The 57,671-nt window shown below is 45.7% G+C and carries 51 protein-coding genes (1 of these 51 running past the window's edge); 39 read left to right on the forward strand and 12 right to left on the reverse strand.

The window, feature by feature from the left end; genetic code table 11:
• From D829_RS30425 to D829_RS0105240, 17 genes are all read left to right on the forward strand, one after another.
• On the forward strand, nucleotides 1–1,861 hold a 1,861-nt coding region (locus D829_RS30425; RefSeq protein WP_017687781.1), incomplete at its 5' end, for a dynamin family protein.
• A gap of 324 nt (nucleotides 1,862–2,185) precedes the next feature.
• Nucleotides 2,186–3,958, forward strand: a complete 1,773-nt coding sequence (locus D829_RS30430; protein ID WP_017687782.1) for an ABC transporter ATP-binding protein — start codon at nucleotides 2,186–2,188, stop codon at nucleotides 3,956–3,958.
• Nucleotides 3,955–5,805, forward strand: a complete 1,851-nt coding sequence (locus tag D829_RS0105165) for an ABC transporter ATP-binding protein (RefSeq protein ID WP_017687783.1) — start codon at nucleotides 3,955–3,957, stop codon at nucleotides 5,803–5,805. The genes D829_RS30430 and D829_RS0105165 overlap by 4 nt, the downstream gene beginning before the upstream one ends.
• A gap of 210 nt (nucleotides 5,806–6,015) precedes the next feature.
• Nucleotides 6,016–7,656, forward strand: a complete 1,641-nt coding sequence (locus D829_RS0105170; protein WP_017687784.1) for an AraC family transcriptional regulator — start codon at nucleotides 6,016–6,018, stop codon at nucleotides 7,654–7,656.
• A 131-nt stretch (nucleotides 7,657–7,787) separates the two neighbouring features.
• The gene (locus D829_RS0105175) at nucleotides 7,788–8,777 is read left to right on the forward strand and encodes an ABC transporter substrate-binding protein (protein ID WP_017687785.1); all 990 of its coding nucleotides are present in this window, start codon (nucleotides 7,788–7,790) and stop codon (nucleotides 8,775–8,777) included.
• A gap of 62 nt (nucleotides 8,778–8,839) precedes the next feature.
• Nucleotides 8,840–9,862: an NAD(P)/FAD-dependent oxidoreductase gene (locus tag D829_RS0105180; RefSeq protein WP_017687786.1), complete on the forward strand. Its 1,023-nt coding sequence runs from the start codon at nucleotides 8,840–8,842 to the stop codon at nucleotides 9,860–9,862.
• Between the two features lie 252 nt (nucleotides 9,863–10,114).
• Nucleotides 10,115–11,302, forward strand: a complete 1,188-nt coding sequence (gene purT / locus D829_RS0105185) for a formate-dependent phosphoribosylglycinamide formyltransferase (RefSeq protein WP_017687787.1) — start codon at nucleotides 10,115–10,117, stop codon at nucleotides 11,300–11,302.
• Nucleotides 11,292–11,750: a GNAT family N-acetyltransferase gene (locus tag D829_RS0105190; protein ID WP_017687788.1), complete on the forward strand. Its 459-nt coding sequence runs from the start codon at nucleotides 11,292–11,294 to the stop codon at nucleotides 11,748–11,750. Before purT ends, D829_RS0105190 begins: the two co-directional genes overlap by 11 nt.
• Nucleotides 11,751–12,004: 254 nt before the next feature.
• The gene (locus D829_RS0105195; RefSeq protein ID WP_152416947.1) at nucleotides 12,005–12,826 is read left to right on the forward strand and encodes a CAP domain-containing protein; all 822 of its coding nucleotides are present in this window, start codon (nucleotides 12,005–12,007) and stop codon (nucleotides 12,824–12,826) included.
• 247 nt (nucleotides 12,827–13,073) lie between these two features.
• Nucleotides 13,074–13,943, forward strand: a complete 870-nt coding sequence (locus D829_RS0105200) for a GDSL-type esterase/lipase family protein (protein WP_017687790.1) — start codon at nucleotides 13,074–13,076, stop codon at nucleotides 13,941–13,943.
• Nucleotides 13,944–14,909, forward strand: a complete 966-nt coding sequence (locus D829_RS0105205; RefSeq protein WP_017687791.1) for an ABC transporter ATP-binding protein — start codon at nucleotides 13,944–13,946, stop codon at nucleotides 14,907–14,909.
• Nucleotides 14,902–15,891: an ABC transporter permease gene (locus D829_RS0105210; protein ID WP_017687792.1), complete on the forward strand. Its 990-nt coding sequence runs from the start codon at nucleotides 14,902–14,904 to the stop codon at nucleotides 15,889–15,891. The genes D829_RS0105205 and D829_RS0105210 overlap by 8 nt, the downstream gene beginning before the upstream one ends.
• 76 nt (nucleotides 15,892–15,967) lie before the next feature.
• On the forward strand, nucleotides 15,968–17,947 hold the full coding sequence (gene parE, locus D829_RS0105215) for a DNA topoisomerase IV subunit B (protein ID WP_017687793.1): 1,980 nt from the start codon (nucleotides 15,968–15,970) through the stop codon (nucleotides 17,945–17,947).
• A 12-nt stretch (nucleotides 17,948–17,959) separates the two neighbouring features.
• On the forward strand, nucleotides 17,960–20,422 hold the full coding sequence (gene gyrA / locus D829_RS0105220; RefSeq protein WP_017687794.1) for a DNA gyrase subunit A: 2,463 nt from the start codon (nucleotides 17,960–17,962) through the stop codon (nucleotides 20,420–20,422).
• A 228-nt stretch (nucleotides 20,423–20,650) separates the two neighbouring features.
• Nucleotides 20,651–21,091, forward strand: coding sequence for a MarR family transcriptional regulator (locus tag D829_RS0105230; protein WP_017687796.1), 441 nt, complete (start codon nucleotides 20,651–20,653; stop codon nucleotides 21,089–21,091).
• 275 nt (nucleotides 21,092–21,366) lie between these two features.
• Nucleotides 21,367–21,813 (forward strand): MarR family transcriptional regulator, encoded by a 447-nt coding sequence (locus D829_RS0105235; RefSeq protein ID WP_017687797.1) that lies wholly within the window; start codon nucleotides 21,367–21,369, stop codon nucleotides 21,811–21,813.
• The gene (locus tag D829_RS0105240) at nucleotides 21,810–23,321 is read left to right on the forward strand and encodes a DHA2 family efflux MFS transporter permease subunit (protein WP_017687798.1); all 1,512 of its coding nucleotides are present in this window, start codon (nucleotides 21,810–21,812) and stop codon (nucleotides 23,319–23,321) included. The genes D829_RS0105235 and D829_RS0105240 overlap by 4 nt, the downstream gene beginning before the upstream one ends.
• Nucleotides 23,322–23,428: 107 nt before the next feature.
• Here D829_RS0105240 and D829_RS0105245 read toward each other — a convergent pair whose 3' ends face one another.
• The 3 genes from D829_RS0105245 to D829_RS0105255 all read right to left on the reverse strand — a co-directional run bounded on the left by D829_RS0105245 (nucleotide 23,429) and on the right by D829_RS0105255 (nucleotide 25,502).
• A complete protein-coding gene (locus D829_RS0105245; RefSeq protein ID WP_017687799.1) occupies nucleotides 23,429–23,773 on the reverse strand; it encodes an MGMT family protein in 345 nt (114 codons plus the stop codon).
• 128 nt (nucleotides 23,774–23,901) lie between these two features.
• Nucleotides 23,902–24,636: an RNA pseudouridine synthase gene (locus tag D829_RS0105250; protein ID WP_017687800.1), complete on the reverse strand. Its 735-nt coding sequence runs from the start codon at nucleotides 24,634–24,636 to the stop codon at nucleotides 23,902–23,904.
• A 2-nt stretch (nucleotides 24,637–24,638) separates the two neighbouring features.
• A complete protein-coding gene (locus D829_RS0105255; protein ID WP_017687801.1) occupies nucleotides 24,639–25,502 on the reverse strand; it encodes a class I SAM-dependent methyltransferase in 864 nt (287 codons plus the stop codon).
• A gap of 292 nt (nucleotides 25,503–25,794) precedes the next feature.
• Here D829_RS0105255 and D829_RS0105260 point away from each other — a divergent pair, with 292 nt between their 5' ends.
• The 3 genes from D829_RS0105260 to D829_RS0105270 are packed head-to-tail and all read left to right on the forward strand — an operon-like array spanning nucleotide 25,795 to nucleotide 27,678.
• The gene (locus D829_RS0105260; RefSeq protein WP_017687802.1) at nucleotides 25,795–26,247 is read left to right on the forward strand and encodes a flavodoxin; all 453 of its coding nucleotides are present in this window, start codon (nucleotides 25,795–25,797) and stop codon (nucleotides 26,245–26,247) included.
• 5 nt (nucleotides 26,248–26,252) lie between these two features.
• Entirely contained in the window at nucleotides 26,253–27,059 is an 807-nt protein-coding gene (locus tag D829_RS0105265) for a hypothetical protein (protein WP_017687803.1), read from the forward strand.
• A gap of 52 nt (nucleotides 27,060–27,111) precedes the next feature.
• Complete coding sequence (locus D829_RS0105270) at nucleotides 27,112–27,678, forward strand: nitroreductase family protein (RefSeq protein WP_017687804.1); 567 nt, start codon at nucleotides 27,112–27,114, stop codon at nucleotides 27,676–27,678.
• A 21-nt stretch (nucleotides 27,679–27,699) separates the two neighbouring features.
• Here the strand turns inward: D829_RS0105270 and D829_RS0105275 are convergent, their stop codons facing one another.
• Together D829_RS0105275 and D829_RS32810 are read right to left on the reverse strand one after the other, a co-directional pair.
• Nucleotides 27,700–29,157, reverse strand: coding sequence for a 4-hydroxyphenylacetate 3-hydroxylase N-terminal domain-containing protein (locus D829_RS0105275; protein WP_017687805.1), 1,458 nt, complete (start codon nucleotides 29,155–29,157; stop codon nucleotides 27,700–27,702).
• A 202-nt stretch (nucleotides 29,158–29,359) separates the two neighbouring features.
• Nucleotides 29,360–29,512: a DUF1540 domain-containing protein gene (locus tag D829_RS32810; protein WP_074095586.1), complete on the reverse strand. Its 153-nt coding sequence runs from the start codon at nucleotides 29,510–29,512 to the stop codon at nucleotides 29,360–29,362.
• A 289-nt stretch (nucleotides 29,513–29,801) separates the two neighbouring features.
• Between D829_RS32810 and D829_RS0105280 the strand changes: the two genes are divergently transcribed.
• Nucleotides 29,802–30,446 carry an ATP-binding protein gene (locus D829_RS0105280; protein WP_017687806.1) on the forward strand — a complete coding sequence of 215 codons (645 nt, stop codon included), beginning with the start codon at nucleotides 29,802–29,804 and terminating at the stop codon, nucleotides 30,444–30,446.
• 96 nt (nucleotides 30,447–30,542) lie between these two features.
• On the opposite strand, the gene D829_RS0105285 is transcribed toward D829_RS0105280, so the two are convergent.
• Nucleotides 30,543–32,009, reverse strand: coding sequence for a HAMP domain-containing sensor histidine kinase (locus D829_RS0105285; RefSeq protein ID WP_017687807.1), 1,467 nt, complete (start codon nucleotides 32,007–32,009; stop codon nucleotides 30,543–30,545).
• Nucleotides 31,994–32,680: a response regulator transcription factor gene (locus D829_RS0105290; RefSeq protein WP_017687808.1), complete on the reverse strand. Its 687-nt coding sequence runs from the start codon at nucleotides 32,678–32,680 to the stop codon at nucleotides 31,994–31,996. The genes D829_RS0105285 and D829_RS0105290 overlap by 16 nt, the downstream gene beginning before the upstream one ends.
• Before the next feature lie 192 nt (nucleotides 32,681–32,872).
• Here D829_RS0105290 and D829_RS0105295 point away from each other — a divergent pair, with 192 nt between their 5' ends.
• The 9 genes from D829_RS0105295 to D829_RS0105335 all read left to right on the forward strand — a co-directional run bounded on the left by D829_RS0105295 (nucleotide 32,873) and on the right by D829_RS0105335 (nucleotide 45,687).
• Nucleotides 32,873–33,589, forward strand: a complete 717-nt coding sequence (locus D829_RS0105295) for a YceI family protein (RefSeq protein WP_017687809.1) — start codon at nucleotides 32,873–32,875, stop codon at nucleotides 33,587–33,589.
• A gap of 257 nt (nucleotides 33,590–33,846) precedes the next feature.
• The gene (locus D829_RS32325) at nucleotides 33,847–38,223 is read left to right on the forward strand and encodes a glycosyl hydrolase 53 family protein (RefSeq protein WP_017687810.1); all 4,377 of its coding nucleotides are present in this window, start codon (nucleotides 33,847–33,849) and stop codon (nucleotides 38,221–38,223) included.
• Nucleotides 38,224–38,424: 201 nt separating this feature from the next.
• Complete coding sequence (locus tag D829_RS0105305; protein ID WP_017687811.1) at nucleotides 38,425–39,468, forward strand: SPFH domain-containing protein; 1,044 nt, start codon at nucleotides 38,425–38,427, stop codon at nucleotides 39,466–39,468.
• A 71-nt stretch (nucleotides 39,469–39,539) separates the two neighbouring features.
• Nucleotides 39,540–40,514: a sugar kinase gene (locus D829_RS0105310; protein WP_026081011.1), complete on the forward strand. Its 975-nt coding sequence runs from the start codon at nucleotides 39,540–39,542 to the stop codon at nucleotides 40,512–40,514.
• Nucleotides 40,515–40,597: 83 nt separating this feature from the next.
• On the forward strand, nucleotides 40,598–41,311 hold the full coding sequence (locus tag D829_RS30440; protein ID WP_017687813.1) for a response regulator transcription factor: 714 nt from the start codon (nucleotides 40,598–40,600) through the stop codon (nucleotides 41,309–41,311).
• Entirely contained in the window at nucleotides 41,308–42,306 is a 999-nt protein-coding gene (locus tag D829_RS0105320) for a sensor histidine kinase (protein WP_017687814.1), read from the forward strand. Before D829_RS30440 ends, D829_RS0105320 begins: the two co-directional genes overlap by 4 nt.
• A 189-nt stretch (nucleotides 42,307–42,495) precedes the next feature.
• Nucleotides 42,496–43,266 carry an ABC transporter ATP-binding protein gene (locus D829_RS0105325; RefSeq protein ID WP_017687815.1) on the forward strand — a complete coding sequence of 257 codons (771 nt, stop codon included), beginning with the start codon at nucleotides 42,496–42,498 and terminating at the stop codon, nucleotides 43,264–43,266.
• Nucleotides 43,241–45,202: an ABC transporter permease gene (locus tag D829_RS0105330; RefSeq protein ID WP_017687816.1), complete on the forward strand. Its 1,962-nt coding sequence runs from the start codon at nucleotides 43,241–43,243 to the stop codon at nucleotides 45,200–45,202. Before D829_RS0105325 ends, D829_RS0105330 begins: the two co-directional genes overlap by 26 nt.
• 143 nt (nucleotides 45,203–45,345) lie before the next feature.
• The gene (locus tag D829_RS0105335; RefSeq protein WP_017687817.1) at nucleotides 45,346–45,687 is read left to right on the forward strand and encodes a cupin domain-containing protein; all 342 of its coding nucleotides are present in this window, start codon (nucleotides 45,346–45,348) and stop codon (nucleotides 45,685–45,687) included.
• Between the two features lie 143 nt (nucleotides 45,688–45,830).
• Here the strand turns inward: D829_RS0105335 and D829_RS0105340 are convergent, their stop codons facing one another.
• Complete coding sequence (locus D829_RS0105340) at nucleotides 45,831–46,532, reverse strand: Crp/Fnr family transcriptional regulator (RefSeq protein WP_017687818.1); 702 nt, start codon at nucleotides 46,530–46,532, stop codon at nucleotides 45,831–45,833.
• Between the two features lie 177 nt (nucleotides 46,533–46,709).
• Between D829_RS0105340 and D829_RS0105345 the strand changes: the two genes are divergently transcribed.
• The gene (locus tag D829_RS0105345) at nucleotides 46,710–47,432 is read left to right on the forward strand and encodes a hypothetical protein (RefSeq protein WP_017687819.1); all 723 of its coding nucleotides are present in this window, start codon (nucleotides 46,710–46,712) and stop codon (nucleotides 47,430–47,432) included.
• A 114-nt stretch (nucleotides 47,433–47,546) separates the two neighbouring features.
• Here the strand turns inward: D829_RS0105345 and D829_RS0105350 are convergent, their stop codons facing one another.
• Together D829_RS0105350 and D829_RS0105355 are read right to left on the reverse strand one after the other, a co-directional pair.
• A complete protein-coding gene (locus D829_RS0105350; RefSeq protein ID WP_017687820.1) occupies nucleotides 47,547–48,248 on the reverse strand; it encodes a Crp/Fnr family transcriptional regulator in 702 nt (233 codons plus the stop codon).
• A 56-nt stretch (nucleotides 48,249–48,304) separates the two neighbouring features.
• Nucleotides 48,305–49,297, reverse strand: a complete 993-nt coding sequence (locus D829_RS0105355; protein ID WP_017687821.1) for a multicopper oxidase domain-containing protein — start codon at nucleotides 49,295–49,297, stop codon at nucleotides 48,305–48,307.
• A 279-nt stretch (nucleotides 49,298–49,576) separates the two neighbouring features.
• On the opposite strand from D829_RS0105355, the gene D829_RS0105360 reads away from it, so the two are divergent.
• Genes D829_RS0105360 through D829_RS0105385 form a run of 6 tightly spaced genes read left to right on the forward strand, consistent with a single transcriptional unit; the run spans nucleotide 49,577 to nucleotide 53,864 of the window.
• A complete protein-coding gene (locus tag D829_RS0105360; protein WP_017687822.1) occupies nucleotides 49,577–50,059 on the forward strand; it encodes a hypothetical protein in 483 nt (160 codons plus the stop codon).
• A 39-nt stretch (nucleotides 50,060–50,098) separates the two neighbouring features.
• Nucleotides 50,099–50,749, forward strand: a complete 651-nt coding sequence (locus D829_RS0105365; RefSeq protein WP_017687823.1) for a hypothetical protein — start codon at nucleotides 50,099–50,101, stop codon at nucleotides 50,747–50,749.
• On the forward strand, nucleotides 50,746–51,306 hold the full coding sequence (locus D829_RS0105370; RefSeq protein ID WP_026081012.1) for a hypothetical protein: 561 nt from the start codon (nucleotides 50,746–50,748) through the stop codon (nucleotides 51,304–51,306). The genes D829_RS0105365 and D829_RS0105370 overlap by 4 nt, the downstream gene beginning before the upstream one ends.
• 45 nt (nucleotides 51,307–51,351) lie before the next feature.
• Nucleotides 51,352–52,086, forward strand: coding sequence for an SMI1/KNR4 family protein (locus D829_RS0105375; RefSeq protein WP_017687825.1), 735 nt, complete (start codon nucleotides 51,352–51,354; stop codon nucleotides 52,084–52,086).
• A gap of 21 nt (nucleotides 52,087–52,107) precedes the next feature.
• Complete coding sequence (locus D829_RS0105380) at nucleotides 52,108–53,409, forward strand: hypothetical protein (protein ID WP_017687826.1); 1,302 nt, start codon at nucleotides 52,108–52,110, stop codon at nucleotides 53,407–53,409.
• A gap of 32 nt (nucleotides 53,410–53,441) precedes the next feature.
• Entirely contained in the window at nucleotides 53,442–53,864 is a 423-nt protein-coding gene (locus D829_RS0105385; RefSeq protein WP_036660389.1) for a hypothetical protein, read from the forward strand.
• 185 nt (nucleotides 53,865–54,049) lie between these two features.
• Here D829_RS0105385 and D829_RS33330 read toward each other — a convergent pair whose 3' ends face one another.
• The gene (locus D829_RS33330; protein WP_152416948.1) at nucleotides 54,050–54,376 is read right to left on the reverse strand and encodes a hypothetical protein; all 327 of its coding nucleotides are present in this window, start codon (nucleotides 54,374–54,376) and stop codon (nucleotides 54,050–54,052) included.
• Nucleotides 54,377–54,491: 115 nt separating this feature from the next.
• On the opposite strand from D829_RS33330, the gene D829_RS30445 reads away from it, so the two are divergent.
• Nucleotides 54,492–55,541, forward strand: a complete 1,050-nt coding sequence (locus D829_RS30445; protein WP_017687830.1) for a leucine-rich repeat domain-containing protein — start codon at nucleotides 54,492–54,494, stop codon at nucleotides 55,539–55,541.
• Between the two features lie 151 nt (nucleotides 55,542–55,692).
• The gene (locus D829_RS30450) at nucleotides 55,693–56,526 is read left to right on the forward strand and encodes a cupin domain-containing protein (RefSeq protein WP_017687831.1); all 834 of its coding nucleotides are present in this window, start codon (nucleotides 55,693–55,695) and stop codon (nucleotides 56,524–56,526) included.
• A 466-nt stretch (nucleotides 56,527–56,992) separates the two neighbouring features.
• Here the strand turns inward: D829_RS30450 and D829_RS0105410 are convergent, their stop codons facing one another.
• Nucleotides 56,993–57,671, reverse strand: the 3' portion of a protein-coding gene (locus D829_RS0105410; protein WP_017687832.1) for an aromatic ring-hydroxylating dioxygenase subunit alpha. The gene runs 368 nt beyond the window's last position; 679 of the gene's 1,047 nt are visible here — the last part of the coding sequence; its start codon lies off the right edge, out of view — the gene reads right to left on this strand; the stop codon is at nucleotides 56,993–56,995.

The following is a 57,671-nucleotide window of genomic DNA, read 5'->3' on the forward strand; positions in this document are numbered from 1 at the left end:
AGCAGCGGCACGGCTCGAAGCCGCTGCTGCGCTGGTGGAGCCGTACCCCGCCATGGGGTCGGCGGTACGGGATCTGCGTGCACGCGCGGCTTCGCTTGCGGGCGGCACGTTCACTCTGGCGCTGTTCGGAGCATTCAGCGCCGGCAAATCCTCCTTCGCCAACGCGTTGCTGGGCGAAGCTGTGTTACCCGTCTCGCCGCATCCAACGACAGCGGCGATTAACCGGATCATGGCTCCTGCCGGGGGCGCGGAGCATGGAACAGCCCGGGTCCGCATGAAGACCCGGGACGCCTTCCAGGAAGATCTCGGCTATTCCTTCCGATTGCTCGGACTGGGTGAGCCTGGAGCGGAGTGGCAGAAGCGAGTACGTTCTCTCTCACCACAGGATGTACACCCCGCTGGGCGCCCGCATTACAGCTTTTTGCAGGCGGCAGCAGCCGGCTGGGAAGAAACAGCGGACCAGTTAGGTCAGGATGTGCTGGTGGATCTGGACGGTTATCGTAACTTTGTCGCAAACGAGAAGAAGTCCTGTTTTGTAGACAGTATCGATCTGTATTACAGTTGCGATGTGACTGAACAAGGCATTGTATTGGTGGACACACCAGGAGCGGACTCCGTGAATGCTCGTCATACGGGTGTAACCTTCAATTATATGAAGAATGCGGATGCACTCATTTTTGTAACGTATTACAACCATGCGTTCTCACAAGGAGATCGCCAGTTCCTGAATCAGTTGGGACGTGTTAAGGATAGTTCTGCCATGGATCAGATGTTCTTTGTCGTGAATGCCAGCGACTTGTCTTCCTCTGAGGAAGAACTGGAACAGGTTCTCGATCATGTGAGCACCCAACTGCGCAGTAATGGAATTCGGGCACCACGACTCTTCCCGGTATCCAGCATACTGGCGATGGAAGGCAAGATGGCAGGTGATTCGAAGCTGCTTGAGCAATCCGGTTTTATCCGTTTTGAGGAAGAGTTCAACCAATTTGCAGGCAGAGAATTAGCTGATCTTGCCGTAGGTGGAGCTTCCGAAGAGATGGCACGTGTCATTCAGCGGCTGAAGAAGCGTGCGGAAGATGCGGCTCAGGGCGAGGAAGTATTGCAGCAACGGCGGGATGAACTGGAGACCATCCAGGGACAGTCCCGCCAGCGCATACAGCAACTTGCAGCACGATCCATGAAGGAAGAACTGTCTCAGGAAACAGCAGAATTACTCTTCCATGTGCGGCAGCGACTTGCCTATCGCCTTGGCCTATTCATGGCAGAAGCCTTCCATCCATCGGTACTTCGGGAGGATCGAGGCAATCTGAAGATGGCTTTTGCAGCCTGTGGACGTGAACTGTTACGCATGATTGCCATTGAACTGGAGCAGGAACTGCTTGCTACCACCCTCAGACTTGAACAGGCAGGTCAGACCTGGCTGATGAAGCAAGTTACGGATTGTATAGATGAGGTGAGACAGTTATCAGGGGGCGTGGATGTGTCACTGCCACTGAACGAACGCTGGAGTACACCTGTGCTTGAAGAAGTTCGTCTGGAAGAACCGTCTGGATGGAAAAGCTATTTGAATTATTTCCGCAATCCAAAACAGTTCTTCGAAGGAGATGGACGTCAGCGATTACAAGAGGCACTTGATCCTGTCCTCAAACAGATGATCATTGAAGTTCTTCCTGCTGCGCAAGACAAGCTAATTCAGTTTTATGACAACCAGATTAGTCAATCATTGCAACACCAATCCCGTCAGTTAGAAGAACGTCTGGACGAGGCGGTGAGTGGAATTCAAGATACACTGGAGAGCGGAATTCCGGCGGAGCAATGGACCAGCTTGTCTAACCAACTGGAACAGATTGAACGCAGTTAAAATCACGGCATAACGCGTATTCTCTGGAAGTCTTTGTAAAACAAAATGAATGATACAGCAACACATTGAAAATGTTGCGAAAATCAACCCAAAAAGGCCCCTGCCGAAAAGGCATATAGGGAGCCTTTTTTTGGTACGAACAACCCGAAATAAAGAGAATATTCAAACATTTGATTGAAAGGTGGGTATTTACCTTCGTTAATGCGTCAATAAGCTGAAAGCAGGCAGAATATGGTCTGTTATTCGCTTTGCCGCGAATGGGGTACGGTGATAAACTTCATAAATGTTCATAGTATTTTTGAACGACATAAGAGGAGGAGAAACATGGATGTTCTTAGGCAACTGCAAACCTTTTTTTGGGAAAAGCGAACGTATTTATTTGTATCAATCTTGTTCCTCGCCTTAGCGACCGCACTTGGGTTAGTGTATCCGTACATGCTGAGGATATTGATTGATGACATCATTGTTCCGCGAACTTTTGAAGACGTTCCCATAATTGCCCTGACTGTGTTAGGTGTAGTTATTTTGAAAGCGGGAATGCAGTTTTTACATGGTTTTTTTGGAGGGCGCTTGGGTAACTTCCTGGCGTACAGACTTCGTAATGCATGTTACGAAAAGCTTCAATTTTTATCCTTCCGTTATTATGATACGGCCAAGACAGGTGATCTGATGTCCCGCCTCACGGGAGATTTGGAAGCCATCCGTAACTTTATCGGATTTGGTTTCGCCCAGATTCTAAACATGGTTTTCATGGTCGTATTCGGCGCAATCATGATGATGACCATGAGTTGGCAGCTGACGCTGTTCACACTCATATGCATCCCATTACTTGCCTTCGTTGCGCTGAGATTCGAATCGAAAATTCACCCTGCGTTTCAGGAGATGCGGCTGGCGCTTAGTTCACTGACAACAGCGGTACAGGAGAATATCACTGGCGTACGTACGGTAAAATCCTTTGCACGTGAGCCATATGAAGTGGAGAAATTCTCCATACGTAATGAGCGTTACAAGACAAATCAGATTCATGCTGCAACATTGTGGAGTCGCTATTTTCCGATCATGGAGATTCTTGCTTCGGTGAGTATCGTTCTGTTGCTGGTGATCGGTGGAAGAATGGTTATACAGAAGACGCTGACACTCGGTGAACTCGTTGCCTTTTTCAGTTTGATCTGGTACATAATCGGTCCAATGTGGAACCTTGGGTTCCATATCAACAACTATACGCAATCCAAAGCTTCAGGTGAACGGGTGCTCGAACTGCTCAATACGCCAGTGGACGTGGAAGAAACGCAAGATCCGGTCATTGTGGAGGCAGACCAGGTGAACGGCCATGTGACGTTTGAATCCGTTACCTTTGCCTACGGCAACAAAATGCCAGCGGTAACCGATATTAACTTTGATGCTACACCCGGTTCTGTAATCGGTTTCCTCGGGGGAACAGGGTCAGGTAAATCGACCATCATTCAGCTTCTGATGCGTGCCTATAACGTGAACTCGGGAACGATCAAGCTGGATGGAAAAAACATCAAAGACATAGGCATCCGCAGTTTGCGGAGTCAAATCGCTTCTGTTTTCCAGGAAACATTCCTGTTCTCATCCAGTATTCGCAATAATATTTCCTACGGACTTAAGAACGTCACCACGGATGAGATTATCCGTGCAGCCAAGCTGGCCAAAGCTCATGACTTCATTATGGAGTTCCCGGACGGATATGACACGGTGGTTGGTGAACGCGGCATGGGATTATCGGGTGGACAGAAACAGCGGATTGCGATCGCAAGGGCTTTGCTGAAAAATCCGAAAATCCTGGTACTTGATGATGCAACCAGCGCCGTGGATATGGAGACGGAACATGAGATTCAATCCGGTTTCCAGGAAGTCATGCGCGGCAGAACGACATTTATTATTGCACACCGGATATCTTCACTAAGACATGCAGATGAGATACTGGTGCTCGATGAAGGCCGCGTCGTACAACGTGGAAAACATACCGAACTCATTGAAGTGCCTGGACCATACCAGGATGTTTATAAAATTCAATATGCAGATTATATTGCCCGCGGTAAGCGGGAGGCTGGGGAGCAGGTGAATTCATGAGTGCCGAAACGATAGCAGACAGGCGCGAGGCAAAAGTGGCCTCTGAGAAGAAACTGAATGAACGCTTTGTGTATCAGGATGATGAAATTATTGAAAAACCGTTTAACTGGAAAGAATTTGGACGTTTATTTGCATACATGAAACCTTATGCGAAACAACTGTTGCCACTCGTGATTCTAATGATGATTCTGGGTACCATTACGAAATTATCCGTACCTTTTCTGATCAGTCTGGCGATTGACCGGGCCATCGCACCGGCCACAGGGTTACCAAGTATGACTATGCTTTATTGGATTGCTGGCTCTATATTATTCTTGTATCTCGTTCAATGGGCTGCCAACACGTACCGGATCAAACTGACCAATATTATTGGACAGCGCGTTATTTATGATCTACGCTCGGATCTGTTCAAGCATATCCAGAAGCTGTCCTTTAACTTTTTTGACAAAAGACCGGCAGGTTCGGTACTGGTGCGTGTTACGAATGATATTAACTCCCTTCAGGATCTTTTCACCAATGGTGCAGTTAACGTCATGATCGACTGCGTACAGCTGCTCGGGATCATTGTGATCTTGCTGTTGATTAACTGGAAACTGGGTCTTGCCGTGATCATTACGGTGCCAATCATGTTTATTATCTCGACCAAACTGCGGGTGCTGATCCGCCGTGCTTGGCAGGATGTGCGCATGAAGAACTCTCGTATTAACTCCCACTTGAATGAATCCATTCAAGGGATTCGAGTGACTCAGGCTTACACACAGGAAAAAGAGAACATGAAGTATTTTGACAACATGAATCTGTCCAGCAAAAAGTCATGGGATAGAGCATCAGCGATGAACCAGGGCTTCGGACCGCTGATTGAGATTACAGGCGGTTTTGGTACATTGATTCTCTTCTGGTTCGGTGCCTATCTGATTCAACAGGATCAGTTGACCGTGGGATTACTTGTTGCCTTTGCCAACTATGTCGGTAACTTCTGGGACCCAATCAACCGTCTGGGACAGATGTACAATCAGTTGCTGGTTGCAATGGCATCATCGGAGCGTATCTTCGAATTCATGGATGAAAAACCAAGTATTGCGGATAAACCAGGTGCCAAGCCGCTTCCTTCTATTAAAGGAGATATCGCATTCGAAAATGTTGTGTTCGAATACGAGAAGGGCAGACAGGCGCTGAAAGGAATCAGCTTCTCGGCGGCAGCGGGACAATCGATTGCACTTGTTGGTCATACGGGCTCAGGTAAAAGTACGATCATTAATCTGATCAGTCGTTTCTATGATATATCCGGCGGACGTCTCACCATTGACGGACAGGATGTGCGGGATGTAACGGTAGAGAGTTTACGCAGCCAGATCAGCATTGTATTACAGGATACCTTCATCTTCTCGGGTACGATTCGTGACAATATTCGATTTGGACGACTGGATGCAACGAATGAAGAGGTGGAGGATGCGGCAAAAGCAGTCAATGCACATGAGTTCATCATGAAGCTTCCTGGCGGATATGATACCGAAGTTGAGGAACGCGGGAACGTATTATCCATGGGACAGCGACAATTGTTATCCTTTGCCCGTGCGCTCCTTGCTAATCCACGCATATTGATTCTGGATGAAGCTACAGCCAGCATCGATACGGAGACAGAGCTTAAAATTCAGGAAGCGTTGAAGGTACTGTTGCAGGGAAGAACATCCTTTATGGTCGCTCATCGTCTCTCAACCATCCGGAACGCAGATAACATTATCGTCCTGGATCATGGTGAAATTAAAGAAGAGGGCAACCATGAGCAGCTTATCCAAAAACAAGGCGTCTATAATGGGCTCATTGAAGCTCAATACAAATTTTTGTGATGAAACCTTCGGACGCCTGTGAAGCGTCTGAACACATATGAACTCCTAACACTCTGGTGTTCTTTAGCCTGATCTTTCAATAATAAGTGCATCTTATTCATTGAAGACAGGTTAGAAGATAGCCGGAGTGTTTTTTTTATTCGTTAGTGTGGTATGTTATATTTTTGAAGACTGAAATCAATACAATCGTTCATGGCTGGAGGGAGATCAATGCAGATGGACAACAACGAAATAAAATCAGAGCATTTTGATCACCTGGATCATATGAACTTTAGGCTCATTAATGTCAATTATGCGAGTGATCCTGCGACGGAGTGGTTTCTGAGGAAACACTTCATTGAAACATACATGTTATTATTTGTAGCCAGTGGACAAGGGTGGTTAAAGATAGATGGCAGTTTCATTGAATTAAAGGCGGGAGGACTGTATGTAGGCTTCCCGGGGCAGCTGGTTGAGGCAAATGTGCATTCGTTGGATGAACGAGGCGTGTATCACATGAGTTTTGATGTCATGTACGCACTGGAGCAGGAGGGTGAAAGAGCCCTGGATATGATGAAACAACTTTTGCGTAATGAAGTGAATGGTGAGGTCACCTCATCTTCACCCGTTGCTGTTGGCGTGATCTGTCAGATGATTTACCACCATACATTGAAGAAGGATGGCTTGCAACGGTACTATGGTCAGATCCGTTTTCAGGAACTGCTGTATACCATGTTTTACGACGGAGCCTATGCAGAAAAGACGGATCTGACTTCACCGATTGAACATGTTAAGGCCTATATGGAGCAGAATTACGCGAAGAGATTAACCATCGAGAAATTAGCAAATGTGGCACGAGTGAGCCCTCGACACTTCATGCGTTTATTCAAAAAAAGATATGGCTACAGTCCAGTGGATTATTTGACCTTTTATCGAATCAAACAAGCCCAGATCTTAATGAGAAATGATCACAGTTATCGACTCAAGGATGTGGCATCGTACGTGGGTTATCAGGATGAGACGTATTTCCGTCGTAAATTCAAGCAAATCTCTGGCATTCCACCAGCAGCGTTTATACGTAATAGCAAACAAAAAATTGCTGCAGTTCATTCTTTGAGCATTGGTATACTGCTTGCATTGCAGATCATTCCCTGTGCTGCGCCAGCAAGTCATCCATGGACATACTATTACAGACGTAAATATGAAACGGACAAAGTTATGCCACTCGCAGAGAGTGAGACCACCTGGCTGGAACAGCTTCGATTAGTTAAACCTGATTATATTATTACGATTGGGAGAGAGTCTGAGGCTTTGCAAAGTCAGCTTCAATCCATTGCTCCTGTGTGTGACTTCCCTTGGGAAAAAGGTGATTGGAGAGAACATTTGAGATATGTTGCAAGCTTTTTGGACAGGTCGGATATTGCAGAGGTGTGGCTTCAAAGATATGAAGAGAAGGCAAAGATCATTAAGAATCAGCTTACAGATTTCATACGAAAAGACAGGCTGGTTGTACTCAAAGTTCATGGTGAAGCGTTGCAGATGTTAGGCCCAAGGAGCATTGCTTCCGTTTTTTACGTTGATATGCAAATGGAGGGTCCCGAAGGAGTTGAGACTTATTGGGAACGGGGCACAGTGACCATTAAGGAGCTATCTGTTCTCAACGTGGAAAGAATATTACTGATTGTGGGTGATGATGAGACATCCAGGCAGACATGGTCTGCTGTGCGTAAGTCTGAAGAATGGCTTGAGTTGTTAGCGGTACAGAATGGCAGAATGGATATCCTTTTGTCGAGCGTCCTGCTGGACTACACTGCGTTTACTCATGAGCTTATGTTGGATGAAATATTAAAGTTATGGCAAGATCGTCCATAGCAAAAAGTCTGAATAGTCAATATCATACCTGAACATATTTTAATATACTTACTCCTATATCAAATGATAATGATAATTATTATTAATTAGACGTTGTCATAACTACATGCCATATAGGGGGTACATAAAGAATGAGATTCAGATGGTTAACGGTACTATGCACCATGATGTTGGTGCTCATTATTTCGGCTTGCGGTGCAGCGGGGCAAGATGAGGCTACGAGCGAAGGTCAAAAGACTGGTTCTGCCAATACATCCACAACAGAAACAAGTCAGGTAAAAAAAGTGACTACAAAGATGGGAGAAATTGAAATCCCGGTTGAACCACAAAGAGTAGTGGGGCTGTCCCTTGTATATCCGGAGTTTTTGTATGCACTTGGCATCGTACCTGTTGCTGTGCAGAACTATCACGAGGATCATCCTTCTTATTTGGAAGAGCCCTTCGCGAATACCATGAAAATGGGCATCGCACGGACGCCGAATTTTGAAGCGGTTATGGAGACAATGCCTGATTTGATTATAGCTCCTGACTGGTGGTCCGAAAAGGATTATGATCAGCTTTCTCTGATTGCACCGACTGTACTTCTTCCACAACGTGATGATTGGCGGGACGAATTGCGTGATATTGCCAAAATTCTGGACAAAGAAGAACAGGCAGAAAAGGTTATTGAAGATTTGGTAGCGAAGGAAAAAGTTGCAGCCGACAAATTAAACGAGATGATCGGAGAAGAAACAGTTCTCTATATTCGAGTCATGGAAAAAGAAATCGTCCTTCACGGGGAGAACCTTGACCGTGGAAACTTCGTGCACAAGCGTCTGGGTATGAATCCGCTCCCGAATTTCCCGAAAGATCAAGTTGCCATGTCCGTATCCATGGAAGTGTTGCCTGAATACGATGCAGATCACTTGATCGTTCAACTGGATGACGATAAGAATCCTGAAATTCAGAAGAAATTTGAAGAGATGTTGGCAACTTCACTATGGAAAAATCTGAAAGCAGTCAAAAATGATCATGTGTACATGGTTGGTGGTAAGGAATGGCTCAATCTGGGGATGTCTCCACTGGCTGACGAGTATGTTATTGATGACATTGTAGCTGTTTTTGAAGAGAAAAATAAATAAGGCAAACGGTTCATGATACACATATCTCTAAATTAACTACTAAATAACAGGATGTGTCCAAAATGAATAAGGAAGATATCTATGACTTGACCATCGTCGGAGGCGGACCGGCAGGATTATATGCGGCCTTTTATGCCGGGATGCGTGATATGAGAGTTAAGATCATTGACGGCAAAGACCAACTTGGTGGTTTTCTGCATACCTATTCCGAAAAACCTATTTGGGATGTGGGTGGCCTGCCACCAATGAAGTGTTCAAAGTTGATTGAGTATCTGGTTCAGCAGGCGAATACCTTTAATCCAACGGTTGAATTGAATTGCAAAGTAGATCGGTTCGCTCGACTGGACAACGAGATTTTGGCTCTGTATACTGCTGAAGGCAACATACACTATACGCGTACAATCATTGTCGCAGTAGGCCGCGGTATCGCAGAAATTCAGAAATTGGAGCTTCAGGAGCCGATTCAATATGAACATGAGAATCTTCATTACACCGTGCAAAATCCAGAACATTTTTCCGGGAAGCGTGTGCTCATTTCAGGAGGAGGCAACAGTGCAGTAGATTGGGCAATTGAACTTGCTCAATTTGCACGGAGCGTAGTGGTCGTCCACCGAAAAAATGAGTTTCGTGCAATGGAACGCAATGTTAGCGAGATGAACAATGTAACGGATGTCAGAACACCATATAGCATCACACGGCTTCATAATCATGGTGAACGTATCCATCAGGTTGTAATTACGCATATGGAGAGTCAGGACAATGTATTGTTAGATGTGGATGAAGTCGTAGTTAGTCATGGGTATAAAAGCAATTTGAGTAACCTTGCCAGTTGCGGACTGACTATGGATGACGGAATGGTTTTAATGAGCCAACATGCGCAGACGAACCTCCCAGGTATTTTTGCTGCAGGGGATTGTGCAACTCACGATAGCAAAGTCAGACTTATTGCCGGAGCCTTCAACGATGCGGTTTTAGCTGTAAATAGTGCGAAAAAATACTTGACTCCAGATGCTCCCATGATGGCGTACGTCTCCTCCCATAATGAAATTTTCAGAGAAAAAAACAAGCAAATCCCAAGGTTCTAAACTTGGGGTTTGTTTGTTTATTCATGTTCACTGGAATATTAAAATCTGCTGTTTCAACATATCCTTATTTCTGGGAAGAATGGAAAGGTTGACGAATCTGTAAGCGATAATTGTAAAATTTGATCGAAAAAACACAAAAAATCTTGTAAAATTCACAAGAAAAATAGGGAGCACTCTTGCATTCTTTAACCAAAACCCCGAAAATAGAGAGATAGATATAGAAGATTTCTCTTTGGGAGGATTGGAAAGAACATGTGGGGTGCTCCTTTTACGGCTCAAGCCAAAAAAATGCTGCTACTAGGCAGTGGAGAATTGGGAAAAGAGGTCGTTATTGAGGCCCAACGACTGGGAGTAGAGACGATCGCTGTTGATCGTTATGAGAACGCACCTGCAATGCAGGTCGCGCACCGGTCTTACTGCATCGACATGCTGGATGCCGAAGCTTTGAAACAATTGATCCGTAAAGAAAAACCTCATTACATCGTACCTGAGATTGAAGCTATTGCAACAGAAGCTTTACTGGAGCTTGAGGAAGAGGGATTTTGTGTAGTACCTACTGCCCGAGCTGCGCGTCTAACGATGGATCGCGAAGGCATCCGTCGACTTGCAGCCGAACAATTGAAACTTCCGACAGCTGCCTACCTTTTTGCGGACAACCTGGAACAACTTCAGGAAGCCGTACGTGAGCTTGGCACACCTTGTGTCATTAAACCATTAATGAGTTCTTCCGGCAAAGGGCAGAGTGTATGCCGAACACCGGGCGACGTGGAGGATTGCTGGAACATTGCTCTTTCGGGGGCTCGTGGCAAATCCGCTCGTGTCATTGTGGAGAGCTTTGTGCAATTTGACAGTGAGATTACATTACTTACCGTTAGGTCTGTATCAGGCACCGTATTTTGTCCTCCGATTGGTCATATTCAGAAAGATGGGGATTATGTCGAATCCTGGCAGCCTCATGCAATGACTTCTGAGCAATGGCAGCAAGCTTGTCATATTGCCAAATCCGTCACGGATGAACTTGGCGGGTATGGACTGTTTGGAGTGGAATTGTTCCTCACATCGGATGGTGTTGTGTTCAGCGAGGTATCTCCTCGTCCACATGATACAGGTATGGTTACAATGGTGACGCAAGACAGTTCCGAGTTTGCGCTGCATGTACGTGCAATTCTTGGTTTTCCGGTCACAGATGTACATCTGTTGACACCGGGAGCTTCAGCAACGCTGAAGGCTAATGATGAAACATCTGACTTTACTGTAGGCGGGATTGAAGAAGCACTGGCTCTTCCTCGTACTCAGGTTCGTGTATTTGGCAAACCTGAGACCAAGGTTGGACGCCGTATGGCTGTAGCGCTTAGTGCTGGCCAAGATGTGGAAGAAGCTCGTAAAACAGCGGTGCAAGCCGCTAATATGCTGAAAGTGGAGGTAAATCATGTCCAATAATGTTGAGGCCCCTGTACTGATGATCCGAGAGTGTGAGCTACGAGATGCTGAAGCGGTAACGGGACTGATGCGAGAGGTCAGCTATCCGACAACAACCAATGTCATGAAAGAACGTATTGAATGTTTGGAAACCAATCCAAACGCATGCATGCTTGTTGCCGAAGTGGATGAACAAATTATTGGTGTGATTGGCTTGCAATGTGTGCAAAGTCATGCCTATCCAGAACCTGCCGCACAAATTACTTCCCTGATTGTAGGTCAAGAACATCGTGGTGGTGGGATTGGCCGTCGTCTGATGGCTCGTGCCGAAGATTGGGGCAGACAGCAAGGTGGTAAACAACTGTTTGTCACGGGTGCAAACCGTGAAGTGACTTCAACAACGTACTCTTTTTATGAGCACATTGGTTTTCAGAAGAGAGGCTATCGGTTCAGTAAAGTTCTTCTATAGTATAAATAAAGTTTCTTCTATTGCATGGAAATTCTCATTGATATCCTGATCTGCACATTCTAGTGTGGTGAATGATAAATAGATGGTGAAGCGACATTCGACTAGCATTTTTAGTCCGAATGTCTTTTTTTTACGGCTAAAAAATGACAAAAAAGTTACTTTTCCATATTTTATAGGTTCACAATCTCCTGTTGAATTGGTATACTGCTAGAGTATTAATTACAAAGTTGTAATAACTAATCTTAAGGAGATGAATGAATTTGAAAAAGAAATGGATGAAAACTGTCGTAACGAGTAGTCTGACAGCCGTACTGGCCGTAGGGGTAATGCTTCCTGCTTCCGCGTCTGCTGCAGATTCAACATATAAGACTATCACAACGTACAAAATTACAAGTACAGACAGCTTGAAAGCTTATATTGAGAAATGGCTCAAACAAAATGGGTACACCGTATCCGAGGGGCAAATTGTAGAGAAGCCTACTACGCAGCCTGATCAAACGACGAAACCTGCTGAGCCGACAACAAAACCAACTCAACCAACAACAAAACCTGTTGAGCCTACAACTAAGCCTGAGCAACCGACTAAACCAGCACAACCAGCTCAAGAAGAAAAACCGGCAACTACACCGGCAAAAGATCCTTCAAACACAGGTAACACAGGTAATACAGGTAACAATACAAGTAATAATGGTAGCGAAAGCACACAATCCGACTTTGCTACTCAAGTTGTAAAACTTGTGAACGCTGAGCGTGCTAAAGCAGGTCTGAACGCTCTGACCTCAGATGCACTTCTGGACAAAGTAGCTGTTGCTAAAGTAAAAGATATGAGTAACAATAACTATTTTGATCACCAGTCACCTACGTATGGTTCTCCGTTTGATATGATGAAACAATTCGGAGTAACTTACAGCTATGCAGGTGAGAACATTGCCAAAGGTCAAAAAACACCTCAGGAAGTTGTTACAGCTTGGATGAATAGTGAAGGTCACCGTGCCAATATCCTGAGCAAAAACTTTACACATATCGGTGTAGGTTACTACAATGGATACTGGGCTCAAGAGTTTATCGGTAAGTAATCGATTTATAATGAAGAAAGTATGATTTTCTTTTCCACAAGGTTATGCCAGCACAGTTGAAATCTGTGTGTGGCATAACCTTTTTTCCGTAAAATGACATATAAAAAATGAATTCTGCGAATGCAGCGCCAAAGTTTGCAAATTAACGACAGAACATTTATGTTATTTAGGAATAGCATCATCTGAATGTAAAGTCATTATAAATTATAAAGCACCCGGACTGGTGTATATGAGCGGAGATGTGATGATGAAAAAGAAAAAAAGCCTTGATTCAGCACCATGGATCTGGAGAACTGTCAGTACAGTATCCATCTTGGCAACTTTGTTGTTGTTATTTGGATTTGGATACGCCATAAAAGATGTGATTTTCCCCAAGGGAGATTCCGCGTTAACTACAGGCCAGGAGACTACTTCACCACCTAAGAATAACGAGGGTGAAACGGCTGTCGTGGAAGATGGCAAGATTCGAATGGCGGTCATCGGCGATTCCCTGGCAAGAGGTACTGGGGATGATGAAGGACTTGGCTTCGTGAGACGTGCAGGGAACCTGCTTAAAGATAAAGGATATGACGTTCAGGTTCTTAATAATCTGGGTGTTAACGGTTTGAGAACAGATGCTTTATTGGAAAAACTGAATGAGCAAGGTGTGCGTTATGTCCTGCAGCAGTCCAATTTTATTTTGCTCTCGATCGGCGCGAATGATCTGTTCCAGGGAGGACAAGTTCTACAGGGGGAAGACCCGCCAACAGCAGAGCAGCTGGCAGCGGCTTTGCCGGAAACGTCCAAACGCCTTCAAGAGATATTGAAGAAAGTAAAAGAAATTAATCCCGATGCACAGATTGCGTACATAGGGTTGTACAATCCATTTGGCGATGTGAAGGAACTGGAGAAGCCGGGTAATGCAGTGGTTGCTGCATGGAACGATGCTGCACTGGCTATTTTGAACAATAAGGACAAGATGACCCTGGTCCCTACATTCGATTTATTTGAGAATCATCTGGGGGAGTATCTCTCGTCAGATCATTTTCATCCTAACGGACAAGGTTATGAGCAAATTGCAGTTCGAATTGCACAGGAATACCAGGCAGATACATCGGCAGAAGGGAGCGCAAATTAAATGGCAGAGCAGCAGTATGATTCCGTCTTGTCTGTACAGCATTTGAAGAAGCGGATCGGACGCAAGTGGATCATTAAGGACGTTACATTTGACGTAAAGCCTGGTGAAATCTTTGGATTTCTCGGTCCCAACGGTGCCGGAAAAACAACAACGATACGGATGCTGGTGGATCTGATCAAACCAACAGAAGGAAAAATTAAAGTCTGTGGTTATGATGTGAATCGGGACCCTGAGCGTGCTTTGAAGTATGTAGGCTCCATTGTTGAAAATCCGGAGGTATATACATATCTGACAGGGTGGGAGAACCTGGAGCATTTTGCCCGCATGCAACCAGGTGTGGACAACGAGCGAATTCAGGAAGTTGTGGATATTGTGCGTCTGGATCAGCGGATTCACGATAAAGTCAGAACATACTCATTGGGTATGCGTCAACGGATCGGTATTGCACAAGCGCTGCTTGGGCGACCGCGTCTGCTCATTCTGGATGAACCGACAAATGGCCTTGATCCAAAAGGCATTAAGGAACTTCGTGTCTTTATTAAGCAACTCGCCAGTGAAGGTATGGCTGTATTTGTCAGCAGTCACTTGTTAAGTGAGATCCAGCTTCTCTGTGACAGAGTGGCTATTATCAGTGCTGGACGTGTGCTTGCAGTTGGAGGCGTTAGCGAACTGATTGAAGATCATTCCAAATTGGCGATATGGCATGTTTCACCACTGGAGCAAGGCAAAAAGATGTTGCTGGATGCAGGTATTGCTCTGGTAGGTCGACCTGCGGATGTGATGGATGATACCATTGTTGCGGGCCTTGGTCCCAACGCTGTGGTTGCTGAGATGCATGAAGATCGAATTCCTGATCTGGTGCAACAGATGGTTCAAGCAGGTATTCAGGTTGAAGGGGTACAGCGGATTCAGCCTACGCTCGAACAACTATTCTTAAAAATGACAGAAGGTGAATCCATTGAATAACATCATGCCGTTGATTCGCAATGAAACGATCAAAATGGTGAAGAAAAAACGGCTTTATATTATATTTATTGTACTTGCAGTCCTCGTACCGATGTTTACGTATGCCCAGATGAAATCTGCGGAGAATAATCGCGACAAGTTTGGCGGCGATTGGCGTCTTGAACTGCAACAGGCCATTACAGACAATCAAAACTCGCTCGGTAGCGATCGGGTACCTGAAGAATACAAAAAATATAGAACAGTATATATCCAACAGATGCAGTATTATCTTGAAAATGACATCAATCCCAAAGAACCGGGTGGTGTTACCTTTACGCGGGAGTTCATGAACAACGCGGTTGGTTTGTTTATTCCACTGTTAATCATGGCTATTGCTTCAGATCTTGTTTCAGGTGAACGTACGACAGGTACAATTAAAATGCTTTTAACGCGTCCTGTTAGACGCTGGAAAGTGCTTCTGAGTAAATTAATTACGCTGATTATGTTTGTTTCGATCATAGTGGTATCAGCCTATATTATATGTTATGTCATATCGGGTGCGGTCTTTGGTTATAAAGGCTTCAACATGCCAATCTTCACAGGATTCAAAGTTGTGGGAACAGATGTCGATATGTCGGCAGTACATGCTGTAGACCAGTGGCTTTATATGCTTATGCAGGCAGGACTGATCTGGTTTGTGAGTGTAATTGTGGCTATGCTTGCATTTATGGTATCCGTGCTTGTGCGTAGTACTGCTGCAAGTATCGTTATCATGATGGCCGCACTGATTGCAGGAACAATCTTGACCAGTATGGCAGCATCTTGGCAGACAGCGAAGTATCTGTTCATGGTTAATCTCGAACTTCCTGATTATTTGTCAGGCGGATTACCACCAATCGAGGGTATGAATTTAGGTTTTTCCCTTATTGTGCTTAGTGTTTGGGGCGTTGCTTCACTCATTGTGTCATTCCTTGTCTTTACGAAACGGGATATCTTGAATTAAAATGGACAAGGATAAGAAAACATCTGTTTGCATTTTAGGCATTTTTTTAGTTGCAAGTTAAGAAGGGGGAGCATGAATGGTCGAGCAAATCGATATGTCGGCAGGTTCGACAGGCGGAGGACAGGGGTCTTCAGGCTACGACGCGGACGACATTCAAGTACTTGAAGGGTTGGTAGCGGTACGGAAACGGCCGGGGATGTACATCGGCAGCACCAGCGCTTCGGGTCTGCATCATTTGGTATGGGAAATTGTCGACAACGCTGTCGACGAACATCTCGCCAAATTCTGCTCCAAAATCGATATCACACTGCATAAGGACGGTTCTATTACGGTTCAGGATAACGGAAGGGGAATTCCGACAGGTATACATAAAACAGGGATTCCTACTCCCCAGGTCGTGTTTACGATTTTGCACGCAGGCGGAAAGTTCGGTGGATCAGGATACAAAAAATCAGGCGGTTTGCACGGTGTAGGTGCGTCAGTTACAAACGCATTGTCCGAGTGGCTTGAAGTCGAGATTTTCCGTGATGGCAAGATTCATCGTCAGCGATTCGAGTATTGGAAGGACAAAAAAGGGATTGAACATGTCGGTGAACCGGTCTCCGGTCTCGAAGTGTTGGGCAATACCAATCGGACAGGTACAAAAGTTACATTTAAACCGGATATTCGGGTGTTCCAGAGCGGTATTCAATTTAATTATGATACATTGGCAGAACGCCTACAGGAGATTGCTTTTCTGAATTCGGGTCTGAGAATTGTGCTCAAGGACGAACGTTCGGGCAATCAGGATGAATACATGTATGAAGGCGGAGCAAGCCAGTTTGTTGCTTTTCTTAACGAAAATAAAGATGTGTTGCATGATGTTATTCACTTCTATGCGGAGAAGGATGACATTGAAGTCGAAGTGGCGATCCAGTATAACGCAGGTTATACCGAAACGCTGGCTTCGTTCGTGAACTCGATCTCTACTCGGGGTGGCGGTACACATGAGACCGGATTCAGGGCTGCGTATACTCGTGTAATGAATGACTACGCGCGGCGTACCAGCATGATTAAGGAAAAAGACAAAAACCTCGAAGGTAATGATTTGCGTGAAGGTATGATGGCCGTCATCAGTGTCAAGATGTCAGAGGTTGAGTTCGTAGGTCAGACCAAGGATCAGCTCGGCAGCGCTTCCGCTCGAAGTGCAGTGGATTCGGTCGTGTCCGAGAATATTCAGCGGTTCCTGGAAGAAAACCCGCAGGTAGCTCAAACGTTAATTCGCAAAGCGGTTCAAGCCTCCAGAGCCAGAGAAGCAGCCCGCAAAGCACGTGATGATATGCGCACAGGCAAGAAACGTAGCGAAAGTTCCAACCTGAACGGCAAGCTGACACCGGCGCAATCAAAGGATTTTACCCGGAATGAGTTGTTTATTGTCGAAGGTGATTCCGCAGGTGGTTCTGCCAAACAGGGGCGCGACTCGAAGATTCAGGCTATTCTGCCCCTCAAGGGAAAACCGCTCAATCCGGAAAAATCGAAGCTGGCCGATATTCTCAAAAATGAAGAATACCGCGCCATTACAGCGGCGATCGGGGCGGGCATTGGGACCGAATTTGCAGTTGAAGACAGCAATTATTCCAAAATTATCATTATGACCGATGCGGATACGGACGGCGCACATATTCAGGTGTTGCTGTTAACCTTTTTTTATCGTTATATGAAGCCTTTAATTGATGCAGGCAAAGTATATATAGCTCAGCCGCCATTGTACAAACTTACTCGTAAGTCTGGTAAGCTTGCGAGTGTTCGATATGCATGGACGGATGAAGAACTTGCGAATTATATGAAGGAATTCGGTAATAATGTTGAGCTTCAACGTTATAAAGGTCTTGGTGAGATGAATCCGGATCAACTGTGGGAGACCACAATGAATCCAGAAACTCGTGCGATGCTGAAGGTACAGATTGTTGATGCAGCAAAAGCAGAACGTCGTGTATCTACGCTCATGGGTGATAAGGTTGATCCGCGGAAACGCTGGATTGTAGAGAACGTCGACTTTACAGAGTACGAAGAATAGAAGGTGCTTGGAATGAGTCCATCAGAACAATTTATGCCGGCCTTTCTCGAAGAGGTCGTTGGGGACCGTTTCGGTCGCTACTCCAAATATATTATTCAGGATCGAGCCATTCCGGATGTCCGGGATGGGTTGAAGCCAGTACAACGGCGTATTCTGTACGCCATGTACGATTCAGGTAATACGCCTGACAAGACTTACCGCAAGTCTGCCAAAACCGTTGGGGACGTAATGGGTAATTATCATCCACATGGTGACTCCTCCATCTATGAGGGCATGGTGCGGATGGCTCAGCCATGGAAAATGGGCCATATGCTCGTGGACGGTCATGGTAACTGGGGATCACAGGATGATGACCCGGCAGCGGCGATGCGGTATACGGAGGCTCGTTTGTCGCCCATCGCGATGGAGATGCTTCGCGATATCGAGAAACGGACGGTTCTGTTTAAGGATAATTTTGATAATACGGCCAAAGAACCGGTTGTATTGCCATCCCGTTATCCGAACTTGCTGGTTAATGGTGTCAGCGGTATTTCCTCCGGATTTGCAACGGAGATTCCTCCACACAATTTGCGTGAAGTCATTGATGCTTCGATCGCTGTGATGGAGAAACCGTCAATTGAGCTGGACGAAATCATGATGTTTATGAAGGGTCCTGACTTTCCAACAGGCGGATTGATTATGGGCGGTGACGGCATTCTGGATGCCTATCGCACAGGTAAAGGGCGGATCTATATCCGGTCCAAAACCGAGATTGAAAACATGCGCGGTGGCAAACAGCAGATCGTCATTACCGAAATTCCTTATCAGGTCGTGAAGTCTCGCCTGGTTACAGCGATGGAGAACATCCGACTTGAGAAGAAGGTTGAAGGTATTGCCGAAGTGCGTGATGAGAGCGGACGTGAAGGTCTGCGAATCGTGGTTGAGTTGAAAAAAGAAGCGGACGCACAAGGTATCTTGGCTTATTTGCTGAAGAAAACCGACCTGCAGGTCACCTATAATTTCAACATGGTTGCGATTGTGAGTAAAGCACCTCACCAATTAGGGTTGAAATCGATCCTCGAGGCTTACATTGCCCATCAGCGGGAGGTTGTAACATTCCGTACCCGGTTTGAGCTGGAGAAGGCGCAAGACCGTGCGCATGTGCTCGAGGGCTTGGTAAAAGCACTTAACATCCTTGATGAGGTCATTGCTGCCATCAAAGCGTCGAAGAACCGTCAAGATGCTCAAAATAACCTGATGTGGATGTTTGGATTCACGGAACGCCAAGCGGATTCCATCCTTACGTTGCAATTGTACCGTTTGACGAATCTGGAGATCAATTCTCTGGAGAAGGAACTCGGTGAACTGATGAAAAAGATTGCACAACTACAATCCATTCTGGATAGTGACCGCAAGCTCATCGGAGTCATCCGCAAGGAATTAATGGAGATTCGTGAGAAATACGGCATAGACCGTCGTTCTGCGATCCAGGGTGAAGTGGAAGAACTTAAGGTTAATCTCGAAGTACTTGTGAATGCGGAAGATGTATTTGTTACGTTATCCAAAGAGGGGTACGTGAAACGTACAGGCATGCAGTCCTTTACACGTTCTGGTGGTGAACGGAGCGGAAGTGGTGTAAAAGACGGCGATTATATCGCTCAGGTTCTGGAAGTAAATACACTTGAGAATCTGCTTGTCTTTACGAGGAAAGGTCAGTATTTCCTGTTACCTGTTCACCAGGTACCTGAATTCAAGTGGAAAGATCCAGGCACAGCCATTGTGAATGTCATTCCCCTTGCGAAAGATGACCGTATTGCAAGTGTGCTTGCTGTGAAATCCTTTGAAGAGCCAAATCACAGTCTGGTCTTCGTTACGCGAAGAGGACAGGTGAAACGAACGGAGCTGAAGGATTACGTTACCAAGCGTTCCGGTGCAGTTGCGGCTTGTAAAGTGGGCAAGGACGATGAAGTGTTATCTGTACATCTAAGTACAGGTGGTCAAGATATTATGTTGATTACAAAAGAAGCCATGGCGATTCGTTTCCGAGAAGATGAGGTTAATCCAATGGGACGTGTATCCGGTGGTGTTCGTGGTATTCAGTTAAGAGATATAGATGAAGTTGTATCAGCTCTATGGGTAGAAGGAGATGAAGGTGAAGTTGCCGTGTTGTCCGATCTGGGATATGGTAAACGATCATTACTTCTGGATTACGCTATACAGAGCCGTGGAGGCAAGGGGCTTGCCACATTCGAGTTCAAAGAAGGCAAACGTGTGAAACCGAATGGCAGCCGTATTGTTGGAGCGTTTTATTGCAAAGAGCAACGTAAGATCACTGTAATGACCAAAGAAGGCCAAGTGTTCCCGATCTCTTCGGGAGGTGTTCCGATTACAGAGCGCAAACATATTGGCAAGCTGATCGTTCATGTGGACAAACAGGACGAGATCGTTGAACTTCTAAGGGACTTCAATGAGAATCAACCAGCAGCATCTTCATAAAAACGAGCAAACGAGACTTTTCGCAGAACAGCTAATCCTGTCATGCGAGGAGTCTTTTTTTGTTGTTCGAAGGCGGATTAGAAGAGGGCATTCATGCGAAGTTTAACAACCTTCGTCGATTACGGTCGATCGCTGGGAAATTGAAAAAAGGCAGCAGGAATGCGGCTTTGGAGCGCGAAAACTTAAGCAGGTGAAGTGATAACCGGTTGCAGAGAGGAGCGATGGAAGATGTATAATTCCGATTTTGCCAAGTGCTGGTCCAGGTTGACCAAAGATTATAAATTGCATATGGATCAAGAGCTGGCACCCTCATTAACGGAGGCTCAGCTGGCTGTTCTGGAGGTACTTGAAGATCATCAGAAAATGAAACCTTCGGATCTGATTCCTTATCTGTCGACTACGCCAGCTGCTGTAACCATGCTGCTCGATCGAATGGAGAAGAATGATCTGATTCGCAGGAATCGGGATAATCAGGATCGACGCATTGTATGGGTATCTCTGTCAGAGAAAGGAAGAATGGAGACCAAGCGGGGGATCACCATCCGTAATGAATTCATGAACTCTGTTCTCAGTAACATATCGATGCACAATCAACAATTGCTGGTATATCTGTTAGGCAAAATGACAACACCCAAGACCAAAGAGCCTGCCTTATCTACTTCGGTATGATACCATGCTGATTCTTCTGAATAACCATAGGAGTGCCTGCTCGTTTCATGCAGGAGCCCTATGGTTATTTTATTTACAAATTACATATGATACACACTGTGTCCAGGTTAGTTGAATAAAGGCATGGATGTAACACAGTTAGTATGTCCTAATATTATTTTTGTGAATTCATATGTAAAGAGTTGACTATGTAAATATTTTTGTTATAATAAATAATTGTTCCCCTGATATTTCGTGTACGAAATATTATATTCCAAAAGTAAAAGGGTGAAACAATGACTGATACGTATGAAGTATTCTATATTATTAATTCGTTCCGCCAAGTGAATCAAATGCTTTTTCGAGCATTTTGGAATGAAAACAAGGAGATCGAGCTGACTTCGATCCAGTTTATGGTGTTATCCATTCTGAGGGAGCGTCCTTCGATCGGTATCAACGAAGTGGCTGAGCTATGCCATATGGGTAGCAGTTCCATGAGCGCTGTTGTGGAGCGACTGGTCAAAGGCGAGTATATCGTTCGGACACGTTCAGATGCTGACCGCCGATCCGTTAAGCTTCAGATTACGGATAAAGGGGAACAGGTCCAACAGGAAACGCACTATTTGTGGATGGAAAGAGTGTCACCCATTCTGGACATATTGAAGGAAGACCTTGAGCACCTACTTAGAATTCATAGTCAAATGATTGAAAAGTTAGAAGGAAGAGAGATGAACAACATATGAGTACGACTACTGCTGCAGCTCCATCTTCCGCGATGGACAACATCAAGAAAGGCCCGATTGTAGCGGCATTGTTAATTGGTGCCTTTGTGGCATTCCTGAACCAAACCCTGATGAACGTAGCGCTTCCTAAAATCATGGAAGACCTCGCGATCAATGCAAACAAAGCCCAATGGTTAACCACGGGTTACATGCTTGTGAACGGTGTACTGATTCCAGTTACGGCATATCTGATTGCCAAATTTTCAACGCGTCAAATTTTCATTACAGCCATGACTCTATTTACCATAGGAACGTTAGTCTGTGGTCTTAGTCCAACCTTCACCATTCTGATGGTAGGTCGTGTTATTCAAGCGGCAGGTGCAGGTATCCTGATGCCTCTGATGACCGTTGTATTCCTGACCATCTTCCCGATTGAGAAACGCGGTCAGGCCATGGGAACCATGGGGATCGCGATGATTCTGGCTCCTGCGATTGGGCCTACACTTTCAGGTTATGTGGTTGAGCATTATTCTTGGAGATTGTTGTTCTACATCATCTTGCCATTTTCTATTATTGCAACGGCAATTGGTATTGCTTTTGTCAAAAACGTAACACGTCAGTCCAGACCTAAACTGGATTATCCAGGCGTTATTTTATCTACACTTGGTTTTGGTAGTTTACTTTACGGATTTAGTGATGCGGGTACCGATGGATGGGGCAGCGCAATTGTCATTGGATGTCTCGTCGTAGGTGCGATATCCCTGATTCTGTTCGTTATTCGTCAACTGACAACAGATCATCCGCTCCTTGAGTTCCGTATTTTTAAATACAACATGTATACATTAACAACGATTATCAACATGCTCGTGACAATGGCGATGTTTGCAGGTATGATCCTGCTCCCTATTTTCCTGCAAAACATTCGTGGATTCTCACCGATTGAATCAGGACTTCTGATGATGCCCGGTGCGATATTGATGGGGATTATGTCTCCAATTACAGGTCGCATATTTGATAAAGTGGGCGCACGCTGGCTTTCGGTTGCAGGTCTTGCCATTACGGCGATTACAACTTTTGGACTGAGTCGTCTGGCAATCGATACTACCTACGGCTACATGATGTTTATCTACACGGCTCGTATGTTCGGTATGTCGATGCTGATGATGCCAATCCAGACAGCAGGTCTGAATCAACTGCCTCAACGTCTGAACGCGCATGGTACTGCGATGTCCAATACATTGCGTACAGTTGCCGGGGCGATCGGTACAGCCATTCTGGTTACCATCATGAGTAGTAAGCTCAAAACACATCTGGCGGATGCAGTGGCTGCGGGTCAGGTTAATCCAAATGATAAGACCGCAATGATAGCTGCTACAGCAGATGCAACGATTTACGGTGTTAACTATGCATTCATCGTGGCTACCGGAATGACCGTGGTTGCTTTTATCATGGCGTTCTTTATTCGGAAAACAAAACCAGCTGTTGAACCTGTTACTGTAGAACAGGAAAAAGTGACGGCTACAGCATAACGAATATCAAATAAATAGTAAAAAAGAGAATTCTAGCAGTTGAAAAGGGGTACCCCCTAACTGCCTGAGTTCTCTTTTTTTGTGTGCGCGATATGAGGAGAGTAGTCTTATTCGGGCTGAATAGATGGATCGAGAAGAAATACAGGATCGGGCTCATGTCCGAATCGTTTGAGGTTGATGGTTCCGTTCGGTTGAAACTCGACACCTTCGCTAATCAGTTCTGTTTCCTGCATCATGCGCGAGTGTTCGTCCGGTATGGAGATTTCGCCTTTTGCGTTGACGACACGGTGCCAGGGCAGACGTTCCTTGCGGCTCATAGAGTGCAGAATACGTACGACTTGTCTCGCGGCTCTTGGACTTCCGGCATGGGCTGCAATCTGACCGTAAGTCATCACTTTACCTTCAGGAATCGCAGCGATAATCGCAACGACTTGTTTGGTAAACGGGGTCATCATGATGTCTCCTCTCTGTATCTTAGGTATATAGCTGAAAATATGAAAAAACGTGTCGTTCAGATACAGAATCTGAACGACACGTGATATGGACATATGTGACCTGATCCTGTGTACTTATTATTAAATTACGATGGACTCGCTGAGAAAGCTTTTTGGTACACAGCGTCTGGCCATTCTGCCCAAGGAAACTCTCTTGCAGGCAAGGACTGCAAAACAACTTCTTCCTTGGTAACCGGATGGGGAAAAGCTGCAATTACAGACCACAGAGCAATCTGTTGTCCGGATTTATTCACGCTTGCACCGTACTTCTGATCCCCGTACAGAGGGCAGCCGATTTCTTTCATTTGCACCCGAATCTGATGAGATCTGCCGGTGTGCAGTTCGATATGGACGAGGCTGTAACGGTCTGTCTCGCCGATAACACGGTAATCCAGAACGGCATCCTTACCGCCAGCCGTACCTTTAGGTACAACAGTAACGGTATTTGTGCGTGCATCTTTCAGGAGCGTGTGTTTTAACGTACCCTGCTGTGCAGGCAACTTGCCATGTACAACAGCCGCATATATTTTACGGAAATGACGTCCCCGCACAGTCTCGGACAATCTCGAAGCTGCTTTAGAAGTTTTGGCAAAAATCATTGCCCCTCCAACAGGACGATCAAGTCGGTGTACTAACCCGAGATAAACATTACCAGGTTTGTTGTATCGTTCTTTCAGATCCTGCTTCAGCAATGTAAGCAAATCCGGATCACCTGATGAATCTTCCTGTGTAGGTACATTGACTGGCTTCGTAATACCTAACAGATGGTTGTCTTCAAACAGAATCGGAATCGCATCGTGGTCATGCCGATGTTCTGACATGATTAAGACTCCCAACGGCCCAGAATACCACAAGGCAGATCAAGACCACTACGTGTGATCGGCAGACCAATTTCACCTGCAGTAATGTCACCACCGTACTGAGCAGACATCGTCATGGTCAACATGTTGCGCAGAACCGTGGAGGAGATGCCCGTAGTGTAGGAGTTAACCAGCATGAATAATGGATTATCCGACAAGATCGTCATACATGACTTCAAGAAAGGATATAGGTTCTCTTCCAGTTTCCATGTCTCTCCATTAGGGCCTCGGCCATAAGAAGGAGGGTCCATAATAATGGCGTCGTAACGATTTCCGCGACGTTGTTCCCGTTGTACGAATTTGAATACATCATCCGTAATAAAACGAACAGGGCGATCAGCCAGTCCGGATAATTGAACATTTTCCTTGGCCCATTGAACCATGCCTTTAGCTGCATCCACATGCACAACAGAAGCGCCTGCGTAAGCTGCGGCTACCGTTGCTCCTCCTGTATAGGCAAACAGGTTCAAGACAGAAATAGGGCGTCCTGCATTGGAGATTTTATCCATCATCCAGCTCCAGTTGGCAGCTTGTTCAGGGAACAGGCCAGTGTGCTTAAAGCTGGTAGGTTTAATGTGGAATTTCAGGTTTTCGTATCCGATTGTCCAACGCTCGGGAATGGGCTTTTTCATATCCCAGTTACCGCCACCGGAAGAGCTGCGATGATAGTGACCATGCACCTGACGCCATTCATTGGTTTCTTGCTCAAGGGGCCAGATAATCTGTGGATCGGGTCTGCGTAAAATCACATCTCCCCAACGCTCCAGTTTCTCGCCGCCTCCTGTATCGATTACTTCATAGTCCTTCCAATTCTTAGCTACGTACATAATGATTTATCCATCCTTCAAAAGTCATTTGGATACTATTGTACAATAAAAAAGGGCTTGGACGCCAGTTGGGGGACGGGATCATTGGAGGAAGGTATTACATCTGACCTTAAAGGATGAAGTATTTTAGCTGTGTTGAAATCCAAGGTGCGCCATATACTGAAAAACAAAGATAACCAAAAATTTAATTTGACAATGATAATCATTATCACATATGATTTTGTTAATTCAAAATTCATTCTTTCTTCATAGTGTGAATATAACATGATCAAACTAAAGTGAGGGAAAATAGATGGCTAAATTATTAGTGGCTTATGCGAGCATGACAGGAAATACAGAAGAAATTGCAGAACTGATTGTGGAAGGAATTACACAGGGAGGCCACGAGGCAGACCTGAAATCCGTAACGGATTGTAATGCATCTGATGTATTGGACTATGATGGATTCATGATCGGTGTGTACACCTGGGGAGACGGGGAGTTGCCAGATGAATTCCTTGATTTCTATGAGGAGCTAGATGAGCTTGACCTGAGTGGTAAGAGAGCTGCGGTGTTTGGTAGTGGTGACACCTCATATGAGCAGTTCTGCGGTGCAGTTGATCTGGCGGCTGCCAAGCTGCAAGAGCGTGGGGCGGAGGTATCTCCAGAGATGTTGAAAATTGAATACAGTCCGCTTGAGCAGGAGAAAGAAACATGCCGTGACTTTGGCAAACGCTTCGCTGCTGCCGGATTACAGGTATCCTAGAGATCATGTTAAGACATAATGTTCAGGCAGCGATGCCAGTCGGAAGGAATGACCTTCCTGGACGTCTGCTTGAAGATTACAGATTGGAAGAAATGCTGCGCAGCCCACACCGATTAATCCGCCCTGAACCAGTGTCTGAGCAGCGTCTTCCACTGCAATGGAGGCACCGTGTACAATATGCGGTGAGCCATGCGGTCAATGCCTTTTACAGTCTCGACCCCGATGTTCGCAAAGAGGTACCCGTACAGTATTTACTTGAGAAGTGGTGGCCCAGAAAGACGGATGGTTTCGAATCTGTTCTCCATTACTGGGATGTGAAGAACAAGATTACGGATGAATTGTCACTCGCCATTGCAATGAACGATGATCTGAAGCATCCAGCCATTCTTTTTGAACAGTGGAGAACGGAGTTACCTTCATTATCCATGCATTTATCGATGATATTTCAGGCGGCCTGGCAACCGGAAGGCTGGGATTCGTTGCTTATTCAGAAATATATGGTTGTCCATGATCCAAACGTAGTTGAGGCGTTTCAGCATATGGTCAGTGCATTCTGCTGGGAAGTCTTTGGAAAATTACCGGGTATGATCGAGATATACTGCTTGTTGGAAGGACGCAAAATTAGGTACATCCCTGGACGCCAGTCTCTGATACGTTCCATGGACTACATTCGCTTGATACGTGACAGCATGCCGCAAGCAGAAGTGGTGGAGTCAGAACAGTTTACGACGCGTGATAAAGCGCGCATACACGAAGAGGTAGATCGCTGGAGAACGGAAGCCATTGAACCGAAGAAAACATGGTTAATGTGAAGACAGTTGAAGGATAACGATATATCATGCAGATAGAGGAGGGGAAGTTGCCATGTCTACCGGTCTAAGTCAAGATATAAGCAGCGGCAAGAGACGTGCAGGAACTTGCGAATTCAGTCCGTTGCCAGTACCCCAGTCGGTTATACGAGAGTTGCTTGATGAAGCAGATCCTTCATTATATGTAATGAGTTCAGAACCTTGGAGGTTTATGTTGTTTGCAGGCGAAGGACGACAGCTGTATCTGGAAGCGGTCAGACAGAGCTATCCCCCCCATCTGGCTGATCGCTACGGCGATTGGGCTACATATCAATACACGGAAGCAATCCCTACCCATCTGGTTGTCGTGGCGCCTAGAAATGCCCGTGAGGATGATCTTCTGCCGGCCAAAGCCTGGAGCAAACGTTTTAGTATTCTGGCTGCGGAACAGGGTTTGAATGCGGTCTGGAAGATCAATGATTATCAACAACATCCTGTGTTTATGAATTTGATGGGTTTGACTAGTGAAGAGAAGGTACTGGGGGTATTCCATATCGGTTACGGAGACCAGCCTGCATTGCGGGATATGGATGCAAGCAGACCAGCCTCTGAACTGATGACGGTCTATGATCATCTGGTCTAAAAAAATGATTCGTTAATTCTCTTATTTGCTGGTGTTGGATAGAAAATCACGAACGAGCTGACGATTCGTCTGATCTTTGTTGTAGACGGAGAACAACCGATTGGATACCGTAAGGACATTGCCAAAAAAGAATCGTTCGAATTGGGTCTGTCTGCCCCCGAATGATCCAGCCCCAAGCTCCCAGATCAGGCGGAACAGAGCGTTGCGTTCGTGAGAAGCCATGTCGTTCCCTTTCAAATATATATTCAGTGAAGGAGCGATATCAGATTGAAACTCTTCTTCCTGAGGGATCATAATCACCCCGCTCGAACCCAAGAGTTGCAGAATTTCAATCATCTCAGGATAAAGTTTCGGAAAGAGGAGATTGGCTGCCATCAATGGTTTGGGTGCTGGTAATACAAATCCTCGTCCATCTGGTATGGCACCTGCCTCCGCGGCCAAGGCCAATGCTTTTAACGATTCAAGACCTGCGAACACACGTGCAGATTTCTCTATAACATGTGCTTCCGTATTCAGATTCAGCGTATCCGTGAGAAGCTGGAGTGTACCGAGAACAAATTCCGTTTTGGCAATATAACGACACAATACCTGATGACCTGCGTGAATATGAAAGTTGCTACCACTGAAGAGACGCGAGGACATTTCCTCACTTCCTGCAAAAAATATTCGTTCATGCGGAACGAGTACCCGGTCAAAGATGACGATATTATCCATTTCTTCATATCTGGAACTCAGGGGATAATTAGTGTGAGATTCGGCTGCGTAGGTATCCCTGCATACCAGACTGATTCCCGGAAGATCATTGGGGACAGCAAAAGAGAATGCAAATGGATTTTCGTCATCAAATGGGGCGGGAGAAGGTGACGGATAGACAAAAATCTCATCCGAAGTGGCAGCTTGTGTAGCCATCATGAATGCTCCGCTAATAATGAGGCCTTCCTCGGTGCGATCTACGACCTTTGCGGCAATAGCATCCTCAGTAGCATCCAATTGCCCTGAGATTTTGCTGGCATAGGGCTGAATGAAGGCATGGGATAGCGTGATATCATGATCACGGCAGTACGCATAATAATTCTTGAGATTTTCTGCATACTGGGGAGATAATTCGTTCAGGAGATCGGCACCTGTGTAAAAGGACATTAAGGCTGTATTCATGTAATCGGGTGAGCGACCAAGAAAGCCATGATGCACATCTGCCCAGATATTAATCCCTTCCCGTCGTTTACGGAGGTCGTCGGCACTGGTTGGAGGCAGGAAGGATATACCGACAGGTTTGCCGTCTGCCGGGGAGGCATACGTCATCGTTTCTGCAAATTTAGGATCAGATTGCAGATCATACATGTACTTCTGAGTCTCCATTAAACCAGCAAATGCTACATGTTCAGAGCGTTTTCCAGTAATAAGGTTACCTTTGTACCAGCAAGGGACGGACTGTGCATCAATTCGTTCGCGATACTGTGTGCCACTTTTAACAGGCATTGTTATTCACCTCTTGGTTCTAATCGTTCATGGGCATACTGACTTCTTACCTAGTATACGTAGGTCATCTGTCCAATGTGCATTTAAGAGGTGAGAAGGATTTTTACAGAATAGGGCTTGATAATAATTATCATTCTTGTTACAATAGACAAAGAAAAAAGGAACCGGTAAGGGCTCCTTTAAGTGCATCACATGAAATTACTTATTTTACTTCAAAAGTCTTACAGTCTGTTTCAGCAGACTGACTTGCTTCTTTGGAACTGTGACTCACGATGTAGATCGAAGAAGCGTTACATTTGTTCTCTTGAGCCCAGTGACGACAGGAATTAACTTCACACAATACGTCTTTTGCCATGATTGTTAACCTCACTTTAATTGGATTACAGTCGTTGGTATAAAGAATCCGGATATAACAAGTTGCCGCTTGCAAATCTGGAAAATTTTGTTGCTCTCACGAAATTCAGAGGGCTTTTTTGCGTTATACACAACGATGCACTCTTAGAATAGCAAATTTTATTGAAGCTTGCAACCAAATGCCCCCATCTGTGGCAAAATAGTGGACGTGCTGTGGTTATATTTGCAAAAAGGCAGTAATATGTTATTCTTTAATAGTAATAATTACGATTAATTGACTGGAACTATAAATGAAGGAGCATGATGTATCAATCCCCAACAAAATGGTCATGTTTGGACCTCCCGGTACGGGAAAAACATTAACGGCATCACATCTGGCGGAGCGCCTTGATCTGCCATTGGTTCTCGTGAGATTAGATGCGATCATTCATAGCCATCTTGGGGAGACGGGGAGTAACGTACGTAAGTTATTCGAATATGCACGAATGAATCCCTGTGTGTTATTTCTGGATGAATTTGATGCCATAGGCCGGACACGTGAGAGCAATGATGAAGTGAAAGAGATGGCTCGTGTCGTCAATACGTTATTGCAGTGTTTGGACGAATTCGATGGGGACAGCATTCTGGTGGCTGCGACGAATCTGGAAACCCAACTGGATCCTGCCATCTGGCGGCGTTTTGATACGAAGATGACCTACGGTATGCCTGATGATGCAAGTCGCAGATTGTATATCAGCAAGTTGGTGGGATCATTTGAACAGGAGACCCGGCTGGAAGATTACATATGTGAACGCTTGACCGGGTGCAGTTATGCGGATATAGAGCAGATCGTTTTGAAAGCAAAGCGGAAAGCAATCATTGCCAGTAGTGTACTTCATAAGCAACTGATCTCGGATGCTTACGATGAATACAGACCACGTGTATTAGAGTGTTGATTGCTTCCATTCTGGATAGAGCAACAAGGAACAACGTTGAACTAGCCCAGTCTCCTGAATGGAGTTCTGGGCTAGTTGGCATGTTAGCGTGGTGCGTTACACCTTAACGGCTGCTCCGTATGCTTTTTCTGTATTCATAGCTTCTTGTGTTGCAGTCCAGCGTGGCAGGCTTAATCTGAACATGCTGCCTTCCGGGCTGCTGGAGACAAGTGTCAGTTCACCGCCCTGTTCCTGAGCGAGTAGGCGGCTATATGTTAATCCTAGACCCAGACCGCGGTTACGACGTTTTTTGAGTTCTCCACGATAGAACCGTTCGAAGATTTTGGGTTGTTCCTCGGCTGCGATGCCTGTGCCGTGGTCCTTAACATCAACGTACAGCATCTGCTCTTCTGCACGTAGATAAATATCGAAGACAGCCTTCTGTTCAGGAGCTGTGGCATGAAGTGCGTTATTGAGCAAATTGACAATGATCTGCTGAATGCGGAGAGCATCCCCCATGGTAAAGAAGTTAATTGGAGGGGCGTGCAGCTGAACCTCTGGCATTTTGTCCTCGTATGCAATCTTCCACTGATAGATGATCTCACCGACCAACAGCTTCAGATCCGTCCGTTCCTTGCGAACGGCAACACTTCCTGCAGCCATGGCATTATAGTCAAGCAAATCTGCGACCATTCGCTCCATGCGTTCAGATTCCTTCAAAGCGATATCCAAAAATTCTTTTCCTTCCTGTGGACTCACGACATCGTCACGTACTGCCATAACGAGCCCCTTGATGGAAGTTACCGGTGTCTTGAGTTCATGACTTACCCCTGCCAGCGAAAGTGTACGCCATTCTTCAAGTTGTTGGAGACGAGTGGCCATATCGCGAAATGAATTTACAAGTTCATTAATCTCACGTTCTCGTGTATTCAAGTCAAGACTCACATCATAATTGCCACCTCGAATCTGTTCAGCGGCATAGGCGACCTGACGAATCGGTCTGGATAACTTATTGGACAGGAGATAGATTGTAAACCATCCACAGAGGATTAGTCCTCCGAGGATTAGAGCCACGAGCCATATGGTCTCTGGACCAAATGTAATGGATTGTTTGGACTGCATGACCCACACTTTACCCAAGGTTTGATCGCCCTCGGATATGTTGACCGTTACACCTGCATATTTGTTGTTTCGAGGTTCAAGATAGTCGTCTGACAGTCGATAATGCACATCTTTTTGCTCCATTTTAGGCTGGGAAAAGATCAATTGATTGTTGCTGTCCAAGATCATGACACAAAAATAATTATCTGTGTTGAATAGTTTCTCTCGCTTGGTTACCAGTCTGTCAAGATCGGGTGGAACCCGAAGCATATTATTTTCACTGGTCACTCGATCGGCAATCTCCAGACCAAGCAGTTCTGCGGTTTTGAGGCTTTTCTCAATGGAAGTTGTTCGAATCCAGTAGAGTGCCCCTGCCACAATAATCGTGAAACCAATGCACAAAATGAGAAAATATCGCAGTGTCCAGTGTGACAGAATGGATATGGTTCGTTTGGGTTTCTTCTGTTTCAGTTGGCGATCCAAAATTGATACCCCATTCCTCGCAACGTCCGAATTTCTCCCGTTTCTGGCGACCAATGGGAGAGGGCTTGACGTAGTCGTTTAATCGATAGATCCACAGCACGGTCACTGCCATCATAGTCCATCCCCCATACCTGTTCAATAAGATGATCTCTGGTAAATGTACGATTCGGATAATCGGACAGGAAGAACAGTAACGACAGGTCACGAGGTGTAAGTGCAACCTCTGCACCGTTCAGCAGCACCTGCTTGGCAGCAAGATCAATGACGAGATTTCCAAAGGAACGCTTCTCTTCGCCACCAGAGGTCCAATGTGGATTACGGCGCAATACCGCATTAACTCTGGCGACCACTTCTTCCGGTACAAAAGGTTTGCTCATATAATCGTCAGCACCGGCATTTAGTCCGTTGAGACGGTCTGAAATGTCATCCAGTGCGGTTAGCATGATCACGGGACAAGCACTTTTTTCACGAATAATCCGCAGCAGATCCCATCCGTCCATTCCTGGTAGCATCACATCAAGTAATACAAGGGAAGGTGTTACGGAATCGAAAAGGGTAAGTGCAGTCGGTCCATCTGCTGCATGATGAACTTCAAATTCTGCTTTTCTCAGATAAGCAGCCAATACTCGTGCAATAGCTTGCTCATCCTCGACGATAAGTATGGATTTCAAGAAAAGCGTTCTCCTTTCGCTTTGTAAACTTGTACTGATTTTACATGAGCTAGAGCGTAAAGCCAATCCTGTATTACGGATTTCAAAAAAATATGGGACTTGTCTTATCTTGACTTCTTCCTGACACATTCAATTGATATGATTCACTCCAATAAGCAACCTAAACAATCATGTACTGGAGGAAACATAGAGATGAACAAGAAAGCAAAAGCATGGCTTATTACAGGTGTAGCGGCGGTTGCCGTAATCGGTGGCGGTGGTTACTATCTCGCAAATAGCTACTTGGGGAACAACGTGGAGATTGAGCAGGTGCTTCCTGCGAGCACAGCGACTTCCACAACAGCTGTAGATAGCACAGGAACGGTTGTGGCCAATGAAACTGCAGGAGCAGAGCAATTGAACGGAGACTGGAGCATCAGCGAAGGTTCCAAAGTATATTTCTCCGTAACCACATCACAGGAGACCGTTAACTTTGTGAACGAGCAGGTAACAGGCAATTGGACAATTAATGTAGACGATGCTGCTCAGATGAAGGCAGAAGGACAGATCAAGATGGACGGAATTGATTCCGGGAATGGACAACGTGATGGTCACGTGAAGCAAGCCGATTTCTTCGACGTCGCTACATATCCACAAGCTACATTTACAGCGACTTCATTTGAAGGGGTGCCTGCGGAATGGCCTGTCGGTCAAACGGTTGATGTCAAAATGAATGGTACCATTACGGTTAAAGGTATTGAAAAAGAAGTAACTTTTGATGCAAAAGCTGCTTATGAGAATAATGCAGTATTGTTGTCGGCAACATCCATGGTAACGTTCGAAGATTTCGGAATGGAAAATCCACACTCCGTTGTGCTCTCGACTGAAAATGATATCCAGGTACAACTTGAATTGAAACTTACTAAATAAGTGTAACAATGATCATATACCTGAAAATCTGTTCTGTTCTGCCTTACGGTAGACGGACAGATTTTTTTGTTTTTCTTGCAAAATAGTGTGATTAATATAGCTCAAATGTAACTGTCACAGGATCATATTGTTAAAATAACTGCTGTTTCCTTTGGAAAATGCCGTGTTACCCATCACTATTAAGCGCTTACAATGAGGAGGAATCATAACATTCATTGATCCATGCACAATCAAACACAAAAAGGGGGAGATCAAGAGTGAACAAAAGGTACATAAGCGGGTGTCTGGTATTACTGATGCTATTCTGTGATCTGGGGTTGATGGTTCGTCCAGCGGCTGCAGAAGATGCAAAAGTGAACGTGGCACTTAACAAGGTGGTTACGGTAAGCACAGAATATTTGGAGTGGGGTAGTAACAAAGACCATTTGGTTGATGGCAAAAGTGATACGCATTGGACTGCTACGGCGGGAGTTACCTCCGAACAACCACAGTGGGTAATGATTGATCTGGGTGAAGACTACAATCTGTCCGGAGCGGAAATAACGTGGAGAGAAAACACGGTTGTGAAATATATGGTAGAAACGTCTGCTGACCAGCAGGAATGGACCAAAGTTGTTGATCAAAGTGAAAATGCCGATCCCAAACAGATCGCTGATCTGACGTTTCAGCAGAATGATGTACGATACATCAGATTGAACATATCTTTTTACAAGGGTGAGGGAGTCTGGCCGGAAATATTGGAGTTCAAAGTGTGGGGAGAAGCAGAAGGAACTGAACCAGCCAATATTAAAGGATATGATGAGATCGAAGTGAGAACGGTGACCAGAAGTGCGCCAATTCTGCCCAACGAGGTAAAGGCACAGTTTCAGAATGAAAAATCGGGAATGGTACCTGTGACTTGGGATCATATCGACCCTATGCAATACGCCTCTGCAGGCGAATTTACGGTAACAGGAGTTGTATATGGTGCGCCTCCAGAACCTCAGCTTAAAGCTAAGGTGATCGTTGAGGGATATCGTGCAGACTATGTTAGAGGTGTTGATATTTCCACGTTGACTGCCATTGAGGACAAAGGCGGCAAATACTTAGATAGTAATGGCACAGAAAGGGACTTGCTCGATATACTCAAGGACCGCGGTGTCAATTATGTGCGTCTTCGTCTGTGGAATGATCCACAAAAATCCGGTGGCTATAACGACAAGGACGATGTCATTCGTTTGGCCAAGCGAGTGAAGAAAAAAGGTATGAAGATCCTGCTGGATTTCCATTACTCCGATGAGTGGGCGCACCCGGGCCAGCAGCTTCGTCCCAAAGCTTGGGAAGGTCTTTCCCCTGAAGAGCTGAAGCAGGCCGTATACAACTATACGTATGAAGTTGTGGGAGACATGAAAGCAGAGGGCGCCATGCCTGATATGGTGCAGATCGGTAACGAGATCAACAGTGGTGTTCTGAACGGCTTGAGCAGCGACGTGGATTTTAAGCAAAATGTTGCATTGCTGAAAAGCGGAATTGATGCTGTACGTGCAGTAGAAGGAGAGATCACCGATAACGCGGATAAGGTTCAAATAATGATTCATCTCGCAGAAGGCGGCAAGGCGGATACGTTCAAATGGTACTTTAAAGAGTTAAGTGATGGCGGACTGGAATATGACATTATCGGACTGTCGTATTACCCGTTCTGGCATGGGACGTTTGCGGATGTACAGAAAACGATGAATGAAGTGTCAGTCGAGTTTGGCAAAGATGTCATTATCGCTGAAACGTCCTATCCGTTTTCCTACAAAAACGGGGACGCTCATGGAAATATCATCGGATCGGACGAAGCGCTTCATGTTGGGGGAGCAGACTTCCCCGCAACCGTTCAAGGTCAATATGATGCCATCGCCGGCATTATGGACATGATTGCGAACGTGCCAGGAAATCATGGTGCAGGTTTCTTCTACTGGGAGCCAGCGTGGATTCCGGCGGGTGTAGGCTGGATTGCATCCGAAGGTAATGCATGGGAGAACCAAGCGATGTTTGACTATGATGAATTTCCGGCCAACGGCGGGCATTCGTATGAAGGCAGAGCGTTATGGTCCCTTGATGTGTACAAACGTGGATTGGGACTTCTGCCCGCAGACCGCCAGCAACTTGATGCGGCACTTACACGAGCCAAATCATTGGTACAGACTGATTTTACTCGGGAAAGCTGGGTGACTCTGGCTCCGGCAATCTCGGCAGCGAATGATGTGTACCAACAGGCATACACGCCGGGTGGGGTAACTCAAGCAGATACAGATGCAGCGACAACAGCATTGGAACATGTGATGCAGCAGATGCAGGTTATCGCCCCCCAGCTTGACGAGCTCAGAGCTAAAATAGCGGAAGCGCGTACGTATCAGCAGGCTGACTGGTCTGCGGCCACTTGGGCGGTATTGACCAAAGCGCTGGAAGGCGCTGATCAGGTCTTGAATGATCCAAGAGCAACACAGACGGATGCGAATACAGCGGTTAAACGTTTGCATGATGCCATTCAAGGTCTATCCAATGTGGACAAAACACAACTGCACCAGTACATTCAACAAATGCAGCAGCAGACTAAATCTTCCTATACACGCCGGAGCTGGTCTGTATTGGAACAGTCTTTGCAGGCAGCGATCCAGGTCCGAGATAACAATGCTGTTGTCCAGTCTGAGGTGAATTCAGCACTGAGTACGTTGAAACAAGCCTTTACTAATCTGGTCTCTCTAGAGGCTTTAACAACGGGAAAAACGGCAACGGCTTCAAGCAGTGCAGGGACAGGAGGTAATCAAGCCAACTCTCCTGAAGGTGCAATTGACAACAATCCGAACACTTCATGGGGAACAGACCAGAATAAGGATAGCTGGTGGCAAGTGGATTTGGGTCAGGTTGCTAACCTCCGCAAAATCGAAATGTCGATGTGGAGTGGCGGCATCAAATATACGATCGAAGTGTCCAATGATAACAAAAATTTTGTGAAAGTAGTGGACACCACAAGTGATGTTGTTGTATCGACCGCACCTAGCCATGTACTTCCAGAAGGCACGGAGGGACGTTATATTCGGGTAACGATTAAAACAGGTCCCACATGGGTAGGATTCATGGAATTTGAAGCATACGGTACGTTCCCGGCGGACAAATCGGCACTGCAAGCTACTGTAGATACCGCTGAGAAATTAAAACAAGCCGAATACACGACATCAAGCTGGAATGTATTTAGTAAGGCACTTTCTGAAGCGAAGGCATTCATTCTGGATGTTGAATCTTCAATGCAAGATGTGAGCAATGCGGATCGTGCGTTACAAGATGCTGTGAGTAAGCTTGTACGTCAAGATGTAACACCTGGCCCTGGCCAGCCATCACAACCAAGTGTACCATCACAACCTTCCAACCCGGGAACAGCTCCAACGCCAGGGAATCCGGATGTAACCCCACCCGTTGGAGCGGGTACTGCACCGGTGAAGGGTTCAATAACGGTAAAAGGAACAGCAACCGGGGATGACAAGTATTCTATTCGTCCGGATGCATCCCTATTAACTCAGGCACTGCAATCCATGGATACAGGAAATCGTACGTTGAAGCTGATTGCAGATGTGCCTGATACAGCCAAGAAAGTCACATTCCAATTGGCTGCAAGTCAACTGGCGGCATGGATTCGTTCCGAGGAAGTGAAATCCCTGGATGTAGTTGTTGGACAGACTACCGTTCGTGTTCCTCTAAAAACACTCCCGCTAACTATTGCGGAGACTGCGGGAACGTTCGACATCGTAGTGGCAAAAGGATCGACAGATACACTGTCCACATCGCAAAAAGCAGCGATCGGTAATCATGCGATTGTTGATGTGAATTTGTTAATGAACAATAAGCCATTGCAATGGACAAACAGAGCGGTTGAAGTTGCTCTATCCAATGTGGAGCAACCTAAAAAGAATGATGTAGTTATGGTTGTACATTCCATATCCACAAGTGGAGAAATGAAACCTGTTACGTATTCCAAGTACGATGACAAGACCAAAACGATGACGTTCAAACCTCTGGAATCTGGCAGTTATGTCATTGCAGAAGTTGAAGTGCCATTACATGATCTGCAAAATCACAATTGGGCAATCCAAGAGGTACAGAACCTCTACGGTAAAGGGATTATTTCGGGGATGAGCGCAACTCGTTTTGCCCCGCAAGGTGAACTGACCAGAGCACAATTTTTGCAAATGATTATTAAAGGTATTGGTGATGCACGCCAGCCGGATCCATCTATTTCAACACCAACGGATGTGAAGGAAGGGCAGTGGTATGCCGATTCAGTACGACTCGGAATTGAAATGAACATTATTCAAGGCCGGGCGGATGGAAGCTTTGGAGCCAATGAACGTATTTCACGAGAAGATATGGCCGTTATACTGAACAGAGCACTGAAGGTTGTGCAACGTGAGGATGCGACCCATTCTGTACAAGAAAATATGGTGTTTGTAGACAACGCCGAGATCTCGGCATACGCCAAAGAAGCTGTAGCCTCGATGCAACAACTTGGACTGCTAAATGGCATGCCTGATGGCACGTTTGCTCCGAAAGAAACAGCGAACCGTGCACAGGGAGCTGTTGCAGTCGCCAGACTGATGGAACAACTGTATTAGAAAATAACAAAGCAGGTAAAGAGATCGGATCATATGATTCGGTCTCTTTATTTTTTGCGGAAAAAATGAGGTTCAGACTTCATCCCTTTCTCTAAATAGGCATATAAACAATTTGTTAATGTCGTATTGACAATATCGAATTCATTTGTTATCATTTCGATAATATCAAAACGACAATATTAAAGAAATGGGGAATGAGCTATGTTTGGATTCCGATTTGCGAAATTTCAACCCAGTGAGTATGTCATGAAAGTGAAAAATGGTGAGGTACAGCGTCAAGGTGTAGGATTGTCCTTCTATTATTATGAGCCGACCACATCGGTAGTGGTTCTACCCGTATCCTCAGTGGATGTACCGTTCATGTTCGAAGAGATTACGGCGGATTATCAGACGGTTACTGTGCAGGGGCAATTAAGTTATCGCATTGTGGATTATTTGAAAATAACCCAGAGCCTGAATTACACGTACAATTTGCGCAAAAATCGGTATATCTCCGACGACCCCGGCAAGCTGGATCAACGGGTGATCACCACAGCGAAAGTACTAACCAAGAAACATCTGGAGCAAATGCCGCTGAAAGAAGCTATTCAATCCAGTGAACGGCTGGCAAGCAGCATGAAACGCGAGGTTGTGCAAAGTGAAGAGTTGGAGAAATTGGGCGTTGAGTTGATGAGTCTATCGATTCTGGCCATTCTGCCTAATAAAGAGACGATGCGTGCATTGGAAGCACAGGCGCGGGAAGAGATTTTGCGTCAGGCAGATGAAGCGCTCTATGTACGTCGGAATGCATCGATTGAACAGGAAAGACGAGTGAAAGAGAACGAACTGAACACCGAAATTGCCGTAGAGACAAAGAAACAGCAGATTCGTGAGACCCAATTGCAGACAGAACGCTCGGTGAAACAGAAACAAAACGAGATGGAGCAGGAGCAGCTTCAGTTTAATACAGCGATGGAGGAACGTAAGCAGCAACTGATTGAGTTAACTATTGCCAATCACAATGCTGAAGCGGATGCCAAAGCGTATGAGATTGCTGCCGTGATGAACTCATTGCAAAATGTACAGCCGAATGTACTGCAAGCAATGGCAAACATGGGCATGAATTCCGATAAGCTGATCGCACTCGCGTTCCAGGAACTGGCTGAAAACGCGGGCAAGATCGGACAGCTTAATATCTCGCCAGATCTGTTGCAGGGATTGATGTCTCCTGTGCAGGGCAGAGATCAGGGAGGTCGAGCGAGATGAGATTAGGAAGAAGAGAGCAAGCAGAGCAGGCAGGGAAATCTGTACGTCAGCAGCCTGCGGCGGATGATCGAATGAGCGAACACAAGCTGATTCTGGTGAAGCGCCGGACCCGACTGGAGGAACTGGTGGTTCGATATAACACGGTGCAGCAAGCTCAGTTCTATATTGAACGTCTGGGCGCAGACTTCAGTGATTATATGGAGGAAGACCGTCGTTATCGGCTATCTGTGCAACAGGCACAGCAGCAACTGGGTCAATTGGGACGGGTTCAGACGATTGATCGGGAACATGTGCCCAATTTTATCTTTGGAGAACAGGATATCGTGGTCGTAGTGGGACAGGATGGGCTTGTAGCCAATACCCTCAAATATGTCACCGAGCAACCGCTCATTGGTGTGAACCCGGACCCGATGCGGTGGGACGGGGTGTTATTACCTTTTACCGTGGAGGATCTGAGCTTTATTGTCCCTGATGTCATTCGAAAGCAACGAACCTTGAAAGAAGTCACTCTCGCCAAAGTGGAACTCAATGATGGACAGTATCTATATGGTGTGAATGATCTGTTCATCGGACGGAAGACGCATGTATCGGCACGTTATGAAGTGCGTTTGGGTTCATCCGCAGAACAACAATCCTCCAGTGGTATCATTGTATCGACAGGCATGGGATCGACAGGCTGGTTCAAAAGTGTGCTGGCCGGAGCCACAGGAATTGTAGGATCAGCGGCATGGCAGAACATGAATTCTGAAGCTGAGGTTGCTGCAGCATCCGCATCCATTCATGGGAGCAGGCAGGAGCTGAATCATTTTAACTGGGATGCGCCTTATTTATATTTTTCAGTACGTGAGCCGTTCCCGAGTCGGACGACTGCGGCCAATCTCGTGTTTGGACAGATCCATTCAAAGCAACCACTGCACATTGTATCCCAGATGCCAGAGGATGGTGTTATTTTCAGCGATGGGGTCGAGCAGGACTTTCTTGAGTTTAACTCAGGGGTGGAAGCTATCATTGGGTTGGCAGAGAAGAGGGGGCGTCTCGTGGTCTGACCCTTTATTTTCAAGCCGTTTCCGACTAGAATGGGTAACTAGATGTGATACACTGACGTCAGGAAACGGAAAGAGGGTTAACGATGCAGTCGATATTGTTGGTTGAAGATGATGCCAAGCTAGCAGGATTGCTGGCGGCTTATCTGACCCGAAATGGATTCCAGGTACAGGTCACAGATGATTTTCGTCATGTACTGGATGAATTTGTGGAAGTGAAGCCGGACCTTGTGCTGATGGATGTGAATTTGCCTCAATATGATGGATACTACTGGTGCAGGCAGATACGCACACATTCCATATGTCCCATTTTATTCATATCGGCTCGTGATAGTGGTATGGATCAGATTATGGCGTTGGAACATGGAGCGGATGATTATATTACGAAACCTTTTCAATATGAAGTCGTTCTTGCCAAAGTCCGCAGTCAGCTGCGCAGAGCCTATGGTTCTTACGCTGCTGTTCAACAGGAAGTAACAGTGACGAATGGTCCCATGATCCTTTATCCTGAGCGATTTGTATTGGAATATGATGAGCGTTCTACCGAGCTAACACAGAAGGAAGCGATACTGGTGGAAGCGCTGATGGCGAAGGCAGGGCGAGTTGTCAGCCGAGAAAAATTGTTAGAACAGATGTGGGAAGATCAGCATTTTATTGATGATAATACGTTGAATGTCTATATTACACGTGTTCGCCGGAAGTTGAAGGAGCTGGGTGCAGAAGAGATTTTGGAGACGGTTCGCGGAGCGGGTTATCGTGTGTTGGATCTGGATTCGTCCTCACAGGGGAAAGGGAAATGAGACTTTTCTTGAAAGACCACCAGATGTTAGTTGGATTTTATGTGTTACAGATGCTGCTGGTTCCGTGTGTCTACTGGCTCTCTGGTGAGGGCCGTCCGATGAAGATTGTCCTCTATGGCATGCTGATCAGTACTGTTGTGCTGTTGGTCTATCTGGTCATACGTTACCTCCAGCTACGAGCGTATTATCGTCTACTTCAACAACCACGTAAACTGGTAAACGAGCCTTTCCAAACGCTTGGAAATTCGGTCGTGGCGGAAGCCATCCAGGAATTGTTACATGAACTGGAGCGTAATCGGCAGAATGAGATGGGTCAATTACGTACTAGCAAGGAACAGCACGTGGTATTCATGAATCGCTGGGTTCATCAGATGAAGACCCCGTTGTCCATTATCCAATTGACATTGGAAGATGTGGACGATGAGACGGCTGGCAGTATTCAGGATGAGCTGGATAAAATGCGCAAAGGACTTGAGATGGTCTTGCATTCATCAAGGCTTGAACAGTTTGAAGGGGATTTTCGTGTAGAGCTGCTGTCTCTACATGAAGTGCTTCGGAGCAGTATAGCGGAGAACCGACGTTTGTTTATACGCAGAGGCATTACGCCGGATATTCGTATGGAGGGCGACCTTCAGATATATAGTGACTCCAAATGGCTGCGGTTCATGTTCACCCAGATCCTGACCAATGCCGTGAACTATTCCGATAGCAAATCAGGCAAAAAAGTGATCATTACAGGCTATAAACAGGAAGAGCGTACAATCCTGGACATTCAGGATGAGGGAATCGGCATCTCGTCCGAGGATATTCATCGCGTGTTTAATCCCTATTTTACAGGTGAACGGGGCAGACAATACCACGAATCTACAGGAATGGGATTATATCTGGTTCGTGAGATCAGTGCCCGCCTGGATAACCGTGTGGAGTTGTTTTCGGAGCCAAATGAGGGAACGTTGGTTAGATTCAGCTGGGTTCATACGAAATATCCGAAGTAAAGAGCGCTTTGCCCATGGGCGAGGTGCTTTTTTTAATGTACAGAAGTGTGATAGAGAAGGCAGGGGAACAGAACCTTAAACGCGTTGTAAGGGAAGTTTAAGGTAATTCGATAGCACCGTTACGGGAGGTCGGTTAGGATAAGAATAGAAATAACGTATATAGAATGATGGATCAGGAGGGAATTATGTATGGAAATGTTACAGGTATCGGGACTGAACAAAGTATATCAGGGCAAAGTGCAGACTCAAGCCCTTAGTGATATTCATCTGACAATCAAGCAAGGTGAGTTTGTGGGCATTATGGGCCCGTCTGGCAGTGGCAAAACCACATTGTTAAACATGGTCTCCACCATTGATGAACCCAGCTCAGGCAAGGTGCTGATTAATGGCATGAACCCGTTTGATATGAAAAAGAAAGAACTTGCCATGTTCCGACGTCGGGAACTCGGGTTTGTTTTTCAGGATTTCAATCTGCTGGACACGCTGACGGTTGCTGAGAATATTGTACTCCCATTGACACTGGACAAGGTCAAACTGAAGGAGATGGAGAGCAGACTCCATCGTATTACAGCCAAGCTTGGTATTGATCACATTCTGGATAAAAGAGTTTACGAGATCTCGGGCGGACAGCGACAGCGAACCGCCATTGCGAGATCTATGATCAATATGCCTTCAATTGTATTGGCGGATGAACCAACCGGTGCCCTGGATTCTACGTCATCCCAGGCGGTCATGGAGTCACTTGAACAGATTAATCAGCAGGAGAAAACGACCATTATGCTGGTTACACATGATCCCCTTGCTGCAAGTTATTGCAACCGAATCGTGTTCATCAAGGATGGGAAACTGGCAGCCGAGGTACACCGTGGAGATAATCGACAGACGTTTTTCCAGCGGATCATTGATACTTTATCCTTCTGGGGAGGGAATTCACATGAGCTTTCCTCAGTTCGCGTTTAACAATATTCGCCGAAATGGGCGAGCGTATATTGCTTTTTTTCTAAGTAGTGTGTTTATGGTCATGATATTCTTCGCTTATGCGGTGTTCATCTATCATCCATATGTGACAGAGTTGCCGATGGGTGACACAACTGCTACTGGAATGCAGATCGCTTCGATTATCGTGTATGTGTTTGCATTTTTCTTTGTTATGTATTCCATCAGTGCTTTTCTCAAATCAAGGAACAAGGAGTTTGGCATTCTGACCATACTTGGTGCAGAGCCGGCACAGATTCGGAGATTGGTCATTCTGGAGAATATGTTGATCGGCTGTCTGTCCATTATTGCCGGTATCGGCGGAGGCATGTTGTTGTCGAAGTTGTTCCTGATGTTAACTACTCGTTTTATCGGGATGGATGATCTGCCCTTTTATTTTCCCATGAAAGCGATTCTGATTACGATCGGGGCCTTTCTGTTATTATTTTTCTGCATTTCACTCTTCACATTGGTTTTTATCGGAAACAAACGGACGTTAGAACTTTTGACGGGAACCAACAAACCTAAAAAAGAGCCCAAAGCTTCATGGTTCTTCTCACTTCTGGGTTTTGCATTACTTACAGTCGGTTTTGTGGCACTCCGCAGCGATTTGAATGGCGGAACAATCATGCTTGCAGCAGTAACAGGGATAGCCGGGACGTATTTTTTCTACTCACAACTTTCCGTGCTCATCATTCGTTTATTGAAGCGTAATCGCAAAACGGTATGGCATGGTACACGTCTGTTGTGGATCTCAGAGATGAGTTACAAAATGAAGGATAATGCCCGCATGCTCTTCATGGTGACCGTGGTGATTGCGATTGCTTCAATGAGTGCAGTTGTAATTTTGTCACTGGATCAGGAGAACCGGGAGCAGTTTACCAATAACGATTTTGCAATTCAATATAATGTGTACACACCTTCGGATCAAATGGATATGAGCACTATTGATTCGAGACTCGAAGCCGCGGGCTTGGATTATCAGCAAATGTATCTGGAGTACTTCTGGTCTGATGCGGATCAGAGTGCTGTCTCGGTCATGCCGCTCAGTCATTACAACCGATTCAATACAATCCTAGGAAAAAAGACATTCCAATTGGATTCAGACTCAGCATTGTTCGTAGATTCACGTAATGAGAAGGATCAGGCTCAGATTGATCGAAACAGGTTTCGCAATTATGCGGAAGGAGACACTTTGACTCTGAATCTGGAGGAAGGTTCATTGCAAACAAGAGTTACAGCTACGGATGTAGAGCCAAGGTTCGCAACTCTGATCTATTCTACAGGTGTAGTCGTTCTAGCGGATGAGAAGTTTGAAGAGGTCACACAACAGATTAAAGGAAACAGGTTATCTGGCAAAGTTCTGTATCAGATTCCGGCATGGGGTCATGCTGTACCTGACCGGCACTCCTCGGAAGCCATGGTTAGCGATCAGCTACTGTCGTCCGCAGATACCATTCGAAGCGATAATGCTTCTTCGGATGAGAATTACTCCGGATTTCTGACCACTCGATATGGAGATTTTGAGAGATACAGACAGGGCACAGCACTCTTTACCTTTCTAGGCATATTTATCGGATTAATCTTCTCGATCTCTTCTGCAAGCTTTCTGTATTTTAGACTGCATACTGATCTTGAAGCGGATGGAAAAATGGTGCATTCTCTTTCGAAAATGGGTCTCAGTTTCCAGGAGATGAAACGATCATCCACCGTTCAGATTGCTATCCTGTTCTTTTTACCAATCGGGGTAGCTATCATTGAAACTTTGGTCGTAGTTAAGCCATTTCTTACTGAATTCGGTATTACCAATTATACGATGCCGGTGTTGACTGTATTTGGTGCCTTTGTACTTGCACAGACGTTTTATTTCATCATTATACGTTCGAGATATATCGCTTCTCTGCGCAAAATGATGGTGTAACCATCTTAGAAACAAACGGTCATTAGGACCGACCCATGATTTGTTCATTGCCCGCATTTCTTGATTCAGATCAAGGAAACGCGGGCTTTCTTGCGATAATATGAATGTATTCACAGATTATATTATCGAGGAGGACGATTAACATGAGTATCACGTCATTGCAAGAAGTCAAAACATTCAGTGAGGACCGTTTCACGAAACGGGTTTTATTCCAACAGGGTGGTGGAGTGACCTTTGTACTTCATTTTTTGCCAGGCCAGCAGCTTCCCGTTCATAAACATCCGGGCACAGACGTTATTTTGCTGGTAGTCGAAGGCACAGGTACACTTATTCTGGATGGAAAAGAACAAGCGGTGAAACAAGAGGATGTGATCCATTGTGGCGGTGAGGTGGAGTTCGCATTCCATAATACAGGAGCTCAGGAGGTTCGTTTGTTCGTGGTGTTAAACAAAGTGCCAGCAGCATCCTATGCAAAGGACATCTAACATCTAATATAAGGAATCGATAAAATGATTCACTGATCGGCACTAATATAAGGGGAACTCTATTCTGGAGTTTCCTTATTTATTTTTTATTCAAGAATACTCTTCTCCAAACAAAACAAAAAGCATACCTGGGTAAAAGGTGGTCATGCATCCCTTTGTTGCTTCAAAGCTTGCAAATTATGAATGATAATCCGGTTGCGATCCACTTCGAGCAAATTCTCTTTTGTAAGCTGGTTTAAAAGCCGATTCGCTGTTTCCCTTGTTGTACCAATGGAGTTGGCAAACTCCTGATGTGTCATGGGTAAGTTGATGATAATTTGGTCTTCATGTGTCTGTCCATGCTGCTCTGCGAGCATGAGAAGGAAGGAAAGCACACGATTGCGTACATCCTGACCAGAGAGCACCTGCAATTTATCCTGTAATTCTCTTATTTTGTCACCGAGTACACGCATAATTTTGATCGCAATTGAAGGTGTACTCAGCATTAATCGTTCGAAAAGTCGGACAGGTATGGCTAGTAGTTCGGTAGGGGTAATTGCTTCTGCGGTAGCCGGGTAAGGGTGCGGATTAAAAAAGCCGGTGTGTGGGAACATATCTCCTGTTTTGAGGAAAGAGACAATCTGTTCATGCCCGTTCTCATCGGTTTTATAAGCCTTTACAATGCCGGTACGGATAAAAAAGACAGCTTCTTTTTCGCTTCCTTCGCTGAAAATAACCGATTTCTTCTGAATGCTTCTGGAAATGGCGATTTCTTCGACTTGCTTTAATTCCTCAGGGCTAAGATCCTGGAAGATGGGGAACTGTTGTAGAAACTCTGCTGTTGTATCTTTGTTTACCCTACTCATGAGAATCTCTCCTCTCTGTGTTCATATTTCTGAACGACGACATCATTTCATCATAGCGTGATTTTTGAACACATCAGGTGATATAGATCACCGTATAGCAACATCACTGTTTTTGATTGCTCAACCAGGGTTAATGGAATGATAGAATATGATTGAACAAGAGAGGGGTCGGCCCGGATGTGGACTGCATTCATGTGGGGCGGCATCTCTGCCTCAGCGGTAGTCATTGGCGCACTCGCAGCATTGTTTCTGAAGATTCCCAAACGAGTCATTGGCTGGATCATGGCTTTTGGGACAGGAACATTAATTGGTGCAGCGACCTTTGAACTTCTCGGAGATGCGCTGAATGATGGAGGAATTATACCTACCGCCATTGGATTTACGGCGGGTGCCGTCGTATATACCTTGTTTGACCTGCTCGTTTCTGCAAAGGGAGGGGCAGGGCGTAAACGTTCGGCAAAGTCGGGAGACTCGAATCAAAGCGGGCTCGGGATCTTTGCAGGCACGGTAATGGATGCTATCCCGGAATCCATCATGCTTGGAGCCAGCTTGCTTGCCGGAAACGGTGTCAGTGTGGTCCTGGTGGTATCGATCTTTGTCAGCAACATCCCTGAAGGTCTGTCCAGTACGGTTGGACTACAGGGCAAGTACAGTCGTGGCAAAATCATATTAATGTGGCTGAGTGTACTGTTGATCTCCGCGATTGCAGCACTGGGTGGATATCTGTTTCTGGAACAGCTTCCAGAGGAGATGGGTGCAGCGATTGGTGCATTTGCAGGTGGCGGAATCATTGCCATGATCTGCTCGACGATGATGCCGGAAGCCTTTGAAGAAGGTGGACCAGTTGTGGGGTTGATCGCATCCATGGGATTGCTTGTGTCGCTGTTGCTGGATCTGTAGAGAATATAGGTTATATAAATTGAACTAAAGAGTATCCGAACAGAGTGATTTCTAATCGGATACTTTTTTTTGCCGAAACAGCTTCCTCTGCACCCGCAAGCTTCCTTACCTAGTTCATTGGCCTCGGCCAGGCGGTTGAATTCTGTCCCTGAGCTGCTCCAGTTGAAGAATAAGGATGCAGTTTCCTGTAACCTGAAGTAGTCCCTGAGTCTGCATCATGGCGAGTTTACGACTAAGTGTTTCGGGTGTGATCCCGAGCAGCAGAGCCATCTCTTTTTTAAAAACAGGCAAGCGGATCTCATGTTTTGCATGATTTCGGGTATGGAAATACAAAAGCAACTTGGCAATCTTCTGTTCCGTTGTCATCGCACTGAGCGAGCTGTTCCATTCATCGGTTTCACGGAGAAGATTGGTAATGGCAAGCAGGAAATGATAAGCAAGCTTCGGATCATGTTCAAGTAACTGGTCAAAGTCATGTTTGTTGATGGAGCAGATGGCCGAAGGCTCCAGAACTTCGGCGTTTGCAGCATGTGGTTTTTGGTGTAACAGAGAATCTTGTCCGAAGAAATCGCTGGGAAACAGAAACCGGATAATATGTTCCTTGCCATTTTCATTGTATTTGGATAACTTCACACATCCCTGATGAACCACGTAAAGCGTATCGGAGCGTTCGCCCTCCTGAACGACAACTTCGCCTTTGTTATATTTGCGGGTATGCAGAAGGGAGGTCAGCAATGCAGCTTCAGATGGATCAAGATGCTGGAACAGAGATACTTTGGAGAAACAGGCATCCTTCGCTTCGTGCGCACAGATCATCGTTCAATCACCTCGAATTATTCAGGATGGGTATATCCATTATCTATTGTCATGTCTCAGTGAGACATCGCGGGTCCACCATGATCAGTACCATCCTTGGTCACACGCAGAACAGCGGAAGCTCCTTTGGCTACATGGTTGAACTGATGGGTTACAATCGCATAATCACCTTCTTCGGTTACGGTGGACTCTACGACAGCTCCACCACTTGCGGGAAGCATAACCGTCTGTATTCCATACTGGATGTTGCGTGGATTCCCATCGGTATACACACGGTCCATAATTGTACCTACAACGTGGAAGGATGAGACTTCATTGGGTCCAGCATTACTGACATATATCCGCACTGTATCTCCTACTTTGGCAAGCAGGAGATGTTCGGTCAATCCATAATCATTGCCGTTAGATACGACATAATCCGGTTCTCCGTTCAAAAAAGCTTCGTAATCATGCTCTTCATACCATTCACTCTGAACAAGGGTATACTCACGATCAACCAAGTGATTGGAAGGGTATCCAGCCTTGGGTTCCACAATAATCATGCCGTACATCCCGTTTGCGATATGGGCAAGGACCGGTTTGGTTCCACAGTGATACATGAATACACCGGGTGAGGAGGTTGGGTAAGTGAAGGTGCCTTCCTCGCCTGGCATAACATCAATAAATTTGCTGCTTGGAGCAGCATGTACAGCGTGAAAATCCATGGAGTGAGGCAGGCTGGAATCTTTATTTTTTAACGTGAACACCAAGGTATCTCCCTCGGTCACTCGTAGGACGGGTCCGGGGACGGTACCATTAAATGTCCAAGCGTTGTAGATCACTCCTTCGGAGATTTCGATATCTGTAACCTGGGCCGTCATTTCAATATATACCGTAGTACCTTCTCTGCGAATGATCGGGTCCACCGGGAGTTCACTAATCGCAGAGGAGGAGGAGACTTCATCGTGGTGAACAGGTTTAACCGTATCAGTTGAACTACAGTGAGAGAGCGTTGCTGTGAATATAGCGAATACGAGAGACCATTTATATACATTCAGTAAGGAGAACATAGTTGCACAACCTTTACTCAAGTGATGTTTTTCACAATCTAAAAAACAGGTTTTCTTTCAATTTAGTAGTTATTTAGTTATAGATTAAGGTATGGAAGCAGGAACGGGTGTGATGAGGCACACACTTGGGTATGTCGTATTAGAGGCATTTCCAACAATCTGTCTTCAATTCTTGTGCTGAGGAACGGAGTTTCATATAATTTTAGAGAGATGGATTGGTAAATGTTGAGTATTCTGACGCGGTGTGTGTCATAGTTTCAGAAGAAGGGTGGATACAGGATGAAACGTTTCGAAGATGAAGGTGCGTATAAGTACAGTTTCTATTCGGTTCTTCAACGGGGCGAGCGGATTGATGTGAAATGTCCCAAATGCGGTGGGCACGCTTCGATTGAACAACGGAATGATCAACTGGGATGGAAGTGTTACGAATGTTACGCTCAAGCTTTTGAAGAACCAGTATATCAATATAAAGCCAAGGGGAATTGTGCTGTATGTGAACGCTGGTTCAACGTAGAAGTCACAGACGAGAAGAAGACGTCTCATCGATCAACGCATGTGGAATGTCCGCATTGTGTTTCTGTGAATCGGGAGCATCTGAATTATCTCATCGCTTATGTCTCCGCAGATCTGCGTGTAAAATACGGAAATATGCCTATACGAACGGCTTCACACAGTATCCCGGCTTATATTAAGGATGTGAAGAACAGGGATGTGGTTGTTCGTACACTGTCGAAGCTTCAGCACAAGACTGGACGAGACTGAAAGCGAAGATAAAACGTTAAAGCTGCACGGAGAGAAGATATGAAACTACGCGTGAAATTGACTATTTTTGCAATTATTCTGAGTGTGTTGATGATTCCGGCTTATTTTATTTTACAGACATTCGGTGTATTTCAAAAAGAGACAGTATTATCTGACTATGCTCTGGCCGTTGATGTTAATGGCAAGTCCTACGGAGCCGGGCTGCTTATTAACAGTTATGCAGCGATGGACAAAGAGGAAGATAACCGTCAGTTTTATTACCGGATCGACATGAGTCATATCCAATACCTGTTTAATCTGGCCTATCAGGAGTATGAAGTGAAGCCGGGTGGGGACAATCCGTATCTGGCTGGTACTGTAAACTATCAACACACAGATCACAACTATGTGCAGACCGAGAGAAAGTATGAGAACGCCAATGATTTCACAACGGTCTTAAATCTGTATGATCAGGATGGGCAGGTGATCTACACCTACGATAATACCGGCAAAGCGGATAACGAATTGGTGAAGTCTATAATTCATCAGGGAATGAGCCGTAACAGTGGGAGTGGCAGCGAAGCTGCTCGCGATCCTTATATCAATATTACGGTGCTATTCCGTGACAAGCTGAACATCGATGTGAAACTGACGGTGGATGAGGAACACAAAGTGGTTACCATTCTAATGAACAAATCGGAGGCGAGATGATGAATGAGTATGGTGTGCAACACGGACCTGCTTATCTGGAAGGTTTAACAAGGAAGGAAGAGGACATAAAGTCCGATGCAGTGGAGTGGAAAGGCAAACTTCAAACGAGTGATGGACATGATAAATTCCATATTTTTTATTATGGTGACTTGACGGAAGATGATCTGATTACCTGGCATGATTCGACACCACTTCTTGTATATGCGGAGCACACCGTCACGGGTGAGCGCTATCTGCTCATTGATGCCGCCAAGCACGGATATGATGCCATGTTATGTGAGACCTATCCGGAAGAAGCACTACATGACAGACCTCTTCGTCCTTATCTGGATGTTGAAGGAGAGGATATCTTTGAGGTAGAGTTGACGGCCTACTACAATGTGCCTTGGGATGATGAGTTTGGCAAAGAAGTAGATGAGCGTGGTACGTATGAACTGATCACGGGAGAACGCATGGGGTTTGATCAGGTCAAGCGTGATGGATATGATGCCTTTGCCATTCGCATTCTGAATCGTAAAGGGGTATGGACTGACATTGTACAGGAAGAACTGGCTTAGATCCTGAAAACGAATGAACCAAACTGAGATGGGAGATGTCGACAAATGTATATCGTATCCCGTGTACTTAAGCCGGTTCCAACAGAGGAACTGGATCACTTTGAACAACAGCACGCCATCTCGCTACCTTTGTCATACCGTACCTGGATTGAACAATATGGAGAGGGTACATACACGGGATGGATGAATGTGCAGAGACCAGACCCAGAAGTGTTGAAGCCTTTTGTGGAATATGATTTTTGGATACATACGGATGATTCGCCTATAAGTCAGCATCAACTTGAGCAGTGCATCTCTATCGGCAGTTCTGTAGATGGAGATTTCCTTGCTGTTCATCCGGAAGTTGAGGGGCTGTTGTGGCTACCGCGTCATGATGAGAATATCACCTTATGGACATGCTCGGAGACTGAATTTGGGGAAACGCTGGACCGGATCTATTGTGGGTATTACCATCAGGATAAACCAATAACGCCACTATACTTTGAACCGTGGAATGAGTTGCGGAAACATACGTTTTACCATTTTTCAGGGACGGAACAGGGAAGCTCCATGAAGGAAATCGCCGATACATGCAAAACAGAATTTAAGTGGGATACTGTGTTGGAGAATGAGTACATGTGCAAGCTGTTTATGGTGTCGATGGGAGGATATTTACGATTTAACTATGCAACGGGGAGAGAGGTTGCCCTGTTCTATGAAGAAAAGAATGGTGCGGAGGAGGCGACGGATAACGAAATCAGTATGTTCTTGCAGGCACATCATTGTACGGCATATGAATAGGGGCAGAGTGGAGGGACACCTATGAGTTGGTTAAAGGAAGACATTGCGGAACAATGGCGCAATGAAGGCAAGCGTTATGCAAGGGATGTCAATGCATTTGTCCGGAGAAGTATGCAGGGAGAGCAACCGGATGAATCCGAGTTGGAGGGAGACTCCAGAAGCGGAATGAGTACTGAAGTATTCCATATGGTGAGACAGGCCAATCTCCACGGTGATGTGGAGGTGCTTCGACATGAGCTACCCGCAGCGACGTGGCCATTGAACGAGGCGTTTCAGGCTTCCATGCAAGCGGTCAAAGTTGTAGGTTATCTGAACGAGGAAACGGTTGTATGTAATACGGGAATTTTCACGGAGAATAGTCACATATATACGATGGATCAGCACGGATGGCAGTTGATCTCTCCATATACTTTTGCAGGTTGCTCATCGGATGGACTTGACTTTGCGCTTGCAGGACCGGATGGGATTCGTGTCATTCGTCAGCCAGATCGCAGGTTGGAAGGACAGGAGATAGCGACATATCGATGGGAAGATATCCAATCCCGGATACAGTCGTCCTTACCTCGGATTGAATCACTTGCGGACTGTGAGCATCCCGAACGGACACTAGAGGGACTTATACCTATGGATGAAGGCAGAGCACTACTCATACATTCAAGATACGGGATATATCTCGTCACACAAGCCCAGGTGACCTTGCTTCATCCCGATCTGGATGAGATCGAAGAGTATGAGCTAGAGGATACACAGATAGATATGGGACATGCAGCGGTATCACGGGATGGTCGATGGATTGTATATGGTAGCCAAGGGAGCAATCATATGGTGATGGACCGCCAGCTGAACAAGACATACTCTCTCTATCCAGAATCCAGCTACCCTCATTATGCAGCATTCACCAGTGATAACCAGAATGTCTGGTTTAACGCATGTCATTTCTATAATGGAGTCACAATACAGGTTCCGCTGGAGTTAATTGCAGGCAACGAAACGAAGGAAGATTGGCCAGTGATGGATGAGAATGCACGTGTGTATGCAGCGGTGGAAATAGAGGCAGGCATGGTGCTTGGAGATGCATATGGTTATCTATACTGCGTGAATAACGAGGGCAAGGAAGTATGGCGTCATTTTGTGAGCAGTACGATCTATTCTCTCGCCGTATCACCAGAGCGATCCAAACTTGCAGTTGGCACTTATGGTGGCATGCTGCATGTGCTCGATCTTCGTTCCAAAGAAATGGATGAGTACGGGATCGGTACAGGCAATCTTCGTGAGTTGGAGCGGTATGTGTTGTGGCGTGGAGAAGAACCTCTGCGTTGGTGAGTTCGTATTACAACCTGCAAAGGGGTGAAGGAATGGAACGTGAAGAGACTGTAACGTTATTGAAATGTCACTCCTTTTCCTATGATGATCTGAGTCATCCCAAGATGGAGAACGGTTTCATTGGCAGTCTGCGGCCCTTCCGTGGACATTTGATTGAGGAGAACTTTCATGAGTTGATGGGGATACTGCGTGTTCTGGCACCCGAATTTGCACGGCCTTCACTTGATCGGGAAGTCATGTCATGTCTATGGGGAATTACTCACATGGCCCGTGCTTGGGCTGTTGAACCTGAGGGGATGCTTCGCAGCAACAACCTCATTTCGGACGAACAGGTGGCGTTGATGGAACAATGGCTTAATTTGTTATCTTACGCAGTAATGATTCTGATTGAAGGCGGCGGAGAGGAAGAAGCGTTTTGGGGATATCATCAATATCTACAAGAAGAGAAGAATTGAGATAGGGAAGGTGCATCCGAGGAAAGTCTGGATATATTCGAAAAGGAGTATGGAGTACGGCTGTGGATGAGATCACGTATTAAATCCTGCACGATTAGACAATTCCTTCAATAATAAAGAAGCCGCCGAAGCAGCTCCTTTATCTGATCTGAACCAATACTTTGAATAAGTCTAATGATTACGGATTACCACTGGAAGAAACGATGTCCGTGAAATCCGCCGCCTGGAGGTCCTCCGTGTCCACCCGGACCGCCAGGTCCACCTCCGTGAGGTCCACCGGGATAGCCACCTCCTGGGAAATGACCAGGGTGTCCACCGGGGTAACCACCGCCGGGATATCCACCATGCCACCAAGGACCACCGATCGGATATGGTAGTGGAACAGGAACGATAGGTGGGTATGGATACGGATAAGGGTAAGGATACGGTGAGGGTGGCGGAGGTGGTGGATAATAAGGGTAAGGATAACCCGCAGGTTGCGGGGATGACACTGAACCAGGGCCGTATGCCATGTAACAAGCCTCCAATAACTGCATTGATGATATCAGCCTATGCCACAGTGTAATCAGATGATACAGCAGATTGAAGATTAATGATTAATGAATAATGAGTAATGAGGGGGAACCTATGGTAGCCGTAGCTTTTCACACTGATCCAAGAGGAACTGCCTATGAACTGTTGATTGACGAATTGATTGAGAAGACAGATCGTTTTATGCTGGTAGACAGAAAATATGCTGAGGAAGCTACACCTGAAAGAGTTACCAAAGTGTTACGGAGATTGGATCCGTATCTGATTGAAAGCAGTACGATGGAAGAAATGATGATGAAAAGTGGCGCTATGTATTCTGAGGGAATTTATTACATATATCGTTGCACGCCGGAAACAGGGCAGATCCTTAAGGAGGAAGCCAACCGTTTTCATGACTGGTTATATCCCTCAATGCCAGATGATCTTTGTTTTTTGAACGAGGATGGAAGTGACTACTTCTACTCTGTTGCTCATGAGAATATGTATGGCATGCATATTACACAAGAAGCAGCAATTGAGCTAATGGATCGAATCACAGGGTTGTTTTTTAGGTTAGATCGACATCAGGACATTCATTCTTTACTGGACGATGCAATCAGGCATCAAACCGATGTGCTGAATATTAGTTCACATTACTTGAAAGAGATTCCGGAACGTATTCGGGAATTAAAGCACTTGAAACGTTTGACGATTTTTGAGCAGGATGTTTATACGCTTCCTCCAGCCCTTTTTGAACTGTCATCACTGGAAGAATTGGAGATCATGACGGCGGATTTGGAAGGTATTCACCAAGAAATTGGAAAATTGAAACAACTTCGAGAGCTTAGAATTTATTGCGGCAGTTCTTATCATGTTCCTACCGGGTGGAAGCCGAAGGAGAAGTCGGATCTTGGTCTGAAACATATTCCAGCCGAGATTGGTGAATTGAATGAACTCGTAACTCTGGATATAGGGTACTCTGGTATTCGTGAGCTTCCGTCTGAACTGGAGAAATTGAAGAAACTACGTTATTTGAGTGTAACTAATGGTTTAATTGAGGGAACGCCAGACATGTTGAAGCGAATGACCTGGCTTCAGAGTGTAAATTTGAACAGTACTCCATTAGGGATTAGTTGGGAGGACATCTCCGACGAAGAAGAATTTTAATAGCCAATGAGCCCTGCTCGGGATGTCCGAGTCAGGGATATTTGTTATTGGATGATAACTTGGCGGAAATGGGCTCACGTATCTGGGCGCTGGGCATAAGCTGGCATATAGGTTATGACCTAAACCGAGAGCGAAGGGCAGGCGTTTTATTTTGGCAACCTCATACATGGATTACACTTTACCAACCACCGAATTTACTTACGATTTGAGCAATAACCCGTTATTCAAGAAGGATGAGAACAACTATATTAACTCTCTTTCCATCAAACAGTTAAACACACTGGGCAATACTTCTTTATTGGATATTTTCCTTAACACAGGCAATGTGGTTGAACCACATACACATCCGAATGCAACCGAGTTGGTATACTGTATCAGCGGTTCGGCAGTTGTTTCCCTCATTAATCCGTTTACCAACGAGCTTCTTCATTTCCCGATTACTCCGGGCCAGGTGGCTAACGTTCCTCAAGGCTGGTGGCACTATGAAGTGGCTACTGCAGATCACACACACTTACTCGCAATCTTTGATGCTCCTGTTCCTGAGGCGATATTTGGCTCAGACACCTTACGTCTTACACCTGCAAAACTTTTGGCTTATACGTACTGTCTGGATGAGAAAAAAGTTAAAGAAGCGCTGGCTCCCATTCAAAAAACAGTAATTATTGGTCCGCCGGCAGATTGCCAGCCTTCAACTGCTCCTGCCTCTAACAGTGCTCCAAATATGAATCATCAGCCTTACGTAATGCCTAATGTACAACCCAATGTACAGCCCAATGTACAGCCAAACATGCAACCAAACACACAACCCAATGTACAACCAAACATGCAGCCCAACTCACAGCCGAACAACCAACCAAACATGCAACCTTACGTAAACCGTCTTCCGTACTGGGGCACTTGGGTTGATCCACGTATTATTCATGAGCCGGGCTGTCCGTATTATAGAGAGCTTCCTGTGAATACGAATAATCAAGAGGAAAGATGACGTTCCTGAGGCGAGGTTTATCTAATACACATAAGTATTTCAGTTAAATTAGGTATAGCAAAAGAAGCGTCCGCAAAGGAACGCTTCTTTTTTGGATTAAAGGTGTCTTCAAACCTGTTGAAAGCCGATGCATACCTGAACGTATCCAGAGCATGGAGTGCTAACGAATCGTAGGCGTCTTAATCAAGGATTTGAAGCGTGCCCAGAAATCTAAAGAATCTGAGACACGTTATATTAGAATAAACAGCCGTATGAAGTGTTTTTATCGGGGGATTTTGGGAAATAAAGTGTCTGATGTTCCTTACAATTTAAAAAGAGAACATGACGGCCAAATAAGACGTCCTGTGTTCCTTAGAATATGGTCTAACCTTCCCCAGAGTCCGCAGGATGGTACTTCAAGACTTTATAAGCGCTGGTATCCATCATCGATAGCTTGCCTGAGGTTAAAGAAGAACAGCTATATAATTTACGATGTGTAATTTCGTCCCAAGCCAAGCTCCGTTAATAATTGACGATAAGCAATCGAAGTACGGTCTGCGGGAATATGGGCCTCGGCATGCAGATCAAGGGGCAGATCCTCCGGTTTCTGAGACTCGACCATCTCGCGGTCTTCTTCAAATACCTGCAAGTTGAACTTGATTGTGTCTTCAATCGGAGCGTCTTTGTCAAAGTTGCGTGTGATTGGACAGAATAAACGTGTATAACGGGCAGAGATCGGCGAAGCACAATTCAGAATGTTCAGCTTGTCGTCTCCTGGGAAATGTACCGTCAGAGAAGCCGCAAAAGGTGGGAACACTCGAAACTCGCGCAACCATTGGAAACCTTCTGGCGCAACAAGATCTTGCCCTTTGCCATAGTTACTCACCGTACTCCAATACTCGGCCAGTAACTCATTACCTTCGCGTTTCACTTTGTATTGGGGGACTTCTGTGTTGTTTCGGTCACCAAACGTTTCGGTATGCACATAGGCAAAATGGGATACATCCAGAAAACCCTCCATTTGTCGTCCAGAGGAACCAGCAATATCAAAGTTGGGTATTAAAATATTGATATAATCGGGATCATCCCATCCAGGGAAGGAGGGGATCTGTTCTTCCGTTCCCGCTAAAGTGGTCCAGATCAAGCCATAACGTTCAACTGCCGGG

Source organism: Paenibacillus sp. PAMC 26794, assembly GCF_000316035.1.
Taxonomy (GTDB): Bacteria; Bacillota; Bacilli; order Paenibacillales; family Paenibacillaceae; genus Paenibacillus.

Coding starts and splice junctions, on each gene's coding strand:
- D829_RS0105310 (WP_026081011.1), top strand. CDS start 39,540: ATGAGCGAACACAAGCTGATTCTGGTGAAGCGCCGGACCCGACTGGAG.
- D829_RS0105200 (WP_017687790.1), top strand. CDS start 13,074: ATGAAAAAGAAAAAAAGCCTTGATTCAGCACCATGGATCTGGAGAACT.
- D829_RS0105205 (WP_017687791.1), top strand. CDS start 13,944: ATGGCAGAGCAGCAGTATGATTCCGTCTTGTCTGTACAGCATTTGAAG.
- D829_RS30440 (WP_017687813.1), top strand. CDS start 40,598: ATGCAGTCGATATTGTTGGTTGAAGATGATGCCAAGCTAGCAGGATTG.
- D829_RS0105170 (WP_017687784.1), top strand. CDS start 6,016: ATGCAGATGGACAACAACGAAATAAAATCAGAGCATTTTGATCACCTG.
- D829_RS0105275 (WP_017687805.1), bottom strand. CDS start 29,157: ATGCCTGTTAAAAGTGGCACACAGTATCGCGAACGAATTGATGCACAG.
- D829_RS0105260 (WP_017687802.1), top strand. CDS start 25,795: ATGGCTAAATTATTAGTGGCTTATGCGAGCATGACAGGAAATACAGAA.
- D829_RS32810 (WP_074095586.1), bottom strand. CDS start 29,512: ATGGCAAAAGACGTATTGTGTGAAGTTAATTCCTGTCGTCACTGGGCT.
- D829_RS33330 (WP_152416948.1), bottom strand. CDS start 54,376: ATGGCATACGGCCCTGGTTCAGTGTCATCCCCGCAACCTGCGGGTTAT.
- D829_RS0105330 (WP_017687816.1), top strand. CDS start 43,241: ATGAGCTTTCCTCAGTTCGCGTTTAACAATATTCGCCGAAATGGGCGA.
- D829_RS0105270 (WP_017687804.1), top strand. CDS start 27,112: ATGTCTACCGGTCTAAGTCAAGATATAAGCAGCGGCAAGAGACGTGCA.
- D829_RS0105180 (WP_017687786.1), top strand. CDS start 8,840: ATGAATAAGGAAGATATCTATGACTTGACCATCGTCGGAGGCGGACCG.
- D829_RS0105265 (WP_017687803.1), top strand. CDS start 26,253: ATGTTAAGACATAATGTTCAGGCAGCGATGCCAGTCGGAAGGAATGAC.
- D829_RS0105245 (WP_017687799.1), bottom strand. CDS start 23,773: ATGACCCCGTTTACCAAACAAGTCGTTGCGATTATCGCTGCGATTCCT.
- D829_RS0105325 (WP_017687815.1), top strand. CDS start 42,496: ATGGAAATGTTACAGGTATCGGGACTGAACAAAGTATATCAGGGCAAA.
- D829_RS0105255 (WP_017687801.1), bottom strand. CDS start 25,502: ATGTACGTAGCTAAGAATTGGAAGGACTATGAAGTAATCGATACAGGA.
- D829_RS0105385 (WP_036660389.1), top strand. CDS start 53,442: ATGGAACGTGAAGAGACTGTAACGTTATTGAAATGTCACTCCTTTTCC.
- D829_RS30445 (WP_017687830.1), top strand. CDS start 54,492: ATGGTAGCCGTAGCTTTTCACACTGATCCAAGAGGAACTGCCTATGAA.
- D829_RS0105235 (WP_017687797.1), top strand. CDS start 21,367: ATGACTGATACGTATGAAGTATTCTATATTATTAATTCGTTCCGCCAA.
- D829_RS0105340 (WP_017687818.1), bottom strand. CDS start 46,532: ATGAGTAGGGTAAACAAAGATACAACAGCAGAGTTTCTACAACAGTTC.
- D829_RS0105375 (WP_017687825.1), top strand. CDS start 51,352: ATGTATATCGTATCCCGTGTACTTAAGCCGGTTCCAACAGAGGAACTG.
- D829_RS0105365 (WP_017687823.1), top strand. CDS start 50,099: ATGAAACTACGCGTGAAATTGACTATTTTTGCAATTATTCTGAGTGTG.
- D829_RS0105360 (WP_017687822.1), top strand. CDS start 49,577: ATGAAACGTTTCGAAGATGAAGGTGCGTATAAGTACAGTTTCTATTCG.
- D829_RS0105280 (WP_017687806.1), top strand. CDS start 29,802: ATGAAGGAGCATGATGTATCAATCCCCAACAAAATGGTCATGTTTGGA.
- gyrA (WP_017687794.1), top strand. CDS start 17,960: ATGAGTCCATCAGAACAATTTATGCCGGCCTTTCTCGAAGAGGTCGTT.
- D829_RS0105190 (WP_017687788.1), top strand. CDS start 11,292: ATGTCCAATAATGTTGAGGCCCCTGTACTGATGATCCGAGAGTGTGAG.
- D829_RS0105295 (WP_017687809.1), top strand. CDS start 32,873: ATGAACAAGAAAGCAAAAGCATGGCTTATTACAGGTGTAGCGGCGGTT.
- D829_RS0105305 (WP_017687811.1), top strand. CDS start 38,425: ATGTTTGGATTCCGATTTGCGAAATTTCAACCCAGTGAGTATGTCATG.
- D829_RS0105355 (WP_017687821.1), bottom strand. CDS start 49,297: ATGTTCTCCTTACTGAATGTATATAAATGGTCTCTCGTATTCGCTATA.
- parE (WP_017687793.1), top strand. CDS start 15,968: ATGGTCGAGCAAATCGATATGTCGGCAGGTTCGACAGGCGGAGGACAG.
- D829_RS0105320 (WP_017687814.1), top strand. CDS start 41,308: ATGAGACTTTTCTTGAAAGACCACCAGATGTTAGTTGGATTTTATGTG.
- D829_RS0105345 (WP_017687819.1), top strand. CDS start 46,710: ATGTGGACTGCATTCATGTGGGGCGGCATCTCTGCCTCAGCGGTAGTC.
- D829_RS30430 (WP_017687782.1), top strand. CDS start 2,186: ATGGATGTTCTTAGGCAACTGCAAACCTTTTTTTGGGAAAAGCGAACG.
- D829_RS0105230 (WP_017687796.1), top strand. CDS start 20,651: ATGTATAATTCCGATTTTGCCAAGTGCTGGTCCAGGTTGACCAAAGAT.
- D829_RS0105335 (WP_017687817.1), top strand. CDS start 45,346: ATGAGTATCACGTCATTGCAAGAAGTCAAAACATTCAGTGAGGACCGT.
- D829_RS0105165 (WP_017687783.1), top strand. CDS start 3,955: ATGAGTGCCGAAACGATAGCAGACAGGCGCGAGGCAAAAGTGGCCTCT.
- D829_RS0105195 (WP_152416947.1), top strand. CDS start 12,005: ATGAATTTGAAAAAGAAATGGATGAAAACTGTCGTAACGAGTAGTCTG.
- D829_RS0105380 (WP_017687826.1), top strand. CDS start 52,108: ATGAGTTGGTTAAAGGAAGACATTGCGGAACAATGGCGCAATGAAGGC.
- D829_RS0105350 (WP_017687820.1), bottom strand. CDS start 48,248: ATGATCTGTGCGCACGAAGCGAAGGATGCCTGTTTCTCCAAAGTATCT.
- D829_RS0105175 (WP_017687785.1), top strand. CDS start 7,788: ATGAGATTCAGATGGTTAACGGTACTATGCACCATGATGTTGGTGCTC.
- D829_RS0105240 (WP_017687798.1), top strand. CDS start 21,810: ATGAGTACGACTACTGCTGCAGCTCCATCTTCCGCGATGGACAACATC.
- purT (WP_017687787.1), top strand. CDS start 10,115: ATGTGGGGTGCTCCTTTTACGGCTCAAGCCAAAAAAATGCTGCTACTA.
- D829_RS0105370 (WP_026081012.1), top strand. CDS start 50,746: ATGATGAATGAGTATGGTGTGCAACACGGACCTGCTTATCTGGAAGGT.
- D829_RS0105250 (WP_017687800.1), bottom strand. CDS start 24,636: ATGTCAGAACATCGGCATGACCACGATGCGATTCCGATTCTGTTTGAA.